This window comes from Methylobacterium sp. FW102-HT35C08, from assembly GCF_058790235.1.
The window spans coordinates 1,253,774-1,308,338 of sequence record NZ_JBYTCL010000002.1 but is presented as its reverse complement, the minus strand read 5'-3'; the positions used below and the strand labels follow the sequence as shown (position 1 = coordinate 1,308,338).

The 54,565-nt window shown below is 70.4% G+C and carries 55 protein-coding genes and 1 tRNA gene (1 of these 56 only partly in view); 37 read left to right on the top strand and 19 right to left on the bottom strand.

From position 1 onward, the window contains the following. Together AC3WSN_RS06315 and flhB are read left to right on the top strand one after the other, a co-directional pair. Positions 1 to 876: the 3' portion of a flagellar motor switch protein FliG gene (locus AC3WSN_RS06315; RefSeq protein ID WP_192711171.1), read on the top strand. It extends 153 nt beyond the left edge of the window; 876 of the gene's 1,029 nt are visible here — the last part of the coding sequence; its start codon lies beyond the left edge, outside the window; its stop codon occupies positions 874 to 876. A 104-nt stretch (positions 877 to 980) separates the two neighbouring features. Beyond that, on the top strand, positions 981 to 2,042 hold the full coding sequence (gene flhB / locus AC3WSN_RS06310; protein ID WP_492536772.1) for a flagellar biosynthesis protein FlhB: 1,062 nt from the start codon (positions 981 to 983) through the stop codon (positions 2,040 to 2,042). A gap of 81 nt (positions 2,043 to 2,123) precedes the next feature. Here the strand turns inward: flhB and AC3WSN_RS06305 are convergent, their stop codons facing one another. Beyond that, on the bottom strand, positions 2,124 to 4,271 hold the full coding sequence (locus tag AC3WSN_RS06305) for a malate synthase G (RefSeq protein ID WP_492536771.1): 2,148 nt from the start codon (positions 4,269 to 4,271) through the stop codon (positions 2,124 to 2,126). 145 nt (positions 4,272 to 4,416) lie between these two features. Between AC3WSN_RS06305 and AC3WSN_RS06300 the strand changes: the two genes are divergently transcribed. After that, positions 4,417 to 5,316: a LysR family transcriptional regulator gene (locus AC3WSN_RS06300; protein ID WP_492536770.1), complete on the top strand. Its 900-nt coding sequence runs from the start codon at positions 4,417 to 4,419 to the stop codon at positions 5,314 to 5,316. 228 nt (positions 5,317 to 5,544) lie between these two features. Here AC3WSN_RS06300 and AC3WSN_RS06295 read toward each other — a convergent pair whose 3' ends face one another. The 5 genes from AC3WSN_RS06295 to AC3WSN_RS06275 form a co-directional block, all read right to left on the bottom strand. Continuing rightward, entirely contained in the window at positions 5,545 to 6,348 is an 804-nt protein-coding gene (locus AC3WSN_RS06295) for a class II aldolase/adducin family protein (protein WP_192711167.1), read from the bottom strand. A 202-nt stretch (positions 6,349 to 6,550) separates the two neighbouring features. Beyond that, complete coding sequence (locus AC3WSN_RS06290) at positions 6,551 to 7,834, bottom strand: amidase (RefSeq protein WP_492536769.1); 1,284 nt, start codon at positions 7,832 to 7,834, stop codon at positions 6,551 to 6,553. Between the two features lie 51 nt (positions 7,835 to 7,885). Next, complete coding sequence (locus AC3WSN_RS06285; RefSeq protein WP_192711165.1) at positions 7,886 to 8,665, bottom strand: SDR family oxidoreductase; 780 nt, start codon at positions 8,663 to 8,665, stop codon at positions 7,886 to 7,888. Positions 8,666 to 8,755: 90 nt separating this feature from the next. After that, positions 8,756 to 8,950: a hypothetical protein gene (locus AC3WSN_RS06280; protein ID WP_192711164.1), complete on the bottom strand. Its 195-nt coding sequence runs from the start codon at positions 8,948 to 8,950 to the stop codon at positions 8,756 to 8,758. 232 nt (positions 8,951 to 9,182) lie between these two features. After that, positions 9,183 to 9,320 carry a hypothetical protein gene (locus AC3WSN_RS06275; protein ID WP_492543344.1) on the bottom strand — a complete coding sequence of 46 codons (138 nt, stop codon included), beginning with the start codon at positions 9,318 to 9,320 and terminating at the stop codon, positions 9,183 to 9,185. 213 nt (positions 9,321 to 9,533) lie between these two features. On the opposite strand from AC3WSN_RS06275, the gene AC3WSN_RS06270 reads away from it, so the two are divergent. Continuing rightward, positions 9,534 to 9,788: a hypothetical protein gene (locus tag AC3WSN_RS06270; protein ID WP_492536768.1), complete on the top strand. Its 255-nt coding sequence runs from the start codon at positions 9,534 to 9,536 to the stop codon at positions 9,786 to 9,788. Between the two features lie 57 nt (positions 9,789 to 9,845). Here the strand turns inward: AC3WSN_RS06270 and AC3WSN_RS06265 are convergent, their stop codons facing one another. Both AC3WSN_RS06265 and AC3WSN_RS06260 read right to left on the bottom strand, forming a co-directional pair. Beyond that, on the bottom strand, positions 9,846 to 10,316 hold the full coding sequence (locus AC3WSN_RS06265) for a hypothetical protein (RefSeq protein ID WP_492536767.1): 471 nt from the start codon (positions 10,314 to 10,316) through the stop codon (positions 9,846 to 9,848). After that, on the bottom strand, positions 10,313 to 10,822 hold the full coding sequence (locus AC3WSN_RS06260) for a hypothetical protein (RefSeq protein WP_492536766.1): 510 nt from the start codon (positions 10,820 to 10,822) through the stop codon (positions 10,313 to 10,315). The genes AC3WSN_RS06265 and AC3WSN_RS06260 overlap by 4 nt, the downstream gene beginning before the upstream one ends. 814 nt (positions 10,823 to 11,636) lie before the next feature. Between AC3WSN_RS06260 and AC3WSN_RS06255 the strand changes: the two genes are divergently transcribed. The 6 genes from AC3WSN_RS06255 (at position 11,637) to AC3WSN_RS06230 (ending at position 14,646) form a co-directional block, all read left to right on the top strand. After that, positions 11,637 to 11,801, top strand: coding sequence for a hypothetical protein (locus AC3WSN_RS06255; RefSeq protein ID WP_492543342.1), 165 nt, complete (start codon positions 11,637 to 11,639; stop codon positions 11,799 to 11,801). A 105-nt stretch (positions 11,802 to 11,906) separates the two neighbouring features. Continuing rightward, complete coding sequence (locus AC3WSN_RS06250) at positions 11,907 to 12,119, top strand: hypothetical protein (RefSeq protein ID WP_192711158.1); 213 nt, start codon at positions 11,907 to 11,909, stop codon at positions 12,117 to 12,119. A gap of 132 nt (positions 12,120 to 12,251) precedes the next feature. Continuing rightward, the gene (locus tag AC3WSN_RS06245) at positions 12,252 to 12,518 is read left to right on the top strand and encodes a PilZ domain-containing protein (RefSeq protein ID WP_492536765.1); all 267 of its coding nucleotides are present in this window, start codon (positions 12,252 to 12,254) and stop codon (positions 12,516 to 12,518) included. A 324-nt stretch (positions 12,519 to 12,842) separates the two neighbouring features. Further along, complete coding sequence (locus AC3WSN_RS06240) at positions 12,843 to 13,184, top strand: hypothetical protein (RefSeq protein ID WP_492536764.1); 342 nt, start codon at positions 12,843 to 12,845, stop codon at positions 13,182 to 13,184. Positions 13,185 to 13,349: 165 nt separating this feature from the next. After that, on the top strand, positions 13,350 to 13,832 hold the full coding sequence (locus AC3WSN_RS06235; RefSeq protein WP_492536763.1) for a hypothetical protein: 483 nt from the start codon (positions 13,350 to 13,352) through the stop codon (positions 13,830 to 13,832). A gap of 547 nt (positions 13,833 to 14,379) precedes the next feature. Then, complete coding sequence (locus AC3WSN_RS06230) at positions 14,380 to 14,646, top strand: hypothetical protein (RefSeq protein WP_492536762.1); 267 nt, start codon at positions 14,380 to 14,382, stop codon at positions 14,644 to 14,646. Positions 14,647 to 15,064: 418 nt separating this feature from the next. On the opposite strand, the gene AC3WSN_RS06225 is transcribed toward AC3WSN_RS06230, so the two are convergent. Further along, on the bottom strand, positions 15,065 to 15,367 hold the full coding sequence (locus AC3WSN_RS06225) for a hypothetical protein (RefSeq protein WP_192711154.1): 303 nt from the start codon (positions 15,365 to 15,367) through the stop codon (positions 15,065 to 15,067). Positions 15,368 to 15,872: 505 nt separating this feature from the next. Here AC3WSN_RS06225 and AC3WSN_RS06220 point away from each other — a divergent pair. Then, complete coding sequence (locus tag AC3WSN_RS06220) at positions 15,873 to 16,145, top strand: hypothetical protein (RefSeq protein ID WP_250103755.1); 273 nt, start codon at positions 15,873 to 15,875, stop codon at positions 16,143 to 16,145. Positions 16,146 to 16,575: 430 nt separating this feature from the next. After that, positions 16,576 to 16,764 carry a hypothetical protein gene (locus AC3WSN_RS06215; protein WP_492536761.1) on the top strand — a complete coding sequence of 63 codons (189 nt, stop codon included), beginning with the start codon at positions 16,576 to 16,578 and terminating at the stop codon, positions 16,762 to 16,764. Positions 16,765 to 16,895: 131 nt separating this feature from the next. Here the strand turns inward: AC3WSN_RS06215 and AC3WSN_RS06210 are convergent. After that, positions 16,896 to 16,970: transfer RNA gene (locus tag AC3WSN_RS06210), tRNA-Val, on the bottom strand. 341 nt (positions 16,971 to 17,311) lie between these two features. Here AC3WSN_RS06210 and AC3WSN_RS06205 point away from each other — a divergent pair. The 9 genes from AC3WSN_RS06205 to scpA all read left to right on the top strand — a co-directional run bounded on the left by AC3WSN_RS06205 (position 17,312) and on the right by scpA (position 29,846). Continuing rightward, positions 17,312 to 18,355, top strand: coding sequence for a hypothetical protein (locus tag AC3WSN_RS06205; protein WP_192711151.1), 1,044 nt, complete (start codon positions 17,312 to 17,314; stop codon positions 18,353 to 18,355). Beyond that, entirely contained in the window at positions 18,352 to 20,541 is a 2,190-nt protein-coding gene (locus AC3WSN_RS06200) for a glycosyltransferase family 2 protein (RefSeq protein ID WP_492536760.1), read from the top strand. Before AC3WSN_RS06205 ends, AC3WSN_RS06200 begins: the two co-directional genes overlap by 4 nt. Before the next feature lie 170 nt (positions 20,542 to 20,711). After that, positions 20,712 to 22,043: an MFS transporter gene (locus AC3WSN_RS06195; protein ID WP_192711150.1), complete on the top strand. Its 1,332-nt coding sequence runs from the start codon at positions 20,712 to 20,714 to the stop codon at positions 22,041 to 22,043. Between the two features lie 113 nt (positions 22,044 to 22,156). Further along, positions 22,157 to 23,410, top strand: a complete 1,254-nt coding sequence (gene cyoA, locus AC3WSN_RS06190) for a ubiquinol oxidase subunit II (protein ID WP_492536759.1) — start codon at positions 22,157 to 22,159, stop codon at positions 23,408 to 23,410. A gap of 77 nt (positions 23,411 to 23,487) precedes the next feature. Further along, positions 23,488 to 25,488 (top strand): cytochrome o ubiquinol oxidase subunit I, encoded by a 2,001-nt coding sequence (cyoB, locus tag AC3WSN_RS06185; RefSeq protein WP_492536758.1) that lies wholly within the window; start codon positions 23,488 to 23,490, stop codon positions 25,486 to 25,488. A gap of 4 nt (positions 25,489 to 25,492) precedes the next feature. Next, positions 25,493 to 26,125, top strand: a complete 633-nt coding sequence (gene cyoC / locus AC3WSN_RS06180; protein WP_192711147.1) for a cytochrome o ubiquinol oxidase subunit III — start codon at positions 25,493 to 25,495, stop codon at positions 26,123 to 26,125. Further along, positions 26,122 to 26,520 (top strand): cytochrome o ubiquinol oxidase subunit IV, encoded by a 399-nt coding sequence (cyoD, locus tag AC3WSN_RS06175; RefSeq protein ID WP_192711146.1) that lies wholly within the window; start codon positions 26,122 to 26,124, stop codon positions 26,518 to 26,520. The genes cyoC and cyoD overlap by 4 nt, the downstream gene beginning before the upstream one ends. 14 nt (positions 26,521 to 26,534) lie before the next feature. Beyond that, on the top strand, positions 26,535 to 27,326 hold the full coding sequence (locus AC3WSN_RS06170) for an SURF1 family protein (protein ID WP_492536757.1): 792 nt from the start codon (positions 26,535 to 26,537) through the stop codon (positions 27,324 to 27,326). Between the two features lie 354 nt (positions 27,327 to 27,680). Further along, the gene (gene scpA, locus AC3WSN_RS06165) at positions 27,681 to 29,846 is read left to right on the top strand and encodes a methylmalonyl-CoA mutase (RefSeq protein ID WP_492536756.1); all 2,166 of its coding nucleotides are present in this window, start codon (positions 27,681 to 27,683) and stop codon (positions 29,844 to 29,846) included. 210 nt (positions 29,847 to 30,056) lie between these two features. Here scpA and AC3WSN_RS06160 read toward each other — a convergent pair whose 3' ends face one another. Next, complete coding sequence (locus AC3WSN_RS06160) at positions 30,057 to 31,166, bottom strand: alpha/beta hydrolase (RefSeq protein ID WP_492536755.1); 1,110 nt, start codon at positions 31,164 to 31,166, stop codon at positions 30,057 to 30,059. 218 nt (positions 31,167 to 31,384) lie between these two features. Between AC3WSN_RS06160 and AC3WSN_RS06155 the strand changes: the two genes are divergently transcribed. Then, entirely contained in the window at positions 31,385 to 33,019 is a 1,635-nt protein-coding gene (locus AC3WSN_RS06155; RefSeq protein WP_492536754.1) for an alpha-D-glucose phosphate-specific phosphoglucomutase, read from the top strand. A gap of 129 nt (positions 33,020 to 33,148) precedes the next feature. On the opposite strand, the gene AC3WSN_RS06150 is transcribed toward AC3WSN_RS06155, so the two are convergent. Further along, the gene (locus AC3WSN_RS06150; protein ID WP_492536753.1) at positions 33,149 to 33,628 is read right to left on the bottom strand and encodes a GNAT family N-acetyltransferase; all 480 of its coding nucleotides are present in this window, start codon (positions 33,626 to 33,628) and stop codon (positions 33,149 to 33,151) included. A 189-nt stretch (positions 33,629 to 33,817) separates the two neighbouring features. On the opposite strand from AC3WSN_RS06150, the gene rpsD reads away from it, so the two are divergent. Continuing rightward, entirely contained in the window at positions 33,818 to 34,435 is a 618-nt protein-coding gene (gene rpsD / locus AC3WSN_RS06145) for a 30S ribosomal protein S4 (protein ID WP_010686187.1), read from the top strand. Positions 34,436 to 34,501: 66 nt separating this feature from the next. On the opposite strand, the gene AC3WSN_RS06140 is transcribed toward rpsD, so the two are convergent. Continuing rightward, positions 34,502 to 34,822: a hypothetical protein gene (locus AC3WSN_RS06140; RefSeq protein WP_192711140.1), complete on the bottom strand. Its 321-nt coding sequence runs from the start codon at positions 34,820 to 34,822 to the stop codon at positions 34,502 to 34,504. A 102-nt stretch (positions 34,823 to 34,924) separates the two neighbouring features. Between AC3WSN_RS06140 and AC3WSN_RS06135 the strand changes: the two genes are divergently transcribed. From AC3WSN_RS06135 to AC3WSN_RS06115, 5 genes are all read left to right on the top strand, one after another. Beyond that, positions 34,925 to 35,275 (top strand): DUF2293 domain-containing protein, encoded by a 351-nt coding sequence (locus AC3WSN_RS06135; protein ID WP_192711139.1) that lies wholly within the window; start codon positions 34,925 to 34,927, stop codon positions 35,273 to 35,275. Positions 35,276 to 35,351: 76 nt separating this feature from the next. After that, positions 35,352 to 35,561 (top strand): TOBE domain-containing protein, encoded by a 210-nt coding sequence (locus AC3WSN_RS06130; RefSeq protein ID WP_192711138.1) that lies wholly within the window; start codon positions 35,352 to 35,354, stop codon positions 35,559 to 35,561. 201 nt (positions 35,562 to 35,762) lie between these two features. After that, a complete protein-coding gene (gene tsaD, locus AC3WSN_RS06125) occupies positions 35,763 to 36,827 on the top strand; it encodes a tRNA (adenosine(37)-N6)-threonylcarbamoyltransferase complex transferase subunit TsaD (protein ID WP_192711137.1) in 1,065 nt (354 codons plus the stop codon). Next, positions 36,824 to 37,681: a GNAT family N-acetyltransferase gene (locus AC3WSN_RS06120; RefSeq protein ID WP_492536752.1), complete on the top strand. Its 858-nt coding sequence runs from the start codon at positions 36,824 to 36,826 to the stop codon at positions 37,679 to 37,681. Before tsaD ends, AC3WSN_RS06120 begins: the two co-directional genes overlap by 4 nt. Next, a complete protein-coding gene (locus AC3WSN_RS06115; RefSeq protein WP_492536751.1) occupies positions 37,678 to 38,676 on the top strand; it encodes an NAD(P)H-dependent glycerol-3-phosphate dehydrogenase in 999 nt (332 codons plus the stop codon). Before AC3WSN_RS06120 ends, AC3WSN_RS06115 begins: the two co-directional genes overlap by 4 nt. A 123-nt stretch (positions 38,677 to 38,799) precedes the next feature. Here AC3WSN_RS06115 and AC3WSN_RS06110 read toward each other — a convergent pair whose 3' ends face one another. Then, on the bottom strand, positions 38,800 to 41,166 hold the full coding sequence (locus AC3WSN_RS06110; protein WP_492536750.1) for an EAL domain-containing protein: 2,367 nt from the start codon (positions 41,164 to 41,166) through the stop codon (positions 38,800 to 38,802). A gap of 227 nt (positions 41,167 to 41,393) precedes the next feature. Here AC3WSN_RS06110 and AC3WSN_RS06105 point away from each other — a divergent pair, with 227 nt between their 5' ends. Beyond that, a complete protein-coding gene (locus AC3WSN_RS06105) occupies positions 41,394 to 41,810 on the top strand; it encodes an EVE domain-containing protein (protein ID WP_192711133.1) in 417 nt (138 codons plus the stop codon). A gap of 22 nt (positions 41,811 to 41,832) precedes the next feature. On the opposite strand, the gene AC3WSN_RS06100 is transcribed toward AC3WSN_RS06105, so the two are convergent. Next, complete coding sequence (locus tag AC3WSN_RS06100) at positions 41,833 to 43,359, bottom strand: sensor histidine kinase (RefSeq protein WP_492536749.1); 1,527 nt, start codon at positions 43,357 to 43,359, stop codon at positions 41,833 to 41,835. A 295-nt stretch (positions 43,360 to 43,654) separates the two neighbouring features. Between AC3WSN_RS06100 and AC3WSN_RS06095 the strand changes: the two genes are divergently transcribed. The 5 genes from AC3WSN_RS06095 to AC3WSN_RS06075 all read left to right on the top strand — a co-directional run bounded on the left by AC3WSN_RS06095 (position 43,655) and on the right by AC3WSN_RS06075 (position 48,291). After that, positions 43,655 to 44,110: a (2Fe-2S)-binding protein gene (locus tag AC3WSN_RS06095; protein WP_492536748.1), complete on the top strand. Its 456-nt coding sequence runs from the start codon at positions 43,655 to 43,657 to the stop codon at positions 44,108 to 44,110. Between the two features lie 59 nt (positions 44,111 to 44,169). Continuing rightward, positions 44,170 to 46,365: a xanthine dehydrogenase family protein molybdopterin-binding subunit gene (locus tag AC3WSN_RS06090; protein ID WP_192711130.1), complete on the top strand. Its 2,196-nt coding sequence runs from the start codon at positions 44,170 to 44,172 to the stop codon at positions 46,363 to 46,365. A 137-nt stretch (positions 46,366 to 46,502) separates the two neighbouring features. Next, a complete protein-coding gene (locus tag AC3WSN_RS06085; RefSeq protein ID WP_492536747.1) occupies positions 46,503 to 47,120 on the top strand; it encodes a uracil-DNA glycosylase family protein in 618 nt (205 codons plus the stop codon). Between the two features lie 69 nt (positions 47,121 to 47,189). Beyond that, positions 47,190 to 47,882: an orotidine-5'-phosphate decarboxylase gene (pyrF, locus tag AC3WSN_RS06080; protein ID WP_492536746.1), complete on the top strand. Its 693-nt coding sequence runs from the start codon at positions 47,190 to 47,192 to the stop codon at positions 47,880 to 47,882. Positions 47,883 to 47,946: 64 nt separating this feature from the next. Then, positions 47,947 to 48,291 carry a DUF1330 domain-containing protein gene (locus tag AC3WSN_RS06075; RefSeq protein ID WP_192711127.1) on the top strand — a complete coding sequence of 115 codons (345 nt, stop codon included), beginning with the start codon at positions 47,947 to 47,949 and terminating at the stop codon, positions 48,289 to 48,291. 205 nt (positions 48,292 to 48,496) lie between these two features. On the opposite strand, the gene AC3WSN_RS06070 is transcribed toward AC3WSN_RS06075, so the two are convergent. Further along, entirely contained in the window at positions 48,497 to 49,126 is a 630-nt protein-coding gene (locus AC3WSN_RS06070; RefSeq protein ID WP_192711126.1) for a TetR/AcrR family transcriptional regulator, read from the bottom strand. Between the two features lie 169 nt (positions 49,127 to 49,295). On the opposite strand from AC3WSN_RS06070, the gene AC3WSN_RS06065 reads away from it, so the two are divergent. Beyond that, entirely contained in the window at positions 49,296 to 50,066 is a 771-nt protein-coding gene (locus tag AC3WSN_RS06065; protein WP_192711125.1) for an SDR family NAD(P)-dependent oxidoreductase, read from the top strand. A gap of 83 nt (positions 50,067 to 50,149) precedes the next feature. Here the strand turns inward: AC3WSN_RS06065 and AC3WSN_RS06060 are convergent, their stop codons facing one another. From AC3WSN_RS06060 to AC3WSN_RS06050, 3 genes are all read right to left on the bottom strand, one after another. Beyond that, complete coding sequence (locus AC3WSN_RS06060) at positions 50,150 to 50,347, bottom strand: hypothetical protein (RefSeq protein WP_091716776.1); 198 nt, start codon at positions 50,345 to 50,347, stop codon at positions 50,150 to 50,152. A 193-nt stretch (positions 50,348 to 50,540) separates the two neighbouring features. Continuing rightward, on the bottom strand, positions 50,541 to 51,185 hold the full coding sequence (locus AC3WSN_RS06055; RefSeq protein WP_492536745.1) for a cysteine hydrolase family protein: 645 nt from the start codon (positions 51,183 to 51,185) through the stop codon (positions 50,541 to 50,543). A 190-nt stretch (positions 51,186 to 51,375) separates the two neighbouring features. Then, complete coding sequence (locus AC3WSN_RS06050) at positions 51,376 to 51,885, bottom strand: ferritin-like domain-containing protein (RefSeq protein WP_192711124.1); 510 nt, start codon at positions 51,883 to 51,885, stop codon at positions 51,376 to 51,378. A gap of 383 nt (positions 51,886 to 52,268) precedes the next feature. Between AC3WSN_RS06050 and AC3WSN_RS06045 the strand changes: the two genes are divergently transcribed. Continuing rightward, positions 52,269 to 53,957, top strand: coding sequence for a hypothetical protein (locus tag AC3WSN_RS06045; protein ID WP_492536744.1), 1,689 nt, complete (start codon positions 52,269 to 52,271; stop codon positions 53,955 to 53,957). A gap of 66 nt (positions 53,958 to 54,023) precedes the next feature. Beyond that, on the top strand, positions 54,024 to 54,200 hold the full coding sequence (locus AC3WSN_RS06040) for a hypothetical protein (RefSeq protein ID WP_492536743.1): 177 nt from the start codon (positions 54,024 to 54,026) through the stop codon (positions 54,198 to 54,200). Positions 54,201 to 54,565 lie beyond the last annotated feature (365 nt).

Genomic DNA, 54,565 nt, shown 5'->3' with positions numbered 1-54,565 from the left:
TCGCAGCTCGGGCCGGTTCCGCGGACGCAGCTCGAAGCCATCGTCGAGCAGCTCGCCGCCTTCTTCGCCGACGGCGCCAACCTGATCGGGACGGCCCGCCAGATGGAGAAGCTGCTGGAGGGTGTCCTGCCGCCCGATCAGATCGCCGACATCATGTCGGACGTGCTCGGCGCCGGCGAACGCTCGATCTGGGACCGGATCTCCAACGGCTCCGAGGCTGCCTTGGCGGGCTACCTGATCAAGGAGCACCCGCAGACGGCGGCCCTCATCCTGTCGAAGGTCAAGCCGGCCTGCGCCGCCAAGGTGATGGCGCAGCTGCCGGCCCCGATCCGCAACGGCATCATGCGGCGGATGCTGACGTTCAAGCCGATCGTCGATGCGACCATGAAGATGATCGAGCAGACGATCCATGAGGACTTCATGATCAATCTGGCGCGCAACGCCGCGGCGGATACCCATTCGCGGATGGCGGACATCATCAACAAGATGGAGCGCCAGAGCATGGAGGAGGTTCTGGATAACCTCACCCAGTCGCGTCCGAAATCGGCCGAGATCCTGAAGAGCCTGCTCTTCACCTTCGACGACATCATCCATATGACGCCGCGGGCGCGCACGACGCTGTTCGACCAGATCCCGCACGAGAAGGTCATTCTCGCGCTGAAGGGCACCAGCGGCCAGCTGCGGAACGTCGTGCTGAGCGCCCTGACCGCCCGCGCCCGGCGCCTCGTCGAGCACGAGCTGGAGGGCGGCGAGCCCGCCTCGCAGCGGGACGTGCTGGAGGCCCGCCGCGCCATCACCGATCAGGCCCTCGAAATGGCGGCGCGCGGCGAGATCGAGCTCAGTCCGAGCGATTCGGACGAGACGTACTTCCGCTAGCGCCGTTCCGGCTCGGGGATGGCCCTGAGCTTCCCTTCTGACGCGTCCTCTCCGCCGAAGCGGTCGCCGGCCCGGCGGGGAGCACTGGAAACCGGTCCGCCGCAATGTCCGACGACAAGGAGAGCAAAACCGAGCCCGCGAGCGACAAGAAGGTGGGCGAAGCGATCACACAGGGCAACATTCCGTTCTCGCGGGAGGCGCCGGTCTTCGCCTCCATCCTGGGCTTGATGATCTTTCTGGTCTTCGTGGCGCGGGACCAGGGCGTTCCTTTCGTGCGCCGGCTCGCGCTGATCATGGAGCAGCCGCGGAGTTTCAGCGTGGAGACCAGCCGCGACGCGACGCGCCTCGTCCACGCCCTGGCTCTGGAGATGGGCCGGTTCCTGCTGCCGATCCTGGTGATCCTCCTCGTCTCCGGAATTGCCGCCTCGATCTTTCAGAATGCGCCCCGCATCGTGTTCGATCGGATCCGGCCGCAATGGTCCCGGCTTTCGCCCGTCAGCGGCTGGAACAGGCTCTTCAGCTTACAAGGATCCATCGAGTTCGGGAAAAGTCTCTTCAAGTTCCTCGCGATTGGCAGCATGTCCTACATGGTCCTGCGGGCTGACCGGCACGAGATCATCAATATCATGTTCGTGGATCCGATCGGATTGCCCGAGTTCCTGCTGACCCTGTCGGTCCGGCTCGTCTCCGCCGTCAGCGTGGCGACGATCGCGCTGGTCGCCGGTGACTTGGTCTGGACCCGGCTACGCTGGCAGCGTGACTTGCGGATGTCGCGGCAGGAGCTCAAGGACGAGTTCAAGCAGACGGAGGGCGATCCGCTCGTCAAGGCGAAGATGCGGTCGCTGGCGCAGGATCGCCTGCGCAAGCAGATGATGGCGGCGGTCCCCCGCGCCACGATGATCCTGGCCAATCCCACGCATTATGCCATCGCGCTGCGCTACGACCAGGGCGAGAACGATGCCCCGATGGTGCTGGCCAAGGGCAAGGATCTCATCGCCCTGCGCATCCGGGAGATCGCCGAGAAGCACCGGATCGAGGTCGTGATCGACAAGGCTCTCACCCGGGCGATGTACGACCATGTTGAGGTCGACCGCGCGATCCCGGCGGAGTTCTACCGGGCGGTGGCGAACCTCCTCGTCTACGTCATGACGCGCAAGGGACGCTGAGACGAGGGCGGGCGCTCCCGCCCCCGTCTGGCCGGCGCCGGAGCGACCGTGTCCGATCGACCGGCGCCGAGGCGGCGCGCCTCACGCGGCCCGGCGCTTCGCCTCGCGGCGGAACCGGTGCAGCACGAACTCGGTGTAGCCGTTCGGCTGCTGTGCTCCCTCGAACACCAGGGCTTCCGCCGCCCGGAAGGCCGGCCCGTCGAAGCCCGGGGCCATCGGCCGATAAGCCGGATCGCCGGCGTTCTGGCGGTCGACCACGCCCGCCATCCGCCGCAGGGCCGCCTCGACCTGCGCGCGGTCGACGATCCCGTGGCGCAGCCAGTTGGCGATGTGCTGGCTGGAGATCCGCAGGGTGGCGCGATCCTCCATCAGGCCGACCTCGTGGATGTCGGGCACCTTCGAGCAGCCGACGCCCTGGTCGATCCAGCGGACCACGTAGCCCAGGATCCCCTGGCAATTGTTGTCGAGCTCCTCCCGCACTGCCTCCGGCGCGAAGGCGCCCTCGGCGAGCGGCAGGGTCAGCATGGCGGCCCGGGTCGCGGGCGCCCGGCCGGCGAGGTCCGCCTGGCGTGCGCGCACGTCGGTCTGATGATAGTGAAGCGCGTGCAGCGTCGCGGCGGTCGGGGACGGGACCCAGGCGGTGTTGGCCCCGGCCTCGGGATGGCCGCCCTTGGCCTCCAGCATCGCCGCCATCCGGTCTGGAGCGGCCCACATGCCCTTGCCGATCTGCGCGTGGCCCGGCAGCCCGCAGGCGAGGCCGGCATCGACGTTGCCGTCCTCGTAGGCCTTGATCCAGGCGGTCGCCTTCATGGAATCCTTGCGGACCACGGGGCCGGCCTCCAGCGAGGTGTGGATCTCGTCGCCGGTCCGGTCGAGGAAGCCGGTGTTGATGAAGAACAACCGGTCGGAGGCGGCCGCGATCGCAGCCTTGAGGTTGAGCGTCGTGCGCCGCTCCTCGTCCATCACGCCGATCTTGAGCGTCCGCGGCGCGAGGCCGACCAGCGCCTCGACCCGGCCGAACAGCTCGACCGCGAAGGCGACCTCCTCGGGGCCGTGCAGCTTGGGCTTGACCATGTAGACCGAGCCGGTCCGGCTGTTGCGGAGCGGACCGGTGCCCTTCAGGTCGTGCAGGGCGATCAGCGCGGTGACGGCCGCGTCGAGGATCGTCTCGGGGATCTCGGCGCCGTCGAGGGTCACGGCATCCGTGTACATGTGATGGCCGACATGCCGGACCAGCATCAGCGACCTCCCCGGCAGGGTCAGGCTGCCGCCGCCGGGGGCCGTGTAGGTCCGGTCCGCGGCGAGCCGCCGCTCGACGGTGCGGCCGCCCTTGGACAGGCTGGCGGTGAGGTCGCCGCGCATCAGGCCGAGCCAGCTGCGATAGACCGCGACCTTGTCGGCCGAGTCCACGGCGGCGACCGAATCCTCCATGTCCATGATGGTCGAGAGGGCCGCCTCCAGCACCACGTCGGCGATGCCGGCCGGGTCGGTGCGGCCGATCGGGCTCGTCCGGTCGATCACGATCTCGACGTGCAGGCCGTTGTGGCGCAGCAGGAGTGCGGTCGGCGCCTCGGGGGTGCCGGTGAAGCCCGCGAAGTCCGCCGGGCCGGTCAGGCCGGCATTACGGCCGGCACCGAGGTCGATCGCGAGGCGGCCGCCCGTCACGGCAAAACCCACGGCATCGGCCCAGGAGCCGACGCTGAGCGGCGCGGCCGCGTCGAGGAACGCCTTGGTCCTGGCCACCACCGCGGCGCCCCGGGCCGGGTTGAAGCCGGTGCCAGGCGCGAGGTCGCCGTCCTGCGGGATCGCGTCGGTGCCGTAGAGGGCATCGTAGAGGCTGCCCCAGCGGGCATTGGCGGCGTTCAGCGCGTAGCGGGCATTGGAGATCGGCACGACGAGCTGCGGCCCGGCGACGGCGGCGATCTCCGCGTCCACGTTCTCGGTGGTCACCTGCACGGCCTCGGGCTCCGGCTGCAGGTAGCCGATCCGCGTCAGGTAGGCCGCGTAGGCCGCCGGGTCGTGCGGCTGGCCGCGGTGGTCGCGGTGCCAGGAATCGATGTCGGCCTGCAGGCCGTCGCGCCGGTCGAGCAGCGCCCGATTGCGCCGTGCGAGATCGCGGACGAGCGCCGCGAAGCCCGACCAGAACTGGTCGGCCGAGAGGCCTGTTCCGGGCAGCGCCTCCTCGGACAGGAAGGTGCGGAGGTCCTCGGCGACGACGAGGCTCGACATGGCGATCTCCTGGGATGCGGCGGGCGCCGAACGTCAGAAAAAGTCGAACGGCCCATGAAAATTTTTTGAGTTCACCCTCGATAGACCCCTTGGCATCCGCGAAAAAGGCAGCAAAAGGGATTTGATTCTTTCCGCAGCGTTGAGAATGCACGATCAGAGCGACCTGGAGATCTTCGCCCGGGTTGTCCGGACCGGCAGCCTGACCCAGGCCGGGTCGGAGCTCGGCCTGTCGGTGGCGGTGGTCTCGAAGCGGCTGAAGCGGCTGGAGGAACGGCTCGCCGTGCGCCTGCTGCACCGCACCACCCGGCGCGTGGCCCCGACCGATGTCGGGGCGGCCTTCTTCGAGCGGATCGCCCCGATCGTCGACGCCATCGCGGAGGCCGAGAGCCTCGTGTCGCAGAATGCGACGCGGGCCCGCGGCACGCTGCGGGTGACGGCGCCGAGCTCTTTCGGGCGGCTGCACATCGTCCCGCACCTGCGGGCCTTCTTCGCCCTCCACCCCGACGTGGTGCTCAATCTGGAGCTGAGCGACGATTTCGAGTCGATCGTCGAGCGCGGCTACGATCTCGCGATCCGGGTCGGCGCGCTGGAGAGTTCCGGGCTGACCGCGGTGCGTCTCGCGCCGGTGCGGCGGGTTCTCTGCGCGCGGCCGGGCTACCTCGACGCGGCGGGGCGGCCGCAGAGCCTCGACGACCTGCGCGGCCATGTCTGCCTCGCCACCGAGAACCAGAATCCCTGGCGGCTCGTCGGGCCGGAGGGGCCGTGCACGGTGAGCGCGTCCGGTCCCCTGCGCACCCATTCCAACGAGGTGGTGCGCGAGGCGGTGATCGGCGGCCTCGGGATCGCGCTCCGCTCCACCTGGGACGTGCATGCGGAGCTGCGCGACGGTCTTCTGGAAGTGGTGTTGCCCGCCTACACGGCCGCGGCCTCGGCGGGCATCTTCGCGGTCTATCCGAGCCGGGCCTTCGTGCCGGCCAAGACCCGGGCGTTCATCGCGTTCCTGAAGCAGATCTACCGGTCGAGCAGCGCCTGGGCCGAGGGGTGAGGCGCGTGCCGCGGTCTCCCTGCCCCGCAGGGAAGGAGACGCCCGATTGACGCTTCATAACTGTCTCCGGTCGGTGATTGCGGCACCGCCGTCCTTGCGAGCGGAGCGAAGCAACCCAGGGACGCGCACCGTCCTGGGACGTCCCGCTGCTCTGGGGCGCTTCGCTGCGCTCGCGGTGACGGAGAGGCGCGCCTCGACCGAGCTGGTCAGCCGGCGCCCGTCCCGCCCTCACCCATGTGCGAAGAAATCCGGATCCGTCCGCGCCAGCATCCGCTTGAACGCCTCCCACTCGTTGTCGGGCGCCCCCTGGACCACGACGCGGTCGTAGCCGGCGGCGTATTGCCCGGCGGTTTTGGTGGCGATGGCGGAGGAGGGCCGGATCACCGGCGCGCCGGCCGCCTGGATCGCCAGCTGCGCCCGGCACGAGCGCTCCATGTTGTGCATCAGCCGGAACGCCTCGCCGACCGTGCGGCCGCAGGTCAGCAGGCCGTGGTTGCGCAGCACCATCACGGGCTTGTCGCCGAGATCGGCCACGAGGCGCTGGCGCTCGTCGAGGTCGAGGGCGATGCCCTCATAGGCGTGGTAAGCGACGCGCCCCGTGAACTGCATCGACCACTGGTTCAGGGGCAGGAGCCCCTCCTCCTGGCAGGAGACCGCCACGCCCGCCACCGTGTGGGTGTGCAGCACGCAGATCGCGTCGTGGCGGGCGGCGTGGATGGCGCTGTGGATCGTGAACCCCGCCGGGTTTATGCCGAGTCCCATCGGATCCTCGAGCACCCGCCCGTCGATGTCGACGGTGACGAGGTTCTCCGGCGTCACCTCCTCGAAGCGCATCCCGTAGGGGTTGATCAGGAACCGGTGCCCGCCCCCGGGAAGCCGCGCCGAGATGTGGGTGTAGATGCTGTCGTCGAGGCCCAGCCGATGGATCAGCCGGTAGGCGGCCGCGAGGTCGACGCGCATCGCCTGGATTTCGGCCTGGTCGGCGGGACCCGCGTCCCGGTCCGCGACGATCGACTGCGTGGCTGCGCTCATGCGACGGTTCCCTGCCGGTCGGCCCAATCGGCTCTCCGGGATCGCCGCCCGGCGCAGGCGGTCCCGCGATCCGGGCGCTACGGGGCAGAACGAGGCCCGGGCCCGGAATCGCCCGCAGGGTGCACCACGGGGGAAGGCCGGGCAATGCGCCGCGCGCAGGTCGGTGCGCGCCGGCCGCCGATGCGGCGGGGCGATGACGGCCTCAGCCCGCCAGCGCGGCCTCGATCCCGGCCCCGATCGCCAGCAGCCGGCGGTCCTGGCCGTGCCGGGCGAGCAGCATCAGCCCCGCCGGCCGGGACAGGCCCGGCATCGGCAGGGACAGGCCGGTGAGGTCGAAGAAATTGCCGAAGGCCGTGTTGCGCAGCATCAGGCGATTGGCCGCCAGGAAGGCGGCATCGTCCGCCTCCAGCGGCGCGATCAGCGGTGCCGTGGTGGCCGTCGCCGGGAGCACCAGCACGTCGAGCGGGGCGAGCCGCCGGTCGAAGGCGGCGATCAGCTCGGCCCGCCGGCGCATCGTCCGGATGTAGCCCGCGGCCGAGGCGGTCCGGCCGGCCACGATCCGGCGGTGGACCCGCCTGTCGTAGCGGGAGGCTTCGCTGTCCAGCCAGTCGGCGTGGATCGCCGCGGCCTCGATCGCCGCGATGGAGCCGTCCGGCAGCGCCGCGTCCATGGCGGCGAGAAGGTCGTCGACCGGGTGGTCGACGATCCGGGCGCCGCTCCGGGACAAGAGGGCCAGCACCCGCTCGAACGCCTCGGCGACGAGCGGCTCCGTCTCGGTGAACAGCAGGCCCCGCGGCACGCCGATGCGCAGGCCGGCCACGGCGAACGCCTCCACCGGCACGGGCTCCTCGCCCGCCATCACGGCATCCGCGGCCGCGCAATCCGCCACCGTCCGGGCAAGGGGACCGAGGGAATCGAGGGAGAACGACAGCGGGAAGGCACCGTCCAGCGGTACGCGGCGGGCGGTCGGCTTGAAGCCCACGACGCCGTTCAGCGAGGCCGGGATCCGCACGGAGCCGCCGGTGTCCGACCCGATCGCGATGTCGCTCGTGCCCTGCCCCACCGAGACGCCGGCGCCCGAGGACGATCCGCCCGGGATGCGCGCCGGATCGGCGGCGTTGCCGGGGGTGCCGAAATGCGGGTTGAGGCCGAGCCCCGAGAAGGCGAACTCGGACATGTTGGTCTTGGCCAGGATCACCGCCCCGGCCCGGCGCAGGCGCGCCACCACCGGAGCATCGGCCCGTGCCGGGGCGGCGTCCGCCAGCAGGATCGAGCCGGCGCGCGTGGTCTCGCCCGCCACGTCGAACAGGTCCTTGATCGAGACCATCGCGCCGTCGAGGGGCCCGAGGGAGATCCCGTCCCGGCACCGCGCATCCGCGGCATCCGCCGCCGCGCGGGCCTCGGCCGGGTAGAGCCGGGTGAAGACCGCCGGGTCCCCCTCCCCGATCCGGGCCAGACGCTCCTCGACGGTCTCGCGTACGCTCATGATCCTCACCGAATGACAGACCTGCAGGGCCATGCAAGCGGGAGGCCCGCCTCAGAACGTGCCGGGATAGGCGCCGCCATCCATCAGCAGGTTCTGCCCGGTGATGAAGCCGGCCTGCTGGCTGCACAGGAACGCGCAGGCGGCGCCGAACTCGTCCGGGTGGCCGAAGCGGCCGGCGGGGTTGTCGCGCGCCCGGGCCTCCAGGAACGCCTCCACGGTGGTCCCCGCCTTGGCGGCGCCCGCCTCGGCGTTGCTGCGGATCCGGTCGGTGTCGAAGGGGCCGGGCAGCAGGTTGTTGATCGTCACGTTGTGCCGCACGGTCTTCCGGGCGAGGCCGGCCACGAAGCCGGTCAGCCCCGAGCGGGCGCCGTTCGACAGCCCGAGATGCTCGATCGGCGCCTTCACGGCGCCGGAGGTGATGTTGACGATCCGGCCGAACTTCCGCTCGATCATCCCGTCGACCGTCGCCTTGATGAGCGCGATCGGCGCCAGCATGTTGGCGTCGAGCGCCCGGATCCAGGCATCGCGGTCCCAGTCGCGGAAATCGCCCGGCGGCGGGCCGCCGGCATTGTTGATCAGGATGTCGGGCTCGGGGCAGGCGGCCAGCGCCGCGGCCCGGCCGGCCTCGGTGGCGATGTCACCCGGCACGATGGTGACGGCGGCACCCGTCGCGCTGCGGATCTCCGCGGCGGTGCGCTCCAGAATTTCCGCGTTGCGGGCCGTGATCGTCACCGCGACGCCCTCGCGGGCCAGCGCCAGGGCACAGCCCTTGCCCAGCCCCTTGCTCGCCGCGCAGACGAGCGCCCGGCGCCCGCTCAAGCCGAGATCCATGGGAAGCCTCCGTGAACCGGCCCTCGCCGCGAGGGCACCGACCGCGTCATAGCGCGCCCGCACCGGCCGTCGAAGACCGTGCGGCGCCGTTCAGGCGCACTCGCTGTAGCCGGACCGCTCGGCCTCCTGGCGCGCCAGGCTCAGGACGCGCCGGCGCGCCTGGCTGTCGCCGATCGCCAGCCAGTGCCGCACCAGGGCGAAGAGCTCGCCGGCATCCCCGTCCGGCGGCTCGTCCAGGAACGCCTCGGCCGGGACGTTCAGCTCGCGCGCGAGCTGTTCCAGCAAGGCTCCCTGGCGGCCGACGGGGCGGTCCCGCACGGGCCTGCCGGGCTGCGGCGGAGCCGAAGGCACGATCGTGAACACGGTCATCCCCTAGCAATGACGGCGGCGCCGAAGGGTTCTCGCCCCCTCGGCGCACGGTGAAAACATCCTTGCAGCGCCCCGCGAAACGCCCGGTCACCCGGGATCTTCTCCGACCCCGCAGGTGCGGCGGGCAGCTCGGCGCGGCGCTCGGCACCTACCACGTACGAAGGTCGCGGATGCTGGGCGCGTCGACGAACTCATCCATCTTCGGAGCGACGAAGCCGGCCCACAGCAGGGCCGCCGCCCCGGTGACGAGCGCGAGCGCGGTGCTGAAGACGAGGCTGAGTGTCACGGCCATCCTGCCGGGCAGACGGCGTCGAACTGACGCGAGGCAACCTCAGTGTGTCAGGTGATGCGTTGTCGCGAGCTTAAATAGGTTGGTCGCATTGCGGTTGCCGCCGGGCCGCCGTCGACGATCGCTCCGGCCGGGCGGCTCCCTTCATCGGGCTGTTACAGGGCGGGACTACGCGCAGCCGGCGCGGACGCTTCCGCGGGGGATCGCCCGATGCCGGCCCAGTATTGCAGCAGCCCGCTCGATCCGGGCACGGAGGAGGCGGTGCTCGTGACCTACGAGGACGACCGCCCGCTCGCCGCGATCCGATCCGTCATCGACGCTGCCGGGCACGACCTGCTGCCGACGCTGTCCGACGCCTGCATCCGGATCCTGCAACTCGAGATCGCGGTGTATCACGGCCGCATCGAGCCCTATGCCTGGACGCAGCACGCGGTCGACGTCGCGGCACCGCCGGTGGCCGCGTAGCCGAGCCGCGTCACGCCGCCGGGGGCGTCCGCTGCCTGAGCCCGCGCCGAGATCCGCTCACGGTTCGGGGACGTCCTGGGTCAACGCGCCGAACTCGCTGACCATGCATTCGTGCATGCGGCGCAGCCAGGCGCGGGCCTCCGTGGTCTGCGCCTCCGCCCGGTCGGCCCGTTCGCCCGCCGTGCGGGCCTGCTCCTCGGCGCGCTCCGCCCGTCCGACCGCCTCGCGCAGCAATCCCTCGGCGTGCCGGGCCCGGTCCTCGGCCGCGCGTGCCGCCGTCTCGGATTCGCGCATCGCGCGCTGGGCCTCGCGGACCGAATCCTGAGCGCTCTTCTGCAGAGCGCGCACCCGGGTCGCGACACCCCGCACGGCGGCCAGGGAGGCCGACCAGTCCTCGCCTTCGACGGGCGCGGCGGGCGCGGGACCGGAGAACAGCGCCACGACCCGATCGATCGGGTCGGGTGTGCCGCCGCGCAGCCCGAGAGGGCCGGCCGGTGACTCGATCGCAGCTCTCGCCAGGCTGCTCATGCGGCGGCCTGATTGGCCAGGTCCGAAAACTCGGCCACGATCGCGTCCTGAACCCGCCCGAGCCAGGCCTCCGCGGTCCGGGCGCGCTCCTCGGCGACGAGGGCGCGCGCCTCGGCTGCCTTGGCGCGCTCCTCGGCTGCGATGACCTGCGCCTCGGCGCGCACCTGAGCGTCGCGGGCCTGCATCTCGGCGATGCGGGCGCGCTCGTTGGAGGCGTTGATGTCCTCCCGAACCCGCTCCAGGACGTGCTCGATGCGCTCTTCCCGCTCCCGGGCCTGCGCCTCGATCTCGCGCGCCTGGCGGGCCGCGGCCTGCACGCGGTGGATCAGCGCGTCCCAATCCTGCGGCGGCGATTGCGGCGTCGGGATCCCGGTCTGCCCATGCATCGAGGTGACGACCCGCAGGACGTTGCCGAGATTGGCCTCGGGCGCGGCGCTCGGTTCACGCGTGGTCTTGTCGACGGGCCGAAACCGAGGATCGCTCAGAAGCTTCTGCAGCTCACTCACGGAACCCCTACTCCATGCCCCCAGAAATCTAAGCTGACTAAACCAATTAAAATGGTTAACAAACCATTAATAGAAGGATCGTGTGGTACCGGACGCTTAACGAAGGCAATTTTCGGTTCGTCCGCGGCCCGCTTCGTTGGTCGCGCGGCGCGGCCCGCGGCCGGCGCAGGCCCGGGGGCGTCGACCCGGTTGCGGACGTGCTTCTCGGAGCAGCCCGCGCCGCAGCCTCACGCGGCGTCTTGATGTCGGAACGCGCTGCCCCCTCTCCGGCCCTGCGGCTGCGATGCGGAGCGTGTTCGCCCACACGCGATTGCGGCCTCGGCAGCCATAAGTGTTTGGCCAGGCCCGAAATGCCCGGCGAGGTCCGCTATGACCGCTCCACAAGTCGTCGCAACGATCTTCTTCATCATCTCGATCGGATCGGTCTCTGCGCTGGTCCTGATGGCGGCTGCCGCGGCGATGCTGGACGCGTTGGACGCGGCCTGCGGCCCCCGTCGATCGGACGGCCGAAGCGTCGGCCTCGGGTCGCCTTCGCATTGGGCCTGTCGGATGCGCCAAAGGGCGCTCGCTCGTATCGACCTGCGGTAGCGGAGCGCCCCGCGGCCGTGCGCGCCTCCGGGCCGCTGTCTCTGCTGATCCTGCTCCAGAGCCGGTCGATCCGGAACGCTTGGGCAGACCTTAGGGGCAGCCGTGAGCAGCGATCGGCGCGACAGCGGCGATGATTGGCTGCCGCGTCCCCGTTCCGCGCCTTCGACCCTCGTCGCAGCACGGTCCGAACCGTTTGCCGTCCAGCACGATTCGCCCCCTAGGAGGCATGACCATGGCCGATGACCCGAAGGGAACGAAGCCCGAAGACCTCACGCCTGACCGCCCGCGTCTGACCCCGCAGGGTCATGGCAGCGGCTCGGTGTCAGGCGAGGACAGCACGGACCCGAATGGCGGGGCCAAACAGGGCCAGGGCGACAAGGCGGAGGGTTGAGAGCCTGCCGAGGCCGATCCGGGCGGATCCGTCGAATTGGCGGGATCCACCGAACGCTCTGGTCAGGGATCGCATGCTCAGGATCTGGTCGGGGAGGTTCGAGTCATGACGATATCCACCTCGATCAACACGGTCGGCGTCGTCCGTGCGACGGAGATGATCCAGTCCGCGCGCCGCGACGCGGCGCTCGCGCGTGATCCGCGTCCGCATACCGTTTCGGTCGAGATCCCACGCCTCTCCGACACCCTTGCGCTGGAGCGGGATGCCGGGCGACCGCAGCCAGGTTCGCAGCGGCGCGTGGTGGATATCACGGTTTAGATGAGCAGGTTGATCGTAGGTATTTGTTTTCAATTAAGCGTAGTGTGAGAGATTCAATCGATCGATATCTGATCCTAACGGGTTCCGAGGAGAGGATCTATTTTGATACCCTCGGCCGCGTCAGGAGTCAGGATGACGAGCGAAAAACGCCTTTCTGGCAGAACAGAGTGCTTCAGCGCCGGACACATCGTCGCCGAAGGTCACGGCAGGCGGCTGCGGTGCCTTGTCTGGAACATGTCCGATACCGGCGCCTTGGTCGAGGCCGGCGAGGATGATGCCGTGCCGGAGACATTCACCCTGGTGACGGCGATCGACCAGGGATCGCGGCGCTGTGCCGTCGTCAGGCGTACCGGCGCACGGTTCGGCGTGGTGTTCACGGATGCCGAGGCTGCATCGTGATCCACCCCCGGTTCGGGTGAGGCCGCCCCGTCCTGTGAAGTGCTCGCGGTGACGCGCCTGGCACAGGCTGAAGCATGAGGGGGCTGCCCACATCCGTGCCGGGCGGGTTCGCCCCATCTCCCGCCACACGCCGCGGCGCGGGCAGGCGGGATCCACATGCACGACACTCTTCGTGCCCCGGTTTGGACCGGTCAGCGATGGCCTCGTGCGGCGCGCCGACGGCGTCGCCGGCGCGGCGACGGGAGTGGCTGCGGGGCGCCTTTCGTCCTGTTCCCCGCAGCGTCGGCGTGCGGCCGGGGCGGATGGTTGCCGGGACAGGTCGGGATGTTTGAGGCGGTCTCGAACGTCTACTTCCTGCGGCTTCGTGCCGCCCGCGTCGGCGAGGCGACACGCGAAGGAGCGGCTTCGACACGCATGGCGGTGTTCCCGATGTCGCGCGACACGCTCGTATCCCTCGTCCTGGCGGCAGCCTTCACGCTGGGCTGCGTCGGCATCCATGGTGCGCGCAAACATCCGGACGCCGTGACCTTGGCCTTGGTCCTGCTGCTGGGCTTCCTCGCGACCGTGTATGTCGGCCAGCACGTGACGCTGGATGCGCGTCATCCCACCTGGCAGCACGAGGCCTCGCACCCGTGGATACCGCCGGCCTCGCATCCGACGATGTGAACGACCCCGCATGGTCCAGCCGGTCCGGTCGGTCGCCCCAGGACCCGCCACGGGGACAGCGTGTCGCGAGGCGCGACCGTTCGGGATGCACGACCGAGTAACCCGGTGGCCGCTACGATGACCGTCAGAGTGCGGGCGGCCCCGTGGCGTGACGGCGAGCGTTCCATGAGCGAGCGGGCCCTGCTCCGGTCCGATGGGCCCCCGTCGCGGCGCCGCATCCTGCTGGCCGGCCTTCTCGGGCACTGCGCCGCCGCCTGCAGCTTCTGTGCGACGACGATCTTGGCCGGGTTCGTAGACGACTTTCGCATGCAGGGCTTGTCGTTGTTCGCGGGAGCGAGTTGGGACCGTGCGGTCGAGATCGCTTGGACAGCGCCCGTGGTGACCGGCCTTCTCGGGCTCTGGGGCGCGGTCCTGATCAGCCCGACGCTCCTGCTCACCCTGCCCGTCACGGCCTGGGCCGCCCGGAAGCTGGACACGGCAGCGCTGCCGGCGGCGGCGATCGGGACCGTGCCGGGGCTTCTGGCGGGGCTGGTCCTATGCGGTGCCGCGCCACGGATCGAACCCGTCGTCCTCGTATCCTCCGCGATCGGCGGCGCCGCCTTCGCGTGGATTGTCTGGATCCTCTGCATCCGCCCCCGCAGGGCCTAGGGAGCCGGCAGGGCTTGGACGGATGGTGCCCGGCTTGGACCCCGCCGGGCTGAATGCCGGGCCCGGCGGGCTGCTCCGCAATGGGGTGGGCGGCCCTGGGTGTTCCGCAGATCAAGGCGGTTCATTCGGCAGATCGCAACGGCGAACACGTCGAGCGGCGCAGATTTCAGCTGCAACAGACAGGACATTGCACTGTAAGTCGGAGCCCTTACGCCTCCGTCCGAGCCCGCAATACAGCGGCAGGACGGAGGGTATCATGCTCAGGGATCAGGCCACGACGACCCGGACCGCAGCACGCCCTGTGCTGACTCATGAGCGCGCGGTCCGACATCCCTCCCGACGCACAAAAGCCTTCGATTGTGCGTGCCTCGGACTCGCGTTCTTCGGAACAGCAAGCACGGTGGCGGCGTGGCAGGCCCCTCCCCCGCCCGCAGGGATCGCCGTCGGCGGGCCCGTCGAAGACAGAGCTGATATCGGACCACCGTCGTCCGACACTCTCGATCTCGGTGCGTTTCTCCAGATCGCTGGCCGCTGAGGGAGCCGGCCGATGAACGCGATGCTGACGGGTCTTTTCCCGCTCCTCATTGTCGCGACGTGGGGCGCCGGTTCTGTCTTGGTCGAGCGCGCTTGGCATCAGCGCGCGCCGGCTGGCCAGATCGCGGCAGCGCTGCTCTGCGTCGGCTTTTGCTTCGCCGCCATCGCGGCGCTGGCTTGGGCGATGCCGCAGCCGGATCAGAACTGGTCCGATGCTCCGATGGGCCGCATCGTGCGGCAGGGCCCGTCTGCCCTGGAAGCGCCGATCCCGGGCCATTGAAGCGCGTTCACGCCGTCCCGCCCTCGCCACTGGCAGCGCGAGGTCGGTATGACGCGCAATCGTCGACGCAACACGCGACGCAATCACCGAGACATCGAGCTTGACCATACCTTCCCCCAGGGCAGCCGAGCAGCGGCCGCTGAACCGAGGGGACACCGGATGGCCAGGAGCGCGATGACCAAGGGCATGACCGCGACCGATCTTGCAGTCGGTTGGACAATGGTGGGCAGCTTGGCGTTCGCCTTGGTCCAGTATGCGCAGTTCATGGCGCTGCCCGCACACTTCGTCTGAGGCCGGCCCGGCACGCCGCCGCCGCGCACCGGAACCGTCCACGCGCCGCGCCCGGCATGCGCGCGGGCCGCTCGGTGCCGGCCATGTGCAGCGTCGTCCTCCTGTGGGCCAGCGCCGGGCGCGCGCGTCAACTCAACACGACGTTGCCGACCTGGCCCGTGATCTCCGCGCGCACCGAGGCGGACATCTCCGCCATGTCCTGCGCCGCCCGGGGCAGGTCCTGCGCCAGCCGCATGGCCCGCCGGTCGAGCGCGTCGCAGACTTCGGCGATGTCCGAGGACGCAAGAGCCTGCCGCTCCACGAGGGCGCGAATCAGTTCCGTCGCGAAGAAGATCGTCGCCATCTTGAGGTGCAGCGCGGCCCGTCCTCCGGCGACGTCGGCCAAATCCTGGATCGTGTTGCTGAGCGTCTTGGCCTCGTCCGGCGTCATCGCACACTCCATCGGTGCTGCTCGCCAACCGATGGTCGCGGAAACGGCCGGGCTTCACAAGAGCCCGTCCGATTTCGGTCAGTTGTCGAACGCGCCGGCGGGTGAATGCCAAGGTATGCTGATCGCGACTATTACATTCGGCGCTTCATCCTGCCATGGCTGCCGGCTCTCTCGCCGCACCTCCTTTCCGATCTGCCCCTTCTCCGGCGCGCGCGGCACTCAGGACTTCGATGGCGGTGTCGGAGCGCTCGTCTCCGCAGGCGGCGGGAGCGACAATGTCCCACTCGCAGTTCGTGCTGGCGGCGCGCTTTCGACCGGCGCCGGAGGCGGGCTTGCGAGCGGCTCGCCGAGGCCTGGAACGCGCATGACATCGTCAGGCCGGAGTAACGCCCGTGTCGGACCATGTGACAGTGCGTAACTTACCACGCCTCGAATTTCGGCAAGATTGACTTTAATCAAGATGCGGCCGGCACAAACGGGATCGAAACGCTATGACTGGATAGCGATGGCGGCAACGATGAGACCCGATCAGGTTCAACTTGCTCAAGACGCGTATGTCACGGCCGCAGATTTCATCGACAATTACATAGACAAGCTCTCGGTGGCTCCGCGGCATCTGTTGCGGAATCATGTGGCTTTCGAGATCGCATATCGTATCAAGCAAGGCGTCGATCGAAAGCAGGAACTGATTGCGCTCGCAGTCCAAGCAGCTCTCACAGAGGCGGCTCTAAAATCCCTGCGCTCTGCTGAGCCAGAGGCCGTGAGCTGCTATCGCTGATCCAGCTGTCTTTATGATTGTCCATGCCACCGGGATGTCTTGCATTCCCGCGCGGCCGGACTCCGTCACGACCTGCACCGTGACGTGATCTTGGGGTGAGGGCTGTCGGCCGCGGATCACGCACGTCAGTGTCCGAGGACGGGCGGGTGATCCTCTCCGCCTCTGGGGTGTCCGGCGGCCACCGCCGGTCCGGCGCTTGTCGCGCAGACACCGCGTCGCGTGCGGGAGACAGGACGCGGTTTTTCGTGGTCCGAAGGCGCAGGCGCAGCCGGCACGCCCGGCGGCGAACCGTTCCAGAGACGATCGTGGGAACGACCTTTTCACCATCTCAGCCGGATGAAATGGGCCGAACGTGGCCTGTGTCCGTTCAGAGCGCATGGCTATACCCGCGCAGACGCTACCGGGCTGCTCGACGTCCAGCGCGGGTGCGGTGGCTGATCTGCCGACGGCCGTCTTCGTCGAACGCTGGCGCCTGATCACGGGCGAGCCGCCGGCCATCCTGCTCAACTCACGCACCGCGATGCTGGCGCTGCTCGTCGAAAGCACGCCTATCGCGCCCCTCGAACCGCCGGTCCCTACCTGGGACGGGTGCGGGCGGGGCGGTGACACGCCGCGCTGACCCGCCAACCTGTCACCGAGCCGCCCATCGAGCGCGACGGGTTCGGCAAACCCGCTCTCGGTTCAGTCAACCTGCAATGATGTCTCTTGGGACGCCGCTCTGGAAAAACCTAGTGCCATCAGAGCGTTGAGTGGTGGAGACGACAGGGATCGAACCTGTGACCTTTCCCATGTCAAGGGAATGCACTACCGCTGTGCTACGTCTCCTCATCGACCGCAATCAGGTTCGTCGAACCTGGAAGCCATCGAAATAGTCCATGTATCTCAGCGACTGATGAGGAGTATCGACTACCCTGTCAAGGTAGCGCCCTCCCGCTGAGTTACGCGCCCGGGCCGGAGCCGTTCGTGCTCCGGTGGGCGGGGCCTATAGCGGCTGCCCGGCGCGCGCGCAAGCGGTTCCTGGGCGCGGGGAGCCGCAATCGCCGATCCCGCCGGCCGGCGCTGTCATGGTGCACGCCGACGGAAAAATGCGCTATGGGCCTGCCGCTCGGCATCCGGCCGCGCCACCACACAGGGCGTCGGCGCGCCGCCGCCTCACGCTACGGGACATGCGCTACTTCATCGACCATGATCAGGGTGACTCGATCCGCGGCTGGATCGTGCCGGACAATCCCCTCGCCATCAGCCGGGTCGTGGTCTCGGTCGACGGGCGACGCGTGGCCGAGATCCCGGCCCGCTTCACGGACGAGGTCTTCAAGCGCAATGGCTGGCACGCGACCGGCCAATGCACCTTCATGGTCTCCCCCGACGAGGTGCCGGGGCTGCCCGAGATTCCGCGGCTGGAACTCTACGACGCCGATACCAACGTCCTGGTCTACCGGCGCGTGCCGCCCGAGGGGCGGGTGCGGCTGCGCACGATGCTGATCAACACCGGCATCGAGCCGGAGGCCGTCCTCCAGGCCGCGCTCTTCCCGCATTTCCAGCACTGCTACTTCGGCGTCCACAAGCTGCCGGACGAGATCCTGACCTGCGTGCTGACCGGCCCGGCCGCCCCGTCGGCCTTCCTGTCCGGAGCCGTGACGATCCCGCGCTACGAGAACTTCCTGACGCCGGACCTGATGATCACCGCGATCCTGCTGCAGGAGCCGCAGATCGAGATGGCGACCCGCATGCTCTGGCTGAAGGCGCGGGCCGGCGACGCCGCCGATCCCGCGCGCAGCTGGCGCCTGGGCCCCCTCGCCGAGGCCGCGGCCTTCGCGGACGAGTACGACTTCACCGACGTGAAAAGCCTCAAACGGTTCTTCCGCATGCTGCCGGAATCCGCCTACCGGCTGCTCTACAACCCCCTGACGCGCCAGCTCGGAACCCGCATGCCGGAGGACCGGCTGCATCCGGGCAATTCCATCGCGGCGATCGAGATCCTCGCCCGGGTCGGCATCGTCGGGCACAAAACCAGGTTTCCCGCCTTCGCGTCGACTCTGTTCGACCGACTCGGCATCGCCGCGCCGATCCCGGTCCTGCCCGCAATACCCGCCGAGACCCAGGCGCTGGCCGAGCGCCTCAGGTCCGTTAAGGCGGTTGAGGAGATGATCGTGTTCGATGTGGCCATGTCGGACGCCGTGAAGGCCTCGGTCGACAAGAGCTGGAGTTGAGGGTGCGCTCCACCGGGCCGGAGGCGCCCGAACCTCGCCTCCCGCCGGCGCACCTGACCGGGCTCTGGCGCGCCCGCCGCACCCTGCCGGCCCGGGCCGCGCCGGACGGGCTGCGCGTCGCGCTGCCGGACCTCGCGGATCGCTGGGTCGAGATCACGCTGTCCAACGACCCGGCCGAGGGCCGCGATACGGTCCCGGATATCAGCTTCGTCGGGCCGGACGGGCGTCCGGGATCGCTGCTGCCGCAGGAGGCGCGGGGCGGGGGCGCCTTCGCGTGGATCGGCCGCCTGCCCAGCAACATCGTCGAGCTGCGCGTGGCCGATCCGGCCGGACGGGTTCCGGCCCGGCTGCGCCGGATCTCGGTGCGCCGCCTCGCCCGACCGGTCCTGGCCCTGCGCGGCCTGATGCGCGAGCCCGGCCTGACCGCACAGGCGCTCACGTGGCGCGTCCTCGGCAAGAAGGTGCGCGCGCGGGGCTTCCTCGGGCGGGCCCTGCGCCACCGGCGGGTGACCGGCTACGAGGCCTGGCTCGGGACCCATGCGCTGCGCCGTGCGGAGCGGGACGGGATCGCCGCCGAGATCGCCGACTGGGCCGACCCGCCGCTGATCTCCGTGCTGATGCCGGTGCACAACCCCGACCCGAAGGTGCTGCGGGCCGCCCTGACGTCGTTGCGCGCGCAGCTCTACCCGCATTGGGAGCTCTGCGTCGTCGACGACGCCTCCACGCGCCCGGCGGTCCCGCGGATCCTCGCCAAGGCGGCCGAGGCCGACCCGCGCATCCGCGTCCTCACCCGCCCCGAGAACGGCCACATCGCCCGCGCGACCAACGACGCGCTGGGCCTGGCGCGCGGCGTGGTCTGCGCCTTCATGGACCATGACGACGCCCTGACCGAGGATGCCCTCTACGAGGTCGCCCGGGCGCTCCGCCGCGATCCGGATCTCGTGCTGATTTACAGCGACGAGGACAAGATCGACGGGCGCGGCCGCCGGTTCGACCCGCATTTCAAATCGGGCTTCGACCGCGAGCTGCTCTACGCGCAGAATTACATCAACCACCTCACGGTGGTGCGGACCGCCGCCCTGCGGGCGGTCGGCGGTCTGCGTCCGGGCTTCGAGGGCAGCCAGGATCACGACCTGCTGCTGCGGCTGACCGACGGGCTCGACCCCGGCCGCATCCGCCACATCCCACGGGTGCTCTATCACTGGCGCGCCGCACAGGGCTCCGGCACCTTCTCGGACCGGTCGCTCGCCCGGGCCGAGGCGGCGCGCCTGCAGGCCCTGGAGGAGGTCGTGGCCCCCTGGGGCGGCCGGGCGGAACGCGGCCCCGGCGGCTTCAACCGCCTGATCCGGCCGCTGCCGACACCGCCGCCGCGGGTCTCCGCGATCATCCCGACCCGGGACCGGGCCGAGATCCTGTCGGTGACCCTCGACGGACTGCTCGGCGCGACCGACTATCCCGACATCGAGGTGGTGATCGTCGACAACGACAGCCGCGAGCCCGAGACCGCCGCCCTGTTCGCCCGGCACCGGGACGATCCGCGGGTGCGCATCGTCTCGGTGCCGGGCGCGTTCAACTTCTCGGATCTGTCGAACCGGGGCGCCGCCGCCGCGACCGGCGCGGTGCTCCTGTTCCTCAACAACGACATCGAGGTGCTCGAGCCCGGCTGGCTCGCCGAGCTGGTCCGCCACGCGGTCCGCCCGGAGATCGGTGCCGTCGGGGCGAAGCTGCTCTATCCGGACCACACGATCCAGCACGGCGGCATCGTCCTCGGGATCGGGGGCGTCGCCGGCCACAGCCATCTCGGCGTCGCGGACGCGGATCCGGGCTATTTCTGCCGGATGGTCATCGCCCACGAGGTCTCGGCGGTCACCGGCGCGTGCCTGGCCATGCGGGCCGAGGTCTTCACCGAGGTCGGCGGTTTCGACGCGGTCGACCTGAAGGTCGCCTTCAACGACGTCGATCTCTGCCTGAAGGTCCGCCGGGCCGGCTACCGGATCGTCTGGACGCCCTTCGCCAAGCTGATCCACCACGAGTCGAAGAGCCGCGGCGCCGAGGACACGCCCGAGAAGCAGAAGCGCTTCGAGGGCGAGGTGCTGACCATGCTGGATCGCTGGGGCCCCGAGTTGCGCGCGGACCCCTACTACAACATCAACCTGTCACGGAACTCGGCGCATTACCGGGTCTGAGCCGCGCCGGTCCCGCGGATGCTGTCGGCGGCCCGCGACGACATGGTGCTATGCGTGCGTCAGTGGGTGAACTTGCGTCCGGAGCCGGTTGCGATACCTCTGGACATGCCGCATGAGGCGGTTCCGGCCAAGGCGTCCCGGCGGACGCGCGGCGAGGGCAGCAACCAGAGATGAGTGCGAACACCCCTACGGTCACAGGCCTTGAGCGCGACGCCCAGCAGGCGATGGGAGACCACAAGGTCCATCCCAACGAGATCGCCATCGGTGTGGTGATCGGACGCGCGTCCGAATACTTCGATTTCTTCGTGTTCGGCATCGCCTGTGTGCTGGTCTTCCCGAAGGTGTTCTTCCCCTTCGTCGATCCGCTGAAGGGCACGCTTTACGCCTTCTCGATCTTCGCCCTCGCCTTCATCGCCCGGCCGCTCGGCACCGTGCTGTTCATGGCGATCGACCGGCGCCACGGCCGCAGCGTCAAGCTGACCACGGCCCTGTTCCTGCTCGGCGGCTCGACGGCGGCGGTGAGCTTCCTGCCGCGCTACGACAGCATCGGCATCTCGGCGGTCTACATCCTGGCCGGCCTGCGGGTGCTGCAGGGCCTGGCGCTGGGCGGCGCCTGGGACGGCCTCGCCTCGCTGCTCGCCATGAACGCCCCACGCGAGCGCCGCGGCTGGTACGCGATGATCCCGCAGCTCGGCGCGCCCCTGGGCTTCATGGTGGCGAGCGCGCTGTTCGCGTTCTTCCTGGTCAACATCGACGAGGCCGACTTCATCGACTGGGGCTGGCGCTTCCCGTTCTACTGCGCCTTCACCATCAACGTGGTCGCCCTGTTCGCCCGGCTGCGCCTCGTCGCCACCGACGAGTTCGCCCGGATGATGGACCTCGACCGGCTGCGCCCGGTCCCGGCCCTGGAGCTGTTCCGCCACCACGCCGGCGACGTGGCCCGCGGCGCCTTCGTGCCGCTCGCCGCCTTCGCGCTGTTCCATCTCGTGACGATCTTCCCGATCGCGTGGCTGGCGCTGAACAACACCAGCCGCTCGCCGGGCGAGTTCCTGATCGTGCAGTTCTCGGGCGCCATCGTCTGCGCCGGCGCGGTCGCGGCCTCCGGCCTGATCGCCGACCAGATCGGCCGCCGCAACTGCCTGATCATGAGCTCTTCGCTGATCGCGTTCTTCGCCCTCGGCAGCATCATCGCGCCGCTCCTGTTCGGCGAGAGCGCCATCGGCCAGACGATCTACGTCACGATCGGCTTCATGCTGCTCGGCCTCGCCTACGGCCAGACGGCCGGTGCGGTGAGCGCCCGCCTCGGCAACCACTACCGCTACACCGGCGCCGCGCTCACCTCCGACTTCGCGTGGCTGCTCGGGGCCGGTTTCGCGCCGCTCGTCGCGCTGTTCCTCTCGCAGCGCTACGGGCTCGCGATGATCGGGGTGTACCTCTTGTCCGGCGCGGTCTGCAGCTTGGTGGCCCTGTTCACCGACCGCTCGGAACTGCGTCAGATGTAGCCGGTCGGGCCCGCGGCGCAGGCCGCCGGCCACCCGTTGACTGACAGGAACGCCGCCTCGCGCGGCACGGCAGAAGCGCCGCGGCAGCGGCATGGGATAACGAGACGCGTGCTGTGACCTCTTTGACCCATCGACCGGACAGGACTGACACCGCGACGCGCCGAGGCGGCCGCGGGCGGCGCCTCCTGCCGTTCCTCGCCCTGCCGCTCCTGATCCTGCTGGGCGGCTGCAACTTCGTGGTCCTGCACCCGGCCGGCTACGTGGCCGAGCAGCAGCGCAATCTCGTGCTGGCGGCGACCGGGCTGATGCTCCTGATCATCGTCCCGGTGATCGCCTTCACGCTGATCTTCGCGTGGCGCTATCGCGCCACCAACGAGGACGCGGTCTACGATCCGGAATGGCATCACTCGACGCAGCTCGAGGTGCTGATCTGGACGGCGCCGTTGATGATCATCATCGCTCTCGGCGCCCTGACCTGGATCGGGACCCACACCCTCGATCCGTTCCGGCCGCTCAGCAAGATCGACCCGAAGCGCGACGTCCCGGCCGGCACGCAGCCGCTCGAGGTCGAGGCGATCGCGATGGATTGGAAGTGGCTGTTCCTCTACCCGCAATACGGGATCGCCACGGTCAACGAGGTGGCCGCGCCCGTGGACCGGCCGATCCGTTTCAAGATCACCGCCACCGACGTGATGAACACGTTCTACGTGCCCACGCTCGCCGGCATGGTCTACGCGATGCCGGGCATGCAGACCCAGCTCCACGCAGTGATCAACCGCGAGGGCGCCTACGAGGGCCGCTCGGCGCATTACAGCGGCGCCGGCTTCTCCAACATGTTCTTCAAGTTCCACGGGCTGACCAACGAGAGCTTCGACCAGTGGATCGCCAAGGCCAAGGCCCAGGGCGGCGAGCTGAGCCAAGAGGCCTATCTCGAGCTGGAGAAGCCGAGCGAGGCCGAGCCGGCCCGGTTCTACAAGTCCTACATGAAGGGCCTGTACGACCGCATCATCGGCATGTGCCCGCGGCCGGAGCAGATGTGCGTCGGCGAGATGGTGAAGATCGACGCTCAGGGCGGCGCGTCCGGGGCGGAGGCGGAGGCCAACTACGCCCGGCTTCAGTACGACAACCGCATGGCCGATCGCGGCAACGAGGCCCCCGGCGCGACCGGGCCGGCCTCCGGCACCGGCCCGCACGGGCAGACGCAGCCGCAGGGCATGAAGCCCCGGCCCGACATGGGCAACCCGGACTCGCGGGGCCAGGGCGAGACCGCGCTGCCGGGGCAGAACAAGGGCCCGGAGGTCAAGGATTCCGACAGCAAGGGCCAGAGCGAGGGCGGGCAGATCGCGCCCAAGCAGCTCAACGAATGAGACCGCTCGCCGCCAGCGCGAGCCCCACACCGTAAGACCGGCGGTCGCCGTCGAACCCATTGAACGGGCCGATCCCAATGTTCGCAAACATGGACCTACAGCAGTTGCTCTTCGGTCGATTTACGATTGAGCAGATCCCCTACCACGAGCCGATCCTGCAGGCGACGTTCGCCGGCGTGGCGGTGGTCGGCCTCACCGTGCTCGGTGTCATCACCTACTACCGCTTCTGGGGGCCGATGTGGCGTGACTGGATCACGTCGATCGACCACAAGAAGATCGGCATCATGTACTGCATCTTCGCGGCCATCATGCTGCTGCGCGGCTTCGCCGACGCGATCCTGATGCGCTCGCAGCAGGCCGTGGCGTTCGGCCAGGAGCAGGGCTTCCTGCCGCCGCACCACTACGACCAGATCTTCACCGCCCACGGCATGATCATGATCTTCTTCGTGGCGATGCCGTTCGTCACGGGGCTCATGAACTTCGCGGTGCCGCTGCAGATCGGCGCCCGCGACGTCGCCTTCCCGTTCCTGAACAATTTCAGCTTCTGGATGACGGTGGCCGGCGGCATGCTGGTGATGGTCTCGCTGTTCGTCGGCGAGTTCTCCCGCGCCACCTGGCTCGCCTACCCGCCGCTCTCCGGGGCGGCGATGAGCCCCGGCGTCGGCGTCGACTACTACATCTGGGCGCTGCAGATCGCCGGCATCGGGACGCTGCTCTCGGGCATCAACCTGATCGCCACCATCGTGAAGATGCGGGCGCCCGGCATGACCATGATGAAGCTGCCGATATTCGTCTGGTCGTCGCTGTGCACCAACATCCTGATCGTGGCCGCCTTCCCGATCCTCACGGCCGTTCTCGCGATGCTGTCGCTCGACCGATACGTCGGCACGCACTTCTTCACGAACGACCTCGGCGGCAACGCCATGCTGTACTTCAACCTGATCTGGATCTGGGGTCACCCGGAGGTCTACATCCTGATCCTGCCGGCCTTCGGGGTGTTCTCGGAGATCACCTCGACCTTCTGCGGCAAGCGCCTGTTCGGCTACACCTCGATGGTCTACGCGCTGGTGGTCATCACCATCCTCGCCTACCTCGTGTGGCTGCACCACTTCTTCACGATGGGCTCGGGCGCGGACGTGAACTCGTTCTTCGGGATCACGACCATGATCATCTCGATCCCGACGGGCGCGAAGATCTTCAACTGGATGTTCACCATGTACCGCGGCCGGATCCGGTTCGAGGTGCCGATGATGTGGGTGGTGGCGTTCATCGTCACCTTCGTGATCGGCGGCATGACCGGCGTCCTCTTGGCAGTGCCCCCGGCCGACTTCGTGCTGCACAACTCGCTGTTCCTGATTGCGCACTTCCACAACGTGATCATCGGCGGCGTGCTGTTCGGCATGTTCGCCGGCGTGACCTTCTGGTTTCCCAAGGCCTTCGGGTTCAAGCTCGACGAGTTCTGGGGGAAGGTGGCCCTCGGGTTCTGGGTGACCGGGTTCTACGTCGCCTTCATGCCGCTCTACGTGCTCGGCCTGATGGGCGTGACCCGGCGCATGCAGCACTTCGATGACCCGTCGCTGCAGATCTGGTTCGTGATCGCGGCCATCGGCGCGGCGTTGATCGCCTGCGGCATCGCCTCGCAGATCGTGATGTTCGTGGTCTCGATCCGCAACCGCGACAAGCTGCGTGACCTCACCGGCGACCCGTGGGGTGGTCGGACGCTGGAGTGGTCCACCTCCTCGCCGCCGCCGGACTACAACTTCGCGTTCACGCCGGTCGTCCACGATTCCGACGCGTGGTGGGACATGAAGAACCGCGGCTTCGCCCGCCCGATGACGGGCTACAAGCCGATCCACATGCCCAAGAACACCGCGGCCGGCGCAATCCTGGCGGCGCTGAACTTCACCTTCGGCCTGGCCATGGTCTGGTACGTCTGGTGGCTGGCGGCGCTCACCTTCGTGGCGATCTTCGTCGTCGCGATCGCTCACACCTTTAATTACAATCGCGACTACTACATTCCCGCCGACGTCGTCAGTCGGACGGAAGGTCAGCGGACGCGCGAACTGGAGATGGCGTGATCCGATGATGCACGCGGAGACTGCACCCCCCGGCGCCGCGGCGCCGGTCTTCTACCAGACCGACGAGGAGGGCCATCATTCCGAGGGCTCGACCATGCTCGGGTTCTGGCTCTACCTCATGAGCGACTGCCTCATCTTCGCGACCCTGTTCGCGACCTACGGGGTGCTCGGGCGCAGCTACGCGGCCGGCCCCACCCCGAAGGAGCTGTTCGACCTGCCGGGCATCGCGGTGAACACCGCCATGCTGCTGTTCTCGTCCATCACCTACGGCTTCGCCATGCTGGAGATGGACCGGGACCGGGTGAAGCAGACGCAGATCTGGCTGGCGGTGACCGGCCTGTTCGGCGCGGCCTTCGTGACGCTGGAGATCCGGGAGTTCGTCCACCTGTTCCACGAGGGCGCGCCGCCCTGGCGCAGCGCGTTCCTGTCCTCGTTCTACACGCTGGTGTCGACCCACGGCCTGCACGTCTCCATGGGCATCCTGTGGCTGATCGTGCTGATGGTGCAGGTGCGCAAGCACGGGCTCATCGTCGAGAACAAGCGCCGGCTGATGTGCCTGTCCCTGTTCTGGCACTTCCTCGACCTGATCTGGATCGGGGTCTTCACCGTCGTCTACCTGATGGGAGTGCTCGAATGAGCGCCGACGCGCACCACGTGGCCGCCGCGGGGCACGACCACCACGACGCCCACAGCGAGGGCGGCCACGGCACGTTCCAGAGCTACATGACGGGCTTCGTCCTGTCGGTGATCCTGACGGTGATCCCGTTCTGGCTGGTGATGGGCAACGTGCTCGACAACAGCCTGGTCACCACCCTGGTCATCCTGGCGCTCGGCGGCGTCCAGATGGTCGTGCACGTCATCTACTTCCTGCACATGAGCACGAAGTCGGAGGGCGGCTGGACCTTCATGGCGCTGATCTTCACCATCACGGTGGTGGTGATCATGCTCGCCGGCTCGGTGTGGGTGATGTACCACCTCAACCACAACATGATGCCGATGGATGCCCACGACGTCATGAACAACGCCCGCTGAGCGCGCGTCCGGAGATGAGGCCCGCGGGGTCGGGAGGGGGGGCTGATCCGCGCTCGGCCCCCTCCCCGGCCCCGCTCTCGTTCCTGGGGCGCGTCGTGTTCGGCGTCGGCGCGGGCGTCGTCTTCCTGGTCCTGCTCGGGCTCGGGACGTGGCAGGTGGAGCGGCGGGCCTGGAAGCTCGACCTGATCGCCCGGGTCGATGCCCGGGTCCACGCGCCGGCCGTGTCGGCCCCGGGCCCTGCCGAATGGCCGCGCGTCGGACCCGACGACGCCTACCGGCACGTGACCCTCTCCGGCACCTTCCTCAACGATCGCGAGACCCTGGTTCAGGCCGTCACGGAGCGCGGCAGCGGATTCTGGGTGCTGACGCCGCTGCGCCGGCCCGACGGCAGCCTCGTGCTGGTCAATCGCGGCTTCGTGCCCGGCGACCGGCGCGATCCGGCGACCCGGGAGCCCGGCCAGGTCGCGGGCGAGACCACGGTCAACGGCCTCCTGCGGCTGACCGAGCCCAAAGGCGCCTTCCTGCGCTCGAACGATCCCACGAACGACCGCTGGTATTCCCGCGACGTGGCGGCGATCGCGGCGGCCCGGGGCCTGACCGAGGTCGCCCCCTACTTCGTGGATGCGGACGCGACCCCCAATCCCGGCGGCCTGCCGGTGGGTGGTCTCACGGTGATCGCCTTCCCCAACAGCCACCTCGTCTACGCGATCACGTGGTACGGGATGGCGCTGATGCTGGCTGGGGCGATGATCTACGTCCTGCGGGACCGCGGCAGAGACCGGCTGCCCGGAGCGCCGGACTCCTGAGGGCGGGTGGTTCCGGCGGTGCTCCGATGCGGCTGCGCGCGCGTCCACATCGTCCTTCCGGGGCCGCGAAGCGGAGCCCGGAATCCAGGCACGCTGGTGGCTCTCGATCTGCACCGACGGCGGTTCTGGGTTGCCCGCCTGCGGCGTGCCCCTTCGGGTCCGGGCCCCCCTGCGGCGCCCCGGAGCGACGGGGCTGATTCCCGAGGCCGAAGTCTGCGGGGTCAGCGAGCGCGGACGCTCAGCCAGGGCTGTTCGAGGTCAGGATCCCGTGCGGCCGACTCAACCGATAGGGGAGTAGCCCGCTCCGAGCGGGTCCCTATAATGGCATGACAAACGCCACAACGAGTCAACGCCATGACCTCCCGCATCCCGAACTTCGCCGAAATCCCGCTCGCCGGCGAATCACTCGCGATCGCGGCTCCGGCGCTCGGCGAGCCCTGGATGACGCCGGAGGGGATCCCGGTGAAGGGCCGATACGGGCCGGAGGACCGGGAGGGCATCGAGTTCCTCGACACCTATCCGGGCATCGCGCCGTTCCTGCGCGGCCCCTACCCGACCATGTACGTCACCCAGCCCTGGACGATCCGGCAGTACGCCGGCTTCTCCACGGCCGAGGATTCGAACGCCTTCTACCGCCGCAACCTCGCGGCCGGGCAGAAGGGCCTGTCGGTGGCTTTCGACCTCGCCACCCACCGCGGCTACGATTCCGACCATCCCCGCGTCTCGGGCGATGTCGGCATGGCGGGCGTGGCGATCGACTCGATCTACGACATGCGCACGCTGTTCTCGGGGATCCCCCTCGACGAGATGACCGTGTCGATGACGATGAACGGCGCGGTGCTGCCGATCCTCGCCCTCTACATCGTCGCCGCCGAGGAGCAGGGCGTGCCGCCGCAGAAGCTCGCGGGCACCATTCAGAATGATATTCTAAAAGAATTCATGGTCCGAAACACCTACATCTATCCCCCAAAGGGATCGATGCGGATTATTTCCGATATCTTCGCGTATACTTCCAAAAACATGCCGAAGTTCAACTCGATCTCGATCTCCGGCTACCACATGCAGGAGGCCGGGGCGACGAACGACCTGGAGCTCGCCTACACGCTCGCCGACGGCGTCGAGTACATCAAGGCGGGCCTCGCCGCTGGGCTGACCATCGACCAGTTCGCGCCGCGCCTGTCGTTCTTCTGGGCGATCTCGACCAACTTCTTCATGGAGGTCGCCAAGATGCGGGCCGCGCGCCTGATCTGGGCGAAGCTCGTGAAGAGGTTCGATCCGAAGTCGGAGAAGTCGCTGGCGCTGCGCACCCACTCGCAGACGAGCGGCTGGTCGCTCACTGCCCAGGACGTGTTCAACAACGTCACCCGCACCAACATCGAGGCGATGGCGGCGACGCAGGGCGGCACGCAGTCGCTCCACACCAACGCGCTCGACGAGGCGCTGGCCCTGCCCACCGACTTCTCGGCCCGGATCGCCCGCAACACCCAGCTGTTCCTGCAGCAGGAGAGCGGCACCACCCGGATCGTCGACCCGTGGGGCGGCTCCTACTACGTGGAGAAGCTCACCGCCGACATGGTCGCCCGGGCCTGGGAGCACATCCGCGAGGTCGACGGGCTCGGCGGCATGGCCAAGGCGATCGAGGCCGGCATCCCGAAGCTGCGCATTGAGGAGGCCGCCGCCCGCGCCCAGGCGCGGATCGATTCCGGCCGGCAGACCATCGTGGGCATCAACAAGTTCCGGGCCGACGACGACATGGCCATCGACCTGCTGCGGGTCGACAACGGCAACGTCCGCCGGCTCCAGATCGACAAGCTCAAGCGCCTGCGCGCCGAGCGCGACGAGGCCGTGGTCACGGCCCGGCTCGAGGCGCTCACCCGGGCCGCCGACGGCGCGGGCAACCTGCTGGAACTCGCCGTCGAGGCGGCCCGCGCCAAGGCGACCGTGGGCGAGATTTCCGAGGCCCTGGAGAAGGCCTGGGGCCGGCACCGCGCCGAGATCCGCTCGATCTCCGGCGTCTACAAGCGCGAGGTGGGGGGCATGTCGCCTGTGGTCGAGGAAGTCCGGGCGCTGGTCGAGGCGTTCGAGGAGAATGACGGCCGCCGGCCGCGCATCCTGGTCGCCAAAATGGGCCAGGACGGGCACGACCGCGGCCAGAAGGTGATCGCCTCGGCCTTCGCGGATCTCGGCTTCGACGTCGATATCGGGCCGCTCTTCGCCACGCCGGCGGAGGCCGCCCGGCAGGCGGTGGAGAACGACGTGCACATCGTCGGAGTCTCCTCGCTGGCGGCCGGCCACCTGACCCTGGTGCCGGAGCTGAAGGCGGCGCTGACCGAACAGGGCCGGGACGACGTGATGATCGCCATCGGCGGCGTCATCCCGCCGGGCGATTACGACGCGCTGACGGCGGCGGGCGCGGCGGCGATCTTCCCGCCCGGCACGGTGATCGCCGAGGCGGCCGTCAAGCTGATCCGCGCTCTGAACGAGCGGCTGGGCTACGCGGCGCGGCAGGCGGCGGAGTAGGGCGACCTTCCCGAGGCGGCTGGACGGGCCGCCTCGATCCCTCCCACCCCCGCGTCCCATCCTGAGGTGCCGGAGCGCAGCGGAGGCCTCGAAGGAGCTCTCCAGCCCGCCGCGCGATCCCTGGAGCCCTCCTTCGAGACCCGCTGGCGCGGGCACCTCAGGATGAGGGGTTTGAGTTGAATTCCGCCGGTGCGACCGGGATCGGCCCGCTCAGTTCAGCGCCTGTGGATCCGCCTCCGTGAGGAAGGCCCCGACCTCGTGGAGGAACTGCATGCGGTTCTTCTCCATCATCACCGTGTGGGTGCCCTCCCCCAGCTCGACGAAGCGCTTGTAGGGGGCGTGCGTGAGCTTGGTGAAGTACTCCTGCGCCTGGTAGCTCGGCAGGTCCGCGTCCCACTCGGCGTGGATGATCAGCACGGGCACGCGGATCTCGCCCGGGTCGTAGAGCGGCTTGCCCGCCTGCCAGAACTCCTTCGAGTCGGCCACTACGCCGTTCGGGGCACGCAGGACCGGCGGCGTCTGCTTGGCGCCGGCCTGGTCCGTTGCGAAGGTCGCGTCGGCCCATTGGTCGAACCAGCCCGGCGGGATCAGCTCGGCCTTCTTGTCCTCGGGCACGCCGGTCAGCCAGCGCGTCTTGGCATTGTCCCGGCTGACGCTGCGATAGGCGCCGAGCGGCCCGTTGCCGCCGATCAGGGCCGGCGTGCGCGCCAGCCATTGCGGCGCGTAGAGGATGAGCCGGTTGACCGCGTCGTTGTGGGTGCTGGTGTAGAGCCCCATCGTCGAGGTTCCCCAGGACCAGCCCATCAGGTTGATCTTCTCGACCCCGCGGCGCCGGGTGATGAAGTCCACCACCTGCCCCACGACCTTGGCGGCGTCGGGCGTGCGCATGAAGGGCGGGTTGTCGGCCGCCGGCGCGCTCATGACCGCCGGACGTCCGGACAGGCCGTAGCCCGGCAGATCCACGAGGTAGACGTCGAAGCCCAGGCCCGCGAGGTAATCCATCGCCGACATCCCGCCGAGGGGCAGGTCGAGGGCGGTGGAGGCCGGGTAGGTCGCCCCGTGCACGTAGAGCAGGATCCGGTCGCCCGGGAACCGCTCCGTTCCGGCGGGACGCTTGTTGCGGACGTAGATCTCGACGCCCGGCTCGGTCCAGGGCAGGCGGAACTCCTCCGTCGCCAGCCGGGCCGCCGGGGCGGCCGCCGCAGCCGGCGCGGCCGCCAGTGTCACGCCCGCCGCGAGCGCCCCGACCAGCTCGCGCCGGGCCAAGCCCCGGCCCGGCCGCGCCGCGTTCGGATCTGTGCTTATCGGTCTGTCCGCCATGGTTTCCTCCGGCCCGCCTTGCGTGGCGGCTCGGGCGATTCAACCGACGGGTGTCGGCCGGCGCAACGCTTCGCGGCACGGCCGGTTGGACAGGCGGCGGATTCCGTCGCCCGATCCGGCAAGACCGCGTGAAAAAAAGCCCGCCCCCGGCGCCGGGGCTGGTGACGCCAAGCTCCCGGACGGGCATTGAGGCGGGAGATCCCGGGAGACGCCCGCTTATGACGACTCCGACAACCGTCGCCACGACGCCCTTCCCCGACCAGAAGCCCGGCACCTCCGGCCTGCGCAAGAAGGTGCCGGTGTTCCGGCAGCCGAACTACGTCGAGAACTTCGTCCAGGCGATCTTCGACACCCTCCCCGACAAGGCGGGCGCGACCCTGGTGCTGGGCGGCGACGGCCGGTTCCTCAACCGCGAGGTGGTGCAGAAGACGCTGCGTCTCGCCGCCGGCAACGGGTTCGGCCGGGTCCTAGTCGGGCGCGGCGGCCTGCTCTCGACGCCCGCGGCCTCCTGCGTGATCCGGAAAGCCAAGGCGCTCGGCGGGATCATCCTCTCGGCGAGCCACAACCCGGGCGGGCCGGACGGCGATTTCGGCATCAAGTTCAACGCCGCCAATGGCGGCCCGGCGCCGGAATCCGTCACCGACGCGATCTTCGCGCGGGCGAAGGCACTGACGGCGTACCGCCTCGTCGAGGCGCCGGACCTCGACCTCGACCGGCTCGGCGACACCCGCCTCGGGGCCATGACGATCACGGTGATCGACCCGGTGGCCGACTACGCCGAGCTGATGCGCACGCTCATCGACTTCGACGCGGTGTCGCGCCTCTTCGCCTCCGGGTTCCGCATGCGCTTCGACGCCATGAGCGCGGTGACCGGCCCCTACGCGACGGCGATCCTGGAGGGGATGCTCGGCGCCCCCGCCGGCACGGTGGTCAACGCCGTGCCGAAAGAAGATTTCGGCGGCCATCACCCGGATCCCAACCCGGTCCACTGCCACGACCTGTTCGACCTGATGCAGGGCCCGGACGCGCCGGATTTCGGCGCCGCCTCCGACGGCGACGGCGACCGCAACATGATCGTGGCCCCGGGCCTGTTCGTGACGCCGAGCGACAGCCTCGCGCTGCTCGCCGCCCATGCCCACCGGGCGCCGGGCTACGCCGGTGGGCTGTCGGGCGTCGCCCGGTCGATGCCCACGAGCCGCGCCGCCGACCGGGTCGCGGCCGCCCTCGGCATCCAGGCGTACGAGACTCCCACCGGCTGGAAGTTCTTCGGGAATCTGCTGGATGCGGGCCTGATCACCCTGTGCGGCGAGGAGAGCGCCGGCACCGGCTCGAACCACGTGCGCGAGAAGGACGGGCTCTGGGCGGTGCTGCTCTGGCTCAACATCCTGGCGGCCACCGGCGAGCGCGCCGACGCGCTGGTGCGGGCGCATTGGCGGACCTACGGGCGCGACTACTACGCCCGCCACGATTACGAGGAGGTCGATTCCGACGCCGCCAACGGCCTGATGGACGCGTTGCGCGGGAAGCTCGCCGGGCTGCCGGGCACGCGGATCGGCGACCTCACGGTGTCGACGGCCGACGAATTCGCCTACCGCGATCCCGTGGACGGCTCGCTCACCGAGCGCCAGGGCATCCGGATCGGCTTCGCCGAGGATGCGCGGGCGGTGTTCCGGCTCTCGGGCACCGGCACCGCCGGGGCGACGCTGCGGGTCTACCTGGAGCGCTACGAGAACGCGCCGGACCGGCTCGACTTGGCCGTTGCCGAGGTGCTGGCCCCGGTCGCGGCCGCGGCCCGCGCGATCGCCGAGATCGAGCCGCGCACCGGAAGGCCTGAGCCGAGCGTGGTGACCTGAGGGGAGCCGGGAGACGCCTCGTCTTTGCGAGCGCAGCGAAGCAATCCAGAGGCGCCACGCTCTACGGCGGCGCGCCACCCTGGGTCGCTTCGCTGCGCTCGCGATGACGGTAGGGCCGGCGCCGATGCCTCAAACCAAGTCCTTCACCATGTGCACGGTGACGTCGTCGTCGCGGGTCCGGCCCGGTCCGTCATAGAGTTCTTCCCGCTCCACCCGGTAGCCGAGGGACCCGTAAAGGCGCAGGTTCGCGACGTACTTCTTGTTGGTGTAGAGGCGCAGCTGCGCGAGCCCCACCCCGGCCGCGACGGCATCCGCGAGCCCCATCAGCCGGCTGCCGAAGCCCCGGCCCTGGAAGGCCGGGTCCACCGCCACGTTGACGACCAGCAGGTGGTCGGCCTCCGCCTTCGTCTCGATCAGCCCGGCGAGATCCGGGCCGGCCAGCAGGAGGTCGAAGCGGTGGTCCCGCAAAGCCTGCGCGTAATCCGCCCGCATGGGGATCGGCAGGCGGCCGATCACCGGGATCCACTTGGTATAGGCCACCGCGACCAGCGCCCGGATCGCCTCCACGTCCGCGGATTCCCCGCGGCGGACCGCGACTGACTCGTCCATCTGACCTCTCACGGTTGACCGCGGCGGCTCCGTCCCCTAAAGACCCGCCGGTCGATGGGGCTCCGCACGGGGCCCCATCGCGTTTTCACGCGCACCCGTGGGCGGGATCCTCCCGCCCTGTCGTCCCGGACCTGACGTCCGGGAAAAGGAGGGCGCGTTCCTCATTCTCGTCACGAGAGGACGCGAAACATGTCGAAGCGGATTCAGGCCAAGCACAAGCTCGACCGCCGCATGGGCCAGAACATCTGGGGCCGCCCGAAGAGCCCCGTCAACCGCCGCGAGTACGGCCCCGGCCAGCACGGCCAGCGCCGCAAGGGCAAGATGAGCGACTTCGGCACGCAGCTGCGCGCCAAGCAGAAGCTCAAGGGCTATTACGGCAACATCACCGAGAAGCAGTTCCGCCGCTACTACGCCGAGGCGATCCGCCTGCGCGGCGATTCCGGCGAGAACCTCGTCGGCCTGCTCGAGCGCCGCCTCGACGCCGTGGTCTACCGGGCGAAGTTCGTCGCGACCCCGTTCGCCGCCCGCCAGTTCGTCAACCACGGCCACGTCAAGGTCAACGGCGTCCGCGTCAACATCCCGAGCTACCAGGTGAAGGCCGGCGACCTGATCGAGGTCAAGGAGTCGTCCCGCCAGCTCGAGATCGTCATCGTGGCGACGCAGCTCTCCGAGCGCGACGTGCCGGACTACATCGAGGCCGACCACGCCAAGATGACCGCCCGCGTCACCCGTATCCCCAGCCTGTCCGAGGTGCCCTACCCGGTGCAGATGGAGCCGAACCTCGTCATCGAGTTCTACTCCCGCTAAGGCTGTCGCGACAGCGATGTCGGTGAAGGGGCCGCCCGCCTGGGCGGCCCCTTCGCGTTTCCGGGGTCAGCACCCGTGGCAGATCGAGCCCATGGTGTGGCGCATCTTGGCGTCCCAGGCCTTCGAGCGCGCTTCCGCGGCCTTCTGCGCCTTGATCATCTCGGCCTCGTTGATCGGCCGCGGCAGACCGGCGGCGGCCGCACCGGGCGGCTTCGTCTGGCCCGTGGCGGCAATCCGGCGTCCGCCCGGCGCGGTGAGTGCCGGATCCCGAGCCGGCACCGTGCTTGGTGCACCACCCGGAGCCCGGTCCGGGAGCGGGCTCTGGGCCAGCGCCGGCGTTATCCCGAGCAGGACGCCCAGGATCACCGCGTGACGGATCGTTGCCATGAACCTGATCTCCCCGGCGCAGGATCGAATGCCTGCCCCGCCCTATTCGGCGCCGATCGTAGCCGATCCGAGCCGTAAAATCATGCGTTCGGGATGGCTCCGATGAGCGGCGTGGCGCCACCCCGGAATCGCCGCGAGGCGGTGGCCGCGGCGCTGGCCCGCCTCGCGCCCCGCCTGCCGGGCTTCGAGGCCGAGGCCGTCCTCGATCGCGCGCTGGCGAGCGCGGGCCTGCGCCGGGCCGCGCCCGAGACGGCCGCCCGCCTCGCCCTCGTCACCTATGCCCGCCACGTCTTCACCGACTACGACGCGCTCCTGGCCGACGGCTATGACCGGGACAGCGCTCGGCACTTCGTCCTCGACGACCTCAACGCGGCGCTCGTCGCCTGGGGCGCGGCCGCCATCCCGGAGACCGAGGCCGGAGAGGCCGGCGTGCCGGAGGATGAACCCCGCTGAGGTTATCGCGCGCGGCCCCGCCATGCTGTAGGAGACGCGCCGGAGCCGCCCCGGGCGGCGAGCGGAGTCTGCACACATGAAGATCAGCGCGCGCAACGTCCTCAAGGGCACCGTCGTCTCGGTCGACAAGGGCGCGACCACGTCCCACGTCAAGATCGAGATCAGCCCCGGCCAGGTGGTCATGGCCTCGATCACCAACGAGGCGGTCGAGTCCCTCAAGCTTGTCGCCGGCGGTCCCGCCTACGCGGTGGTCAAGGCCTCCGACGTCATGGTTGCCGTCGACTGAGGGCGGCCCGGGTCGCGCACCCGCCGGGTTGCGGCGGGTCGGCGATCCATCTCCCGCCCGCGTCCGCATCCGTGGTTGCCGAAGCGCAGCGGAGGGCTCGAAGGACGAGGTTGCGGATGAGATCGACGGCGGAGACCAGGCTCTGCCTTCGCGCCGCGGCCGCCGGCGGATAGAGTGTGATCCGGACAAGGAGTTCCGCGCGTGCAGAAGACCGTCCTCGGCATCGAGACCACCTGCGACGAGACCGCGGCCGCAATCGTGTCCGTCGACGAGGACGGCCTCGGCCAGATCCGCGCCAACGAGGTGCTGAGCCAGATCGCCGAGCACGCGGCCTATGGCGGCGTCGTGCCCGAGATCGCCGCCCGCGCGCACGTGGAGGTGCTCGACCGGCTGATCGCCCGCGCCCTCGACCGGGCCGGGATCGGCTTTCCCGATCTCGACGGGATCGCGGTGGCGGCCGGGCCCGGGCTGATCGGCGGCGTGCTGGTCGGCCTCGTCACGGCCAAGACCCTGGCCCTCGTGACCCGCAAGCCGCTTCTGGCCGTCAACCACTTGGAGGCGCACGCGCTCACGGCGCGGCTGACCGATGGCATCGCCTTCCCGTACCTGCTGCTGCTGGTCTCGGGCGGCCACACCCAGCTCGTCGCCGTGCGGGGCGTCGGCGACTACGTGCGGCTCGGCTCCACCGTCGATGACGCCATCGGCGAGGCCTTCGACAAGGTCGCCAAGCTCCTTGGCCTCGGCTATCCGGGCGGCCCCGAGGTCGAGCGCATGGCCGAGACCGGGGATCCCGAGCGTTTCGCCCTGCCCCGGCCCATGCTCGGCCGGCGCGAGGCCGACTTCTCCCTGTCGGGCCTCAAGACCGCCCTGCGGATCGAGGCCGAGCGGATCGCGCCGCTGGCCGAGCGCGACGTCGCCGACCTGTGCGCGAGCTTCCAGGCCGCCGTGGTCGACGTCGTGGTGGACCGCGCCCGGGTCGCCCTGCGCGCCTTCTCGGACGTGGCCGGCCGGCCCACCGCCCTCGTGGCGGCGGGCGGCGTGGCGGCCAACGGTGCCGTCCGGCGGGCGCTGGCCGCCCTGGCCGGCGAGGCGGGTCTCGGTTTCGTGGCCCCGCCCCTGCCGCTCTGCGGCGACAACGGCGCGATGATCGCCTGGGCCGGCCTGGAACGCCTGCGCCTCGGGCTCGTGGACGACCTCACCGCCCCGGCCCGGCCCCGCTGGCCGCTGGCGGCCGCTCCGGCGCGCGCGGCGGTCCCGGCCGGATGAGCGAGGCGGCGCGGCGCGCCGACTGGCGCGATCTGGTCGAACGCCGCCTGCCCGAGGCCGCGCGGCCGGGCTGGCCGGTCCGCCTCGACCATTGCTTCGCCCGCATCCTCCTGGACCACGCCTGCGGCGGCCCCTGGCGCGACCATGTGCGCCCGCCCGCCTACGCCACCCTGCCCCTTGATCAGCTCGAGGCGGCGATCGCGCTCGGCGAGGCCGTGCTCGCCGGCCACGCGGACCTCGCCCTCCTGAACCGCCGCTCGCTCGCGTGGCGCGGCAAGGTCGCCGCCGCTGCGGTGCCCGAATTCCTCGAGGACGGGGACCTGATCCTGCGCCGCTGGCATCCGGAGGACACGGCGCCCTTCGCTGCGCTCAACGCTGACGCGGCGGTGATGGCCCATTTCCCCCGGCTCCGGACGGAGGCCGAGAGCGTCGCCGAGGCCGGCCGCTTCGACCGGCGCTTCGTGGCGGACGGGTTCGGCCCCTGGGCGCTGGCGCAGGGCGGCCGGTTCATCGGCTGCGCCGGCGCGATGCGGATCCTGCAGCCCCTGCCCTTCCCGGGCGGCGACCGGCCCGGGACGACAATCGAGCTGGCTTGGCGCTTGGCGCGGGAGGCCTGGGGCCGGGGCTTCGCCACGCGGGCCGCGCGGCTGGCCCTGGCCGATCTCGCCGGACGCTGCGGAATCCGCGCCGTGGTGGCCTACACGGCGGCCGGCAATGCCCGCTCCCGGGCCGTGATGGAGCGTCTCGGCATGGCGCCGGCCGGGACGTTCCCGCATCCGGCGGTCCCGGAGGGGCCGCTGCGCGATCACGTCCTCTACCGGCTGGACTGCGCGGACAGGGAGGATGCGGCATGAGCGCGGGACGCGCGATCAACGTCGTCGGCGGCGGCGCTTGGGGCACGGCGCTCGCCAACGCCGCCGCGGCGGCCGGGCATCCCGTGACCCTCTGGCTGCGCGACGCGGCGGCGGCCGCCGCCCTCGAGGCGCGGCGGGAGAACCCGCGCTACCTGCCGGGCGTGCCGCTCCACGCCGGCATCCGGGCGACCGCGCAGCCGGAGGACCTCGCCGGCGCCCGCGCGACCCTGCTGGTCGTGCCGGCCCAGACCGTCCGCGGCGTTCTGGAGACCCTACGCGCGCCCCTGGCCTCGGCCGGTCCTGTGATCCTCTGCGCCAAGGGCATCGAGCGCGGCAGCGACAGCTTCATGAGCGCGGTGGCCGAGCAGATCCTGCCGCCGGGAACGCCCGTGGCGGTGCTGTCGGGGCCGAGCTTCGCAGCCGACGTCGCCCGCGGCCTGCCCACCGCCGTCACCCTGGCGGCGTCCGATCCCGGCCTCGCCGCGTCTCTGAGCGCGCTGCTGTCGGGGCCGAGCTTCCGGCTCTACCACACCGACGACGTGCGTGGCGTCGAGATCGGCGGGGCCGGCAAGAACGTGCTGGCCATCGCGTGCGGGATCGTGGCCGGCCGGGGTCTCGGCGAGAGCGCCCGGGCGGCGCTGATCGCCCGCGCCTTCGCCGAGCTGATGCGCTTCGCCCGCACCTTCGGGGGCCGGGCCGAGACGCTGATGGGACTTTCGGGGCTCGGCGACCTCGTGCTCACCGCCTCCTCGCCGCAATCGCGCAACTTCGCCTTCGGCCAGCGGCTCGGCGCCGGGGCGAGCCCGGCCGAGGCCGCGGGCGGCAAGCTCGCCGAGGGGGCGTTCACGGCCGCGGCGCTCGCCGGGCTCGCCACCGCCAAGGGCATCGAGATGCCGGTGGCGGTGGCCGTCGCCGCCATCGTGGCGGGTACGGCCGGGGTCGACGACGTGATCGCGGGGCTGCTGGCCCGTCCCCTGCGCGGCGAGACGGATTAGCGCGCCTGCGTCGGGTCCGCCCGGTCGATGGTTCGGCGGTCGCCTTTGTGGCCGCCTTCGCCCGCCTTCGCGCCCGGTTCTGCGGCCGCCCTGGCGCGCAGCGAAGCGATCCAGGCGCCGAGTCTACGCCACGGAGGCCGCCGCCTCCGGCGCGGTGCCGTGGGTGTGGGTGGAGAAGCGCTCGATCGGCGCGGGCCGGCCCAGCAGGTAGCCCTGGGCCAGGGTGCAGTGCTCCGCGGCCAGGAACGACAGCTCCTCGTCCGTCTCCACGCCCTCGGCCACCACCGCCAGCCCGAGGCCGCGCCCGAGCCCGAGGACGGAGCGCACGATCGCGGCCCCCTGCGGGTTGCTGTGGACCGCCTTGATGAACGAGCCGTCGATCTTGATCCGGTCGAACGGGAAAGTGCGCAGGTTCGAGAGTGAGGAATAGCCGGTCCCGAAATCGTCCATGGCGATCCGGATGCCCAGGGCCTTGAGCTGGCGCAGGGTGAGCAGCGCCCGGGCCGGATCGCGGATCAGCGCCGTCTCGGTGATCTCGATCTCCAGGCGCTCGGCCTTCAGGCCGGTCTCGAACAGGGTCCCGTGGACGAACTGCACGAAGTGCGGGTTGTGGAGCTGCACCGCCGAGACGTTCACGGCGATCCCGAGCGGCCGCGGCCAGCCGGCCGCCGTCCGGCAGGCCGCGCGCAGCACCCAGGCGCCGATCTCCAGGATGGCCCCGGTCTCCTCGGCGATCGGCACGAACAGGGCCGGCGAGACGGTCCCGCGCTTCGGGTGGCGCCAGCGCAGCAGCGCCTCGAAGCCCGTGACCCCGCCGGACTCGATCTGCGTCTGCGGCTGGTAGACGAGTTCGAGCTCGTTGCGGGACACCGCGTGGCGCAGGTCGTGTTCCAGCTGCCGCCGGTCTCGGATCTGCGCGCCCATGCTGGCGTCGTAGCGGCGGCAGGTGCCGCGTCCCTCGTTCTTGGCCCTGTAGAGCGCGGCATCGGCGTGGCTCAGGAGCGCCCTCTGGTCCAGCGCGTCGTCGGGATAGACCGCGATGCCGATGCTCGTGGCGATCACCGGGCCGGAGGCGGCCGGCACCGCCGCCAGGGCATCCAGGATCCGCTCGGCCAGCCGCTCGGCGGCGCCGTCGGAATGCGGTGTCAGGATCGCGAACTCGTCGCCGCCGAGGCGGGCCATCAGCTGCGTGGCGTCCAGCAGGCCGCCGACCCGGAGCGCGAGGTCGCGCAGCATCGCGTCGCCGGCCGCGTGGCCGAACAGGTCGTTGACCTCCTTGAAGCGGTCGAGGTCGAGGCACAGGACGGCGAGCCGGGTGCCCTGGACATCCGCGGCGCGCATCTCCCGCTCGAGCCGCGCGTGGAAGCTCGTGCGGTTGGCGAGCCCGGTGAGCGCGTCGTGGTGGGCGAGGTAGTGGATCTCGCTCTCGGCCCGGCGCCGCGCGCGCAGGTCGCGCACCGCCACGGCATGGTGCGGCTGGTTCCCGTACTCGGTGACCGGGCGCATGATCACCTCGACGGGAATCGTGCCGCCGCCAGCCTGGACGAGGTCGGCCTCGAGGGGCTGGTCCGGCGATCCGAGCCCGGGCGTGAGGCCCGGCAGATAGGCGGCGAGGCGCGACCCTATCAGGGCGTCCGCCCCGGCGCCGGCGAGCCGGATGAAGGCGTCGTTGGCGCTGACGATCACGCCCTCGCGGCAGACCGCAAGCCCTTCCACGGCCGCGTTGGCGAGGCTGAGCAGGCGTTCGCGCTCGAACTCGGCGCGCTTGCGCTCCCGCAGGTCGAGCACGAGGGCGGCGCCGGCCAAGAGCAGGATCAGGCAGGTCGCCAGCGCCACGGCGGCGGCGAGCCACTCGGTCCGGACCGCGTTCTCCGGAATCGCCACCAGGGGATCGGGCAGGATGGTGACCGCGCCCATGCCGGTGAAATGGTGGCCGCAGATCGCCAGGATCAGCAGCAAGGCGCCCACGCACCGGCCCCGGATCGTCGGCGCCGACAGGCCGACGACGAGGGCCGCCGCCCCGAGGACGGAGCCGATCACGACCGAGACCGCCACCAGGACGGGGTTCCAGATCAGGTGACCGGTCACTTGGTAGGCGGCCATGCCCGTGTAGTGCATCGCCGCGATGCCGCCGCCCGCCACGGCGCCGCCGATCGCCCCGCGCACCCGCCCGCCCGTCGCTGCGAGCGCGAAGCCCAGGCCGGCGATCGCGACGGCGTCGACGTACGAGAGCAGGGTCAGGCCGACCCCGTAGCCCGAGGGCAGCCCCGGCGCGTAGGCGAGCATCGCCAGGAAATGCGTCGCCCAGATCCCCGAGCCGCCCGCGATCGCGGCGATCGCGAGCCACGTGTAGCGGCTGCGGCGCCCGGCCCGGCCGGCGTGGGTCAGCAACTCGATCGCCGTCGCGCTCGCCAGCGTGCAGACAAGCGCCGCGAGGGCCACCAGCCACGGATTGTGTTCACCGACGAAGCAGCCGATCACGGTCAACATGTAGACAACCAGCAGAGGCTTGTGGCGAATTTGCCCAAACTCTTGGCAGATAGTATTTAATATTCAGCCAACGTGGTCGCTCAATACAAGTGCATCCGAACCTATGTTCGCGTCCGCCGGGCGGGGCTCCGGGGCGGATGGCGGTGCGGCAGGCCTGTCCGCCGAGGGGGAAGCTGGGCTATGGCGGGGCGAGCCGCCGGGCCCGGCGGCCGGTGGGGAATGCGGCGATGGCATACTGGCTGTTCAAGTCCGAGCCCGCGACCTGGTCGTGGGATCAGCAGGTCGCGGCCGGCGCGGCTGGGACGTTCTGGAACGGCGTGCGCAATCACCTCGCCAAGAAGCAGCTGATGGCCATGCAGGTCGGCGAGCAGGGCTTCTTCTACCACTCGAACGAGGGCAAGGCGGTGGTCGGCCTCGTGGAGGTGATCCGGCCCTACTACCCGGACCATACCGACGAGACCGGCCGCTTCGGCATGGTCGACGTGCGGGCCGTCAAGGCGCTGCCCCGCCCCGTGACGCTGGACGCCATCAAGGCCGACCCGGTGCTGGCCGGGATGGTGCTGGTGAACAATTCCCGCCTGTCGGTGCAGCCGGTGACCGAGGCCGAATGGGCCCGGGTGTGCGCACTGGGCGGCCTCGGCTGAGGGCGGTCGAGCTGCGGCTCGGTCAGGCGGCGCGGTTGAGGACGCCGTGCGCCGGAGCCGCGTCGACATCGACCGCCGGCAGCGTGTCCATGACCCGGGCGGCCGGCAGCGTCACCACCACCTCGGTGCCCTCGCGGGGCCTGGAGGAGAGCTGGAACTGCCCGCCGTGCAGCTCCACCAGGCCCTTCACGATCGGCAGGCCGAGGCCGGAGCCCTGCTCGGCGGTCTTGATCGCCAGGGAGCCGCGCCCGAACGAGGACAGCACTGTGCCCAGCTCGTCCTCGGGGATGCCCGGGCCGCTGTCCTTGACCGACACGTACTGACCGCCCGAGGCGGTCCAGCCGACCTTGAGCCAGATCTCGCCGCCCGGCGGCGTGAACTTCACGGCGTTCGACAGGAGGTTCAGCACGATCTGGCGGAGCGCCCGCTCGTCGGCCCAGAGGCGCGGCAGGGATTCGTCGACGAGGCCGTGGACGATCTGGTTCTTGGCCTTGGCGCGGAGCGCCATCATGTGGCGGCACTCCTCCACGACGTGGGCGAGCTGCACCGCCTCCTCGTTCAGCTCGTAGCGCCCCGCCTCGATCCGCGACAGGTCGAGGATCTCGTTGATCAGGTTGAGGAGGTGCATCCCGCTGTCGTGGATGTCGTTCGAGTACTCCCGGTAGGACGGCGCCGTGTGGGAGCCGAACACCTCGTTCTTCATCACCTCCGAGAAGCCCAGGATGGCGTTCAGCGGCGTGCGCAGCTCGTGGCTCATGGTAGCGAGGAACCGCGACTTGGCGAGGTTCGCCTCCTCGGCCCGGCGGCGGGCCTCGTCGGAATTGGCCTTGGCCTGCTCCAGCTCGCCGAACACCGCATCCTTCTCGGCACGGGAGCGCAGGGCCCCGACCGTCGAGGTGTAGAGGCGGCGGGCGAGGCCGAGGAAGAACAGCTGCGCGCCGCCGGCCATCACCACCAGCATCAGCGCGTCCATCCCGCGGGAGAAGGCGGTAAGCGACGCGGTGGCGAGCGCCAGCGGGATCAGGGCGGCGATGGCCGCGAGCGGGACGGTCGCGGCCAGCATCGTCGTGACGGCCGCCGCGATGACGAGGCCGATCAGCGCGAAGGTCCAGCCCCCGGTGGTGCCGAGCCCGATCATCGCCGACCACGAGAGGCTCTGCAGCACCTCGCCGATCAGGAAGCGGCGGCGCCAGCGGGCAAGCGGGATCGTCGCCGGGTCGGCGCGGAGGAAGCGTCGGCTCAGGCTCGTGTTCAGCGTGATCATCAGGAACACGCAGACCGCCCAGGCCGCGGCCACCGGCGGCGCGATCCAGAACGTTGCCGCCGCGGCGAGCACCCCCGCGAACAGCGCCAGCGGGATCCCCGCCCCGGCCCGGTACTGGGCGTAATGGCGCAGCAACTCGTAGTCGAAGGCCCGTTCCAGGCCGGTCTGCGAGGTCAGCTTCTCGCGGGCCGAGCGGATCTCGCGGGCGACGCCGCGGCGGCGCGCGGCCTCCTCCGTCGAGGGACCGCGACCGCGCTGGACCATCTCGACGGTGAGATCGGGCATGCGCGTCTTGACACTCGGCTCGGAACCAGGGGCGGGGGGCGGCGCGGAGGCACTCCGTGAAGATGAGGCGGATGTGTTAAGAAGCGGCTGTCGGTATCGCTCGGATCTTAGGCATTGCGGGTGGTATCGAGACGGCCCGGCGTTCGGATCGGCCTGCGGATCGACGTGCGGTGCCGCACATCGTGCGGGCGGGTGCGCCCGGTAGCGTAAGCCGCGCGCTCGCGATGCCCGAGCGGGGCCGCACGCTGCGATCCGGGACGCCCCGGGCGCACGCGTCGAGGAGGGGTCGCCGACCATGCCGAATCTCACCGTGAACGGGGTCACGCACGCGATCGACGCCGACCCGGACATGCCCCTGCTCTGGGTGTTGCGCGACCGGCTCGACGCGACCGGAACCAAGTACGGCTGCGGCATCGCGCAGTGCGGCGCCTGTACGGTCCATCTCGACGGGCAGCCGGTCCGCGCCTGTCAGACTCGGATCGGTGACGTCGGCACCGCGCAGGTCACGACCATCGAGGGCGTCAACGGCCGGGTGGCCGAGGCCGTCCAGGCGGCGTGGCGCAAGCTCGACGTGGTCCAGTGCGGCTATTGCCAGTCCGGCCAGATCATGTCGGCGATCGGCCTGCTCTCGGGCAACGCCGAGCCGACCGACGCCGACATCGACGGCGCCATGGACGGCAACATCTGCCGCTGTGGCACCTACCAGCGCATCCGTGCGGCGATTCACGAAGCCGCGCGCAGCCTCGCCTGATCCGTCCCGGCGCCCACCTACTCGCCCTTCCCCGCGGTCCCGACCGGAGCCTCGCCGCCATGCTGAACGCCCGTCGACCGAATCCCCTGCCCGTCCGCCCCAGCCGCCGCGGCCTGCTCGCGGGCGCCGGCGCCCTCGTGGTCGCGTTCCGGCTCGACCCGAAATCCGCCCGCGCCGCCGCCGGCCCGAACCTCGCCGACGTGAAGGCGCAGCCCAACGCCTTCGTGCGCATCGGCGCCGACGACACCGTCACGGTGGTGATCAAGCACCTCGACATGGGCCAGGGGAACACCACCGGGCTCGCCACGATCCTGGCCGACGAGCTCGGTGCCGACTGGGCGAAGGTCCGCACCGAGTTCGCGCCCGCCGACGCGACGCTCTACAACAACAGCCTGATGGGCCCGATCCAGGGGACCGGCGGCTCGACCGCGGTGGCCAATTCCTGGTTCCAGCTGCGCAAGGCGGGTGCGGCCGCCCGCGAGATGCTGATGGCCGAGGCCGCCTTCCGCTGGAAGGTGCCGGTCTCGGAGATTACCGTCTCCGACAATCTCGTGCGCCACGCGCCATCCGGCCGGCAGGCCCGCTTCGGGGAACTCGCGGCCTCGGCGGCCTCGCTGCCGGTGCCTTCCGAGCCGCGGCTCAAGGATCCGAGCGAGTGGCGGCTGATCGGCCAGACGATTCCGCGCCTCGATTCCGTGGCCAAGACCAACGGCACGGCCGTCTATTCCCTCGACATCCGCCGCCCGAACCAGGTCACCGCCGTGGTCGCCCGCGCGCCGCGCTTCGGCGCCACCGTGAAGAGCTTTGACGCCGCCGCCGCCCGCAAGGTCGCGGGCGTGCTCGACGTGGTGCAGGTGCCGACCGGCGTGGCGGTGATCGCCCGCGACACGTGGTCGGCCATGAAGGGCCGCGAGGCGCTCACGGTCGCCTGGGACGACAGCACCGCCGAGACCCGCTCGTCGGAAACGATCCTCGCCGAGTACCGGGAGCGGGCCAAGGGCCCCGGCCTGACGGCGTCCGAGCGCGGCGACCCGCAGGCGGCTCTGAAGGGCGCCGCCAAGGTCATCGAGGCCGAGTTCACCTTCCCCTACCTCGCCCACGCGGCGATGGAGCCGCTCAACGCCACGATCGAGCGGGCTTCCGACGGCGGCTACGACGTCTACGCCGGCTTCCAGTTCCAGACCGTCGAGCAGGCGACCATGGCGGCGGTCCTCGGCGTGACGCCCGACCGGGTCCGGCTGCACAGCAACTGGGCCGGCGGCTCCTTCGGCCGCCGGGCGACCCCCACCGCCGACTACCTCGCGGAAGCGGCCGCCGTCTTCAAGGCGTCCGGCGAGAAGGCGCCGATCCACCTCGTCTGGACTCGCGAGGACGACATGGCCGGCGGCTATTACCGTCCGACCGTGCTGCACAAGGTCCGGGCCGGCATTGACGGCAAGGGCGCGGTGGTCGGCTGGGACCACGTCATGGTCGGCAAGTCGATCATGATCGGCTCGCCCTTCGAGGCCATGATCGTCAAGAACGGCATCGACTCGACCACCGTGGAGGGCGCCTCCGACACGCCCTATGCGCTGCCTTCCTATCGGTTCGGCGTCCATAACGGCCGCGAGGGTGTGCCGGTCCTGTGGTGGCGCTCGGTCGGCCACACCCACACGGCCCACGTGATGGAGGTGATGATCGACGAATTGGCCCATGCCGCCAATGTCGATCCGGTGGCCTACCGGCTCTCCCTCCTGACCCAGGCGCCGCGGCTCTCCGGCGTGCTCAAGCTCGCCGCCGAGAAGGCCGGCTGGAGCGCCAAGCCGCAGGATCCGGGCCGCGGCCTCGGGGTGGCTGTCCACGAATCCTTCGGCTCCTACGTCGCGATGGTGGCCGACGTGACCGCGCAGGATGCGGCGATCCGCGTGAACCGGATCGTGGCGGCGGTGGATGTCGGCGTTCCGGTCAACCCAGACGTGATCCGGGCGCAGGTCGAGGGCGCGGTCGGCTTCGCCCTGTCGGCGGTGCTGCGCAACCGCATCACCCTCAAGGACGGCCAAGTGCAGGAGCACAATTTCGACGCCTATGAGCCGACCCGGATGAGCGAGATGCCGAAGGTGGAGGTGCACATCGTGCCGAGCCAGGTGGCGCCCACCGGGATCGGCGAGCCGGGCGTGCCGGTGCTGGGTCCGTCGATCGCCAACGCGGTCTTCGCCGCCACCGGCAGGCGCCTGCGCTCCCTGCCCCTCGACCTCTCGGGTGTGAAGGGCGCGTGAGGAATCGCACCTTCCGATCGCGCGCATTGGCGTAGGACGGAGGGGCCTTCCCCCCAAGGCAAGAGACCCGACTGACGACGGCGCGGCGCGACACCGCGCCGTTTCTTTTTTGCGCCCCAAGACGCCATCTCCGGGCCATGCCCGCCTTCGACGACACCGCCGCGCGCCTGCGCGCCTGCCGCCTCTGCCGGGACACCCCGCTCTACGGCCCGCCCCTGCCCCAGGAGCCCCGGCCGATCGTGCAGGGCTCGGCCACGGCCCGCCTGTGCATCGCCAGCCAGGCCCCCGGCACCCGCGCTCACCGCACCGGTCAGCCCTTCACCGACCCGTCGGGCGTGCGGCTGCGGTCGTGGCTCGGCCTCGACGCGGCGCAGTTCTACGACGCCGCCCGGGTGGCCATCGTGCCGATGGGGTCGTGCTTCCCCGGCCTCGACGCCAAGGGCGGCGACCGGCCGCCGCGCCGGGAATGCGCCGAGCGCTGGCGGGCGGAGCTGTTCGCCGGCCTGCCCGATCTCGCGCTGATCCTGGTGATCGGCCAGTACGCGCAAGCCTGGCATCTGGGAAAGATGGAGGGCGGCCTCACCGGCACGGTGCGGCGCTGGCGCGAGATCCTGGCCGAGCCGCGCCGCCCCCGGGTCCTGCCCCTGCCGCACCCGTCCTGGCGCAACAACGGCTGGCTGAAGCGCGAGCCCTGGTTCGAGGCGGAGCTGCTGCCGGTGCTGCGCGCCGAGGTGGCGCGGGTGTTGGCGGGGTGAGTGGCCGTGCCGGCATTGACCTCGCAGGCGTTCCGCGGAATCGCTGCGGCGACCCCGAAGGACGCGCCGATGACCGAGATTGCCGACCCCCGCGACCGCCTGATCGTGGCCCTCGACCTGCCGAGCGTGCAGGCGGCCGAGGCGCTGATCGACCGGATCGGCGACGCCGCGACCTTCTACAAGATCGGCTACCAGCTCGGCTACGCGGGCGGCCTCGCCCTGGCCGAGCGGCTGGCGGGACGCGGCCTCAAGGTCTTCCTCGACCTGAAGCTCCACGACATCGGCAACACCGTCGAGGAGGGCGTGCGCTCGGCCTCGGGCTCCGGCGCCACCTTCCTCACCGTCCACGCCTACCCGCAGACCATGCGGGCGGCGGTCCGCGGCCGAGGCGCGGGGCTGAAGATCCTCGCCGTGACGGTGCTCACCTCCTACGACGATGCCGACGCCGCGGAGGCCGGCTACGGCCTGCCGGTGGCGGAGCTCGTCGCCAAGCGCGCCGCCCAGGCCGCCGAGATCGGCATCGACGGCCTCGTCTGCTCGGCGGCCGAGGCGAGCTCGGTCCGGCGCGTCGTCGGTCCGGACCGGCTGATCGTCACCCCGGGGATTCGCCCGGCGGGCGCCGAGGCCGGCGACCAGAAGCGGGTTATGACGCCGGGCGATGCCCGCCGGGCCGGGATCGACCACGTGGTGGTCGGCCGCCCGATCACCGGCGCCGCCGACCCCCGCGCGGTGGCGCAGGCGATCGTCTCCGAGATGGCCTGACCGGAACTGGGATTGCCTTCGCGGCGCCCGGATCCACTTCGCTCGTCAAAGCAGGAGACGCAGCATGACGAAGGGCTACTGGATCGCGCGGGTCGATGTCCGCGACGCGGAGGCCTACAAGGAGTACGTCGCGGCCAACGGCGCGGCCTTCGCCAAGTTCGGCGGGCGCTTCCTCGTGCGCGGCGGCGCTCACGAGGCGGTGATGGGCCCGGCCCGCTCCCGCAACGTGGTGATCGAGTTCCCGAGCTACGCCGACGCCCTCGCCTGCTGGAACTCCGACCTCTACCAGGCCGCCAAGGCGAAGCAGCGCGGCGGCGTCGAGGCCGAGATCCTGGTGATCGAGGGCTATGACGGCCCGCAGCCCAGCGCCTCGGAGCCGGCGCCGGACGCGGGCCCGGCCTCCGAGTAGGCCGCTCCGTCATAACGTGCGGAGCGACATGACTCAGGAGGGCCACTTCACCTCCGTCGTTCCGGGGCGCCGAAGGCGAGCCCGGAACCCAGAACCGCCGACTATGCCGAGCCGGGCACCCGGCTCGGCTCTGGACTCCGGGCCCTGCTGCGCAGTCCCGGAATGACGGCCCTGCCTGTCTCGGCCGCCAGCCTCCTCGATCGCCCTATGCCCGCGTCCGGTCTGGCGCCAGGCTCCGCAGCAGGAACGCCGTCATGGCCTCGACCGGCGGTACCGGCTGTAGGGTGGAGCTGCCCACCAGCAGCGGGTGGGTGTAGCGGGCGATGGCGGCGTGGATGCAGGCCGCCGCCTCGGCCGGATCCGCGGCCTCGAACTCACCCCGCGCCACACCGTCGCGGATGATCCGCTCGAACCCGGCGGTGATCCGGGCCACGTGGTGGCGGCAGACCTCCCAGCTCTCCGCCATCGCCGCCTCGATCATCTCGTGCAGGCGGGGACACGCCTCGCAGCGCCGGGTGCAATCGTCGTGCAGGGCCTTGATCGCCGCCACGAGGCGCGCGGTCGCGTCGAGGCCCGGCCGGTCCGCGATCCCCGAGACCACCGCCTCGCTCTCGCCGATCAGGCGCTCCAGCACCGCCTCGTTGATCGCCTTCTTCGAGTCGAAGAAGCGGTAGACGTTGGCCGGGCTCATCTTCAGCGTCCGGGCGATGTCGGCCACGGTCGTCTTCTGGTAGCCGATCTCCCGAAAATACGCGTCCGCCGTCGCCAGGATGCGGCTCCGCGTGTCGGGCGCGCACTCCTCCGCGATCAGGTGGGTCGTATCATCCAGGGACATGCATACTCACTAGGCCATGCCGACCCAGAGCGTCAAAGACGTCAGCGCGGATCGCGTTCCGCGCTGACGGTTCCACCTGCGGCCGGTGCGCGCGCTCGGAACCGGCCCGGACGGCACCGATTGCCCCGGCATCCGGCCGCGAATGCGGTGCGCCTGCAAGGGATGAGCGATGACCTTCACCGACACCCGCGTTCTGATCACCGGGGCCGATTCCGGCATCGGACAGGCTACGGCGGAGCTGTTCGCCCGGGCGGGTGCCGACGTGGCGATCACCTACCACACCGATGAGGCGGGCATCCGCGAGACCGCCGCGCGGGTCGAGGCCGCGGGCCGCCGGGCGCTGGTGCTCCAGCTCGATGTCGGCGATCCGGCCGCCGTCACGGCGGCCTTCGACCGGATCGGCAGCGAGTTCGGCACCCTCGACATCCTCGTGGCCAATGCCGGGCAGGCGATGAGCGGCGTGCCGGTCGCCGAGATGGACGACGCCCTGCTGGAGCGGATCCTGCGGGTGAACCTCATGGGGCCGCTGTTCACCGCCCGGCCCTTCATCAAGATGCGCAAGGCGCAGGGCGGCACCGGCAAGATCGTGTTCGTCTCGTCGGTGGCCCAGCACCTGCCGACACCGGAGAGCGCGCCCTACGGCATGTCGAAGGCGGGCCTCGGCTCGCTGTGCCGCTCCCTGTCGCGGGAACTCGCCCCGGACCGGATCAACGTCAACGCCGTCGCCCCGGGGCTGATCGAGACGCCGATGACCGCCGACCGCTTCGAGAAGCCCGAGGTGCTCGAGCAGTCGCTGGAGCGGATCCCGTGGCACCGGGCCGGCCAGCCCGAGGAGATCGCCCGGGCGATCCTGTACCTGGCCTCGGACGCGGCCGATTACGTGACTGGCCACACCCTGGTGGTCGATGGCGGCCTGACGATGCAGTGGGGCGGCGCCTGAACGGCGAACGGCGCCGGACTCGCGTCCGGCGCCGTTCGGGATCGTCTCGGTTCGGATGCGGGCGGCGGCGGTGCCGCTCGTCCTCAGGACCCGAACTGCGAACCCAGCCGCTCGAGGTATTCGGCGAGGTCGACGCCGCCGATCCGCTTGCCGTAATCGAAGCGCATGCCCTGGCGGATGTCGATGCTGGCATCCCGCGTCGTCAGGGTGAAGGGCCGGACGCAGATCCAGGCCCCGTCGCGGCGGTGCTCGAAGTAGCCGAGGATCTCGTGCTTGGCCATAACCTGTCCTCCGGATCCGTGTTTGGAGACATAACGGTTCCGGTGCTCCCCGGTTCGCACGGCGCGACTGTTTTTCGCGCGCCGACCGATCGGGATGGAGTGTCGGTGATCCGCGCAGCGGCGGGAACGGCCAAGCCTGATCTGGCCTGAGCTTGGCCATTGCGGCGCGAATGCTCGACTGGGCGTCGCCCGATCACCGCCAGCGGTCGAGGATCTCGGCGGTCGTCATCGTCTCGACCTGATGGCCGTAGCGCATCCGGTACATCAGCAGCAGCGCGTCGTGCGCCTCGTCGCAGGAACTGCACAGGCCGTCGGTGGCCAGTACGATCCGGTAGCCGAGATCGACGCCGCCGAGCACCGCGGCGAGCACGCAGACATCGGTCTCGGCGCCGGTGACGATCAGCGTGTCGACGCCCCGGGCCTGCAGGCGGGCGTCGAGGCCGGTCTCGAGCCAGGGCGAGTAGACGGTCTTGTCGACGACTTCCGCGGGCGGGACCAGCCGGGCGAGTCCCGGGACGAGGTCGATCATCTCCGGGGCAAGCCGCTCCCGGGTCATGTCGGCCCAGCGCTCCGAATAGGTTGCCCAGGTCCCACGGCCCTCCCCCGGCCGGGCCGCCGGGATGAAGCGGGTGAAGATGGTCCGCTCCGGGTGCGCCTCGGCGATGCGGCGGACATGCGGCAGGACGCGGGGCATCCACGTGGTCTGCCAATCGGTGGGTTCGGCGAACATCCGCTGCATGTCCACGCAGAGATGGACGCACCCGTCCCCCAGAGGCTTGCTGGGGGAGCCGTCCCCCTGTTCGTGTCGGTCCGTCGATCGAGCGCTTCCAGGTTCCATGACCGCGCAATCAGGCAGGGCGGGGGTTGTTCCTGCGGCAGAATGGAGGACCACGCGGCGCGGGCGGTGCCGCCAAACCGTGCCAACAGCAGGTCGCGCCAAACGAAGACGGCGCGCCAGGGCGCGCCGCTCGCAGGGAATCGATCGGGGCCGCTCCCGACCTGTCGGATCGGGAGCGGTCGGGGTGCGCCTAGCGGTCGGCCTTCGCGCCGGCGGTGGTCAGCGACAGGTAGCGCTCCGTGGTCGGGCGGATCAGGTTGCGCACCGCCTCCGCCATGGTCTGCTCCTCCTTCAGCGACTGCTGGAAGGCCGTCCGGTGGCCCTGCTGGCCGGCGGCATCGCCGATGGTGAGCAGCGACTCGTAGGCCGCGATCTCGAAGTTCTCGAAGGCGTGGTTGGCGTAGGTGTTCTTCAGGATCTCGTCCTGGGCCGGGGTGTGGCCCAGCGCCATCATGTTGCCGACGAAGCCCAGGAAGCCCTCCTTGAGGGCCGAGGGGCTGTCGCCCAGGCTCTGAAGCGCCTCCTCCAGCCGCTGGCGCTGACCGTGCGTCTCCTCGATGTGGCGGCGCAGGGCCTGCTCCATCTCCGGATAGCGCTCCAGGCGCTCGACCTGCCGCTCCATGATCTGCAGCGCCTGCATCTCGAGGGCATGGGTATTCTTCAGGGCCGTGACGTAGATCTCGCGCGCGTCCATGGCCATGGGATCACCTCTTTCGGGTTGCGGGCTCGATGGCCCATTCAACCGGGGAACGCAGAGGCCGTACGGCCAAGTTCCGGCCGGAACGTCGCAGGCGTGGCCCGCGTGCCGTCTGCCGCAGGTTGCGCGGTGACCGGAACTGCGGGGGAACGCCGGACCAGATCGGCTCCGGGCGAACCCAGAACTTAATCCATGTGCTGACAAGGACCGCGCGAGCGTGGCGGCTCGGCCACAGCCGGACGGCACCCGCATGTCCGCGCGCGTTTCCCCGTGTGGCCGGGGTACCGCGCGCAGCATCGTCATGCGAGCGTCGTATGCCACATCCCACAACCCTGGGAGTGCATCCGCCCAAGTCTGAGCATCGCCAACCGTCCGGGGTGACGAGCATGTCGCGCCTGAATCCGCCCCGTACCCTCGTCACCGCCGTCGGTGTCGCAGCCAGCCTCGCCGCTGCCGGTCCAGCGCGGGCGCAGAGCGTCGCCGAGATGGCGGCCCGGATGGATGCGATGCAGCGCCAGATGCAGGCCATGCAGCAGGAACTCGCCGCCCTGCGCCGGCAGGCCGGGACGCAGAAGGCGGCGCTTGCCGGGGAGGCAAGGGAGCGCCGGGTGCTGTCGCGCGAGCAGGCCCGCCTCGCCGCCAAGACCGAGCACCAGCAGCGCGTGGCGCAGGTCGGCGGTCCCGGAGGGCCCCGGCCGGGGCCGAGCGCGCACACGCCGGTGATCCTCGCCAACGACCTCATCTGCAACGCCGGCAGCTACGCGCTCGGGCCGGCGGTCTGCTTCACGCCCGGCGGCTTCGTCGAGCTGGCGGGCATCGCCCGCAATCCCAACGTCGTCTCGGACGTCGGCACGGATTTCAACGGCATCCCGTTCCGCAACGACCCCCGCTCGCGCGAGAACGAGTTCCGCTTCTCCGCCCGGCAGAGCCGCTTGAGCGGGCTGTTCACCGCGAAGGTCGAGCCGACGCTCCAGATCTCGGGCTATTACGAGATCGACTTCCTCGGGGCGGCCACCAACGCCAACTCGCGCGAGAGCAACAGCTACAACCCGCGCATCCGGCAGATCTTCGCCACGGTCGATTCGCTCGATACCGGCTGGCACGTGCTCGCCGGCCAGGCCTGGAGCCTGATCACCACCGACCTGTCCGGCATCACGCCGCTCAAGGAGCAGATCCCGCTCACCATCGACGTGCAGTACGTCCCGGGCTTCAACTGGACCCGGAACCCGCAGCTGCGCGTGGTCAAGGACGTTGCGCCGGGCCTGTGGGTCGGCCTGTCCGCGGAATCGCCCCAGAGCGTGCTGCCGCCGAGCCCGTTCGCGGCCCCGGGCAACATCAACCTCAGCAATGCCGGCGACCCGGTCGGCCAGCTCAACACCACGACCACCTACTCGAACAACAGCGTCCCCGACATCATCGGCAAGGTCGCCCTCGAGCCGGGCTTCGGGCATTTCGAGCTGAAGGGCCTCGTGCGCTTCTTCGACGACCGGCTGAGCGCCACGAATCTCAACGCCGTGACCCGCCTCCCCGGCCGCACCGACACCGCGCTGGGCTACGGGATCGGCGGCGCCGCGACCCTGCCGGTGATCGACAAGCGCCTCGACCTCCAGGTCAGCGGCCTCGTCGGCCAGGGCATCGGCCGCTACGGCTCGGCGCAGCTGCCGGACTTCGCCCTGAAGGCCGACGGGTCGATCGCGCCGATCCCGGCCTTCCAGCTGCTCGCCGGAGCGGTCGCCCATGTCCAGCCCGGCACCGACGTGTTTGTCTATGCCGGCTGGGAGCATGCCTCCCGGGCCGGCGCCCTCAACGCCACGGGCTACGGCTCGCCGACCTTGGTGGTGACAGGCTGCGACGTCGAGGGCGCGGCAAGCGGGACCTGCCAGGCGGAGACCCGCGACATCCGCCAGATCACCGGCGGCTTCTGGCACGACCTCTACAAGGGCAGCTTCGGGCGCCTCGTGGCGGGCGCGCAGGTCTCCTACACCGAGCGCGACGCCTTCCGGGGCACCTACGGAATCGCCCCTTCCAACCACCTCGTCACCGGCCTGACCTCGCTGCGCTACTACCCGTTCTGAGCCCCGCCGCATCCCGGAGCGCCCCTGCCGTGTTATCCCGGCGGGACACAGCAGCAGGAGACGCCGATGGACAAGGACCGCAAGTTGTCGAAGGAGCCGCCGATCTCCGACGGGCAGAGCTACCGTCCGCGGGACGAGACCATCGCGCAGACGGGCGGCGGCCTGCCGAACGACACGGGCGAGCCGTTGGAGATCGACGAGGCCGAGGCCGAGCGCATCGAGAAGAAGATCCGCGACCTCTAGGGCCGCGACCGTCCGTGGTGCGCCACGCTCCGGGCGTGGGGCGCTCTGGCGAGCCGCGACAAGGAGCCTCTGTCCATCCTTGCCCTCACCCTCATCCTGAGGTGCCCGCGGCAGCGGGCTTCGAAGGGGGCTCCAGGGATCGTGCGGCTGGCTGGAGGGCTCCTTCGAGGCGGCCGCGGTGCGGCCGCACCTCAGGATGAGGGCCAGGGTGGGATGACCCACCTTGACGCGACGGCCCGTAGGCTATGGTCGACCGCCTCGACGTCATCGGGAACGGCTCTCGCCGGCGCCCCTGCCGGCGGGGTCGGCCGCCCGGCTTGGTCCGGGGCTGGCCCTTGTCGGCGTGGATCCGGTAGAAGGTGCGC

Bases quoted from the DNA above. Each gene is read 5' to 3' on its own strand.
- flhB (WP_492536772.1), top strand. From the start codon at position 981: ATGTCCGACGACAAGGAGAGCAAAACCGAGCCCGCGAGCGACAAGAAG.
- AC3WSN_RS06305 (WP_492536771.1), bottom strand. From the start codon at position 4,271: ATGTCGAGCCTCGTCGTCGCCGAGGACCTCCGCACCTTCCTGTCCGAG.
- AC3WSN_RS06300 (WP_492536770.1), top strand. From the start codon at position 4,417: ATGCACGATCAGAGCGACCTGGAGATCTTCGCCCGGGTTGTCCGGACC.
- AC3WSN_RS06295 (WP_192711167.1), bottom strand. From the start codon at position 6,348: ATGAGCGCAGCCACGCAGTCGATCGTCGCGGACCGGGACGCGGGTCCC.
- AC3WSN_RS06290 (WP_492536769.1), bottom strand. From the start codon at position 7,834: ATGAGCGTACGCGAGACCGTCGAGGAGCGTCTGGCCCGGATCGGGGAG.
- AC3WSN_RS06285 (WP_192711165.1), bottom strand. From the start codon at position 8,665: ATGGATCTCGGCTTGAGCGGGCGCCGGGCGCTCGTCTGCGCGGCGAGC.
- AC3WSN_RS06270 (WP_492536768.1), top strand. From the start codon at position 9,534: ATGCCGGCCCAGTATTGCAGCAGCCCGCTCGATCCGGGCACGGAGGAG.
- AC3WSN_RS06265 (WP_492536767.1), bottom strand. From the start codon at position 10,316: ATGAGCAGCCTGGCGAGAGCTGCGATCGAGTCACCGGCCGGCCCTCTC.
- AC3WSN_RS06255 (WP_492543342.1), top strand. From the start codon at position 11,637: ATGACCATGGCCGATGACCCGAAGGGAACGAAGCCCGAAGACCTCACG.
- AC3WSN_RS06250 (WP_192711158.1), top strand. From the start codon at position 11,907: ATGACGATATCCACCTCGATCAACACGGTCGGCGTCGTCCGTGCGACG.
- AC3WSN_RS06245 (WP_492536765.1), top strand. From the start codon at position 12,252: ATGACGAGCGAAAAACGCCTTTCTGGCAGAACAGAGTGCTTCAGCGCC.
- AC3WSN_RS06240 (WP_492536764.1), top strand. From the start codon at position 12,843: ATGTTTGAGGCGGTCTCGAACGTCTACTTCCTGCGGCTTCGTGCCGCC.
- AC3WSN_RS06235 (WP_492536763.1), top strand. From the start codon at position 13,350: ATGAGCGAGCGGGCCCTGCTCCGGTCCGATGGGCCCCCGTCGCGGCGC.
- AC3WSN_RS06230 (WP_492536762.1), top strand. From the start codon at position 14,380: ATGAACGCGATGCTGACGGGTCTTTTCCCGCTCCTCATTGTCGCGACG.
- AC3WSN_RS06225 (WP_192711154.1), bottom strand. From the start codon at position 15,367: ATGACGCCGGACGAGGCCAAGACGCTCAGCAACACGATCCAGGATTTG.
- AC3WSN_RS06220 (WP_250103755.1), top strand. From the start codon at position 15,873: ATGGCGGCAACGATGAGACCCGATCAGGTTCAACTTGCTCAAGACGCG.
- AC3WSN_RS06205 (WP_192711151.1), top strand. From the start codon at position 17,312: ATGCGCTACTTCATCGACCATGATCAGGGTGACTCGATCCGCGGCTGG.
- AC3WSN_RS06195 (WP_192711150.1), top strand. From the start codon at position 20,712: ATGAGTGCGAACACCCCTACGGTCACAGGCCTTGAGCGCGACGCCCAG.
- cyoB (WP_492536758.1), top strand. From the start codon at position 23,488: ATGTTCGCAAACATGGACCTACAGCAGTTGCTCTTCGGTCGATTTACG.
- cyoC (WP_192711147.1), top strand. From the start codon at position 25,493: ATGATGCACGCGGAGACTGCACCCCCCGGCGCCGCGGCGCCGGTCTTC.
- cyoD (WP_192711146.1), top strand. From the start codon at position 26,122: ATGAGCGCCGACGCGCACCACGTGGCCGCCGCGGGGCACGACCACCAC.
- AC3WSN_RS06170 (WP_492536757.1), top strand. From the start codon at position 26,535: ATGAGGCCCGCGGGGTCGGGAGGGGGGGCTGATCCGCGCTCGGCCCCC.
- scpA (WP_492536756.1), top strand. From the start codon at position 27,681: ATGACCTCCCGCATCCCGAACTTCGCCGAAATCCCGCTCGCCGGCGAA.
- AC3WSN_RS06160 (WP_492536755.1), bottom strand. From the start codon at position 31,166: ATGGCGGACAGACCGATAAGCACAGATCCGAACGCGGCGCGGCCGGGC.
- AC3WSN_RS06155 (WP_492536754.1), top strand. From the start codon at position 31,385: ATGACGACTCCGACAACCGTCGCCACGACGCCCTTCCCCGACCAGAAG.
- AC3WSN_RS06150 (WP_492536753.1), bottom strand. From the start codon at position 33,628: ATGGACGAGTCAGTCGCGGTCCGCCGCGGGGAATCCGCGGACGTGGAG.
- rpsD (WP_010686187.1), top strand. From the start codon at position 33,818: ATGTCGAAGCGGATTCAGGCCAAGCACAAGCTCGACCGCCGCATGGGC.
- AC3WSN_RS06140 (WP_192711140.1), bottom strand. From the start codon at position 34,822: ATGGCAACGATCCGTCACGCGGTGATCCTGGGCGTCCTGCTCGGGATA.
- AC3WSN_RS06135 (WP_192711139.1), top strand. From the start codon at position 34,925: ATGAGCGGCGTGGCGCCACCCCGGAATCGCCGCGAGGCGGTGGCCGCG.
- AC3WSN_RS06130 (WP_192711138.1), top strand. From the start codon at position 35,352: ATGAAGATCAGCGCGCGCAACGTCCTCAAGGGCACCGTCGTCTCGGTC.
- AC3WSN_RS06120 (WP_492536752.1), top strand. From the start codon at position 36,824: ATGAGCGAGGCGGCGCGGCGCGCCGACTGGCGCGATCTGGTCGAACGC.
- AC3WSN_RS06115 (WP_492536751.1), top strand. From the start codon at position 37,678: ATGAGCGCGGGACGCGCGATCAACGTCGTCGGCGGCGGCGCTTGGGGC.
- AC3WSN_RS06110 (WP_492536750.1), bottom strand. From the start codon at position 41,166: ATGTTGACCGTGATCGGCTGCTTCGTCGGTGAACACAATCCGTGGCTG.
- AC3WSN_RS06105 (WP_192711133.1), top strand. From the start codon at position 41,394: ATGGCATACTGGCTGTTCAAGTCCGAGCCCGCGACCTGGTCGTGGGAT.
- AC3WSN_RS06100 (WP_492536749.1), bottom strand. From the start codon at position 43,359: ATGCCCGATCTCACCGTCGAGATGGTCCAGCGCGGTCGCGGTCCCTCG.
- AC3WSN_RS06095 (WP_492536748.1), top strand. From the start codon at position 43,655: ATGCCGAATCTCACCGTGAACGGGGTCACGCACGCGATCGACGCCGAC.
- AC3WSN_RS06090 (WP_192711130.1), top strand. From the start codon at position 44,170: ATGCTGAACGCCCGTCGACCGAATCCCCTGCCCGTCCGCCCCAGCCGC.
- AC3WSN_RS06085 (WP_492536747.1), top strand. From the start codon at position 46,503: ATGCCCGCCTTCGACGACACCGCCGCGCGCCTGCGCGCCTGCCGCCTC.
- pyrF (WP_492536746.1), top strand. From the start codon at position 47,190: ATGACCGAGATTGCCGACCCCCGCGACCGCCTGATCGTGGCCCTCGAC.
- AC3WSN_RS06075 (WP_192711127.1), top strand. From the start codon at position 47,947: ATGACGAAGGGCTACTGGATCGCGCGGGTCGATGTCCGCGACGCGGAG.
- AC3WSN_RS06070 (WP_192711126.1), bottom strand. From the start codon at position 49,126: ATGTCCCTGGATGATACGACCCACCTGATCGCGGAGGAGTGCGCGCCC.
- AC3WSN_RS06065 (WP_192711125.1), top strand. From the start codon at position 49,296: ATGACCTTCACCGACACCCGCGTTCTGATCACCGGGGCCGATTCCGGC.
- AC3WSN_RS06060 (WP_091716776.1), bottom strand. From the start codon at position 50,347: ATGGCCAAGCACGAGATCCTCGGCTACTTCGAGCACCGCCGCGACGGG.
- AC3WSN_RS06055 (WP_492536745.1), bottom strand. From the start codon at position 51,185: ATGGAACCTGGAAGCGCTCGATCGACGGACCGACACGAACAGGGGGAC.
- AC3WSN_RS06050 (WP_192711124.1), bottom strand. From the start codon at position 51,885: ATGGCCATGGACGCGCGCGAGATCTACGTCACGGCCCTGAAGAATACC.
- AC3WSN_RS06045 (WP_492536744.1), top strand. From the start codon at position 52,269: ATGTCGCGCCTGAATCCGCCCCGTACCCTCGTCACCGCCGTCGGTGTC.
- AC3WSN_RS06040 (WP_492536743.1), top strand. From the start codon at position 54,024: ATGGACAAGGACCGCAAGTTGTCGAAGGAGCCGCCGATCTCCGACGGG.